Below are 57,671 nucleotides of genomic sequence, written 5' to 3' on the forward strand. Positions count from 1 at the left end.
AGCAGATATAAAACACTTCATACTTCCAGATAAAAGAAAGCACCGAACGTTTCCACGTTCGGTGCTTTATATTCCGAGCCGATATCCGTTGCGATATAAGGAATGATCCTTATCCGAACGGCATTAAATTATTATAATTAGGCTTTTTTATGCCCAACAACTATTTATACGCTCACATGAATGTGAGTACTTAGGTTTTGTCTGGAGCATTAAACCTGTGCCACATGGCTGTGAGTCTTTAGCTTTTGTTTTTTTAACATATTAGCAAAACAAGCGATAGCAAGGCTTATTATCGTTAAGTGATCACTTGACAGTAATGGCATATGACGTACCGTTGCAGGCATTGTAAACTTCCGGTAACTTAGGCTCAGTAATAGCGCAGCCATAAGCGTCTATGCAAATCAGTAGCAGGAGCTTTATTTTGTCTGAAAACTTCAACCAGTTGGTTAATAACGTACGGCAATGCACATTGTGCGAAGACTCCTTAGCGCTTGGGGCAAACCCTGTGATTCAAATATCAACAAATGCCAAAATTCTTATTGCCGGTCAAGCTCCTGGGCTTAAAGTACATCGGTCTAGCATTCCATTTATGGATCAAAGTGGTGACAGGTTGCGCGCATGGTTGAAGGTTGAGCAGAAAACATTTTATGACCCAACCCTATTTGCCATTTTACCCATGGGTTTTTGTTACCCTGGGCGGGGAAAGTCTGGCGACTTAGCACCGATTGGGGCCTGTGCAAAACAATGGCGTGAAAAGTTACTCGCACATTTAACACAACTCGAGTTAATCATTGCTATCGGTAGCTATGCACAAAACTACCACTTAGGCACGCGAAAAAAAGTGAACTTAACGCAAACCGTGAAAAGCTGGCAAAGTTATACTGAAAACACCCGTTTACCTATTTTACCCTTACCTCACCCTAGCCCACGAAATAATATCTGGTTGAAGAAAAACCCATGGTTTGAGCAAGACGTATTGCCCTACTTACAACATAAAATAAAAAATATAGTATAAACCGACAGCACAAGAACAGGGAGCCTCTCGACACCCGCCCGAGTCTTCTTGAAAAATTAGCCAATTATAGATCAGTGATTTATGCTAGGTGAAATAATCAAGGATAAAATCAGCTTAAGTGACATTGGAAAGTGGCAAGTAACATGCAAAGCATTAATCAACCAATGAATGAAGTTCAGTGTCACGAATGTGCACTGATGGTAAAACTGCCGAACTTAAAAGAAAACCAAAAAGCACAATGCCCACGTTGTGCTTGCACATTGAGCGCTCATCATCGCAATGCCGAAGCACGAATTATTGCCTTTGCCATTAGCGCCTTGATTTTTTTATTAGCCTCGTTACCGTTTAACTTCCTCTCCTTTCGCAGTAAAGGGCTCGAAAATGATTTTGAGCTCATCAACAGCATTTTTATTTTGATCGACATTAACTACCATCTGCTAGCCCTGATCGAGTTACTAACAATTTTTGCGATTCCTAGTATCGTGTTATTAGCGGTAATTTATTTACTCACCCCTTTACATAAAGGCCTCTACCCTAAACATGGACGAAAAGTACTCTCGTTAATATTTAAACTTTTACCTTGGTGTATGGGCGAAATATTTCTCATTGGTGCGCTTGTTAGCTTAATAAAAATTACCGCAATGGCTGATATCTCATTAGGTATGTCATTTTATGCCTTTGTATTTTTTTCTATAGCCATGACCTTAGTTACCCTACATTTAGATAAGCAACAGTTAACGCAATTACTCATTAACGCAGAAAAAAGCCAGCAAATCGAAGTTCAAGACAGCCAATACAAAGTCGCGCAAGAAGAGCCAGTTAGCCACAGCTTAAGTGTACAAAAAACCTGGGCGCTACTTTTTACCGCATTAATTTTATATATACCCGCAAATGCCTTTCCCATTATGAGCACACACTTATTTGGACAAGATGAGCCGAGCACCATAATAGGAGGCGTGAGCTTATTATGGCAACTTGGTTCTTACCCTATTGCGGTTATTATTTTTATCGCTAGTGTTATCATCCCGATTGCTAAAATTTTAGTACTCGCTTGGTTAAATTATAGTGTCCAAAAACAAAGCGATAGATTAAGCTTAGAAAGAGTAAAGTGGTACCGGCTCGCTGAATTTGTTGGCCGTTGGTCAATGATAGATGTTTTTGTCGTTATCGTACTGGTGAGCTTGATACAACTTGGACCGACCATGAGTATTATGCCAGGCGGCGCCACTTTAGCATTTTCAGGCGTGGTGATTTTTACCATGCTAGCCGCCATGAGTTTTGAGCCAAAGTTAATATGGAAAAACAACGAATCTTATGAATAACTCTTCAACACCAGAAGCAAATGTAAAGCCGGTTAAAACCGTTTCCCCCATCTGGTTTGTACCTTTAATTGCCGTTTTTATTGGCTGTTGGATGCTTTATTATCAGTTAAGTACCGAAGGAACTGAAATTAAAATACACTTTGCCACAGCGGAAGGAATGGAGGCCGGCAAAACCAAAATAAAATCACGCAATGTAGATATTGGTGAAGTCAGTAAAATAGAGCTTAATCAAACTGGCAATGGCGTTATTGTTACAGCAAAGATTAAAGCGAGCGCTGAGCAGTTTTTAGTGGCCGACAGCATGTTTTGGGTTGTTGCGCCACAAATATCTCACACCGGCGTTTCTGGCTTAAGTACATTAATCTCTGGCGTCTATATTGAAATATCGCCTGGCAAAAGCCAAAGTGAGCGACTGCAATTCGACGCCTTAAACTCGCCACCGGTAACACCTGTTGACACTCCCGGCTTGCATATTACCTTAAACAGTGATGATCAATTTGCTTACGCAAAAGGTGATCCAATTATCTATAAAGGGCTAACGGTTGGCCAATTTGAAGATATCTACTTCAATTTTGATGAACGCGTCGTCTATTACAATGTGTTTATTAAAGCGCCTTATCATCAACTACTAACAAGTAATACTAAATTTTGGGATGTTAGTGGTATACAGTTTGATTTAAATGCCGATGGCATTTCCGTAAAAACCGGCAACTTTGAAACCATGTTAACCAATGGTGTCACCTTTGGTATTCCAGATGGCATGCCTGTTGGCGAAAAAATTGGTGAACGTTCATATTTTGATATTTATAAAAACCAAGACGCCGCCGATGACGAAAGGTATCGACGCTCCATTGAATTTGTAGTGCTGGTGAGCGATTCCATTCGTGGTTTATCTGTTGGCGCTCCTGTTGAATATCGCGGCGTGCAAATAGGCCAAGTGAGCTCAACCAATATGGCACTAAAAATTGCTGACGAAAATATCACTAAAAACGACTTTAAAATTCCGGTATTAATCAGTCTTCAACCAGGTCGCATTGGGCTACCTGATAATGAACAAGGCCAACGCATTATGGCTGAGCAAAATATGCAATGGATCAAACACGGCCTAAATGCTGTATTGCGAACCGGCAATCTGTTAACGGGGAGCCTTTATGTCGACCTGCAGCACAATAAAGACCAAGCAAGCCGCGAAACTCAGCAATACGGTGAGTACGCCGTTATTCCAACTAGCAGCGATAACTTTGCACAAATGACTGCCAAGGCTGAACAGTTTATGGATAATTTAAATAATATCCCACTTCACTCCTTAAGTAACAATGCTAACCATTTGATGCAAGAAATAGGCGAAAGCGCACAGGCGATAGCAAAAATGAGCGAAAGTCTTGAAGCATTACTAAGTGATGTCAAGCAACAGCAAGTTAGCAGTGAGCTTAGTAATACTTTACAAAGTATCAATCTGCTCACTAAAGACTTATCATCGGGTTCACAAGCCTATCAAGACGTACGAACAACGTTAAAAACCTTAACCGCGACCATGAATGAGTTAAAACCCTTACTAAAACAACTTAAGCATCAACCCAATAGTTTAATATTTAACAACGGTGTCACAACAGAGCCAGAGCCTAGCAAACACAGTGGAGCGCAGCAATGAAAACGCTTGTCTGTATCACAGCCTTAGTAATATTAATGCTGACCGCTTGCAGCTCTACTAAGCGCATAGAGACACAATATTACTTACTCGACAGCCCAACATTAGCTAGCGCTGAGCCGATAGAGGTAACAAAAAGCAAGCCCACTATTTTGGTCACTGTTGCAACGTTACCTGAGTACTTACAACAGACTAATTTGCTGTTACAACTCTCCGATCATCAATTACATTTCGCTAAATTTCACCAATGGGCTGAGCCTTTACAAGTCGGCTTAGTCAATAGCTTAGTACGAGAGCTAAACAAAGACGCGGATAAAAACCACTATCAAGCTACCACCGACATAGCAACACCGTCATATGATGGTGAATTAAAACTTGTGGTCACGGCTTTTCAGCCCACACATCAGTCACAAGCCATGTTTTCCGGGCATTATACGCTCAATTCTTTTCAGTCAAACTCAGTGAAAAAACAACAAGCATTTCACTTAACTGTGCCGCTAAATGCAGATGGCTATCACCACGCCGTAATGCAGTTACGCCAATTAGTCCAACAACTTGCTGCGCAAATTCGTCGTGATCTTATCGCAATAGCAGCTCAGCAGTCAGCGGCCAATACAAAATGACTCCGGCGATAAAACAACTAGAGGATTTATCTTTTAGCTATCAGTTACACCAATATCAGCACGACAGTAATTGCCAATCTTATGGTGAAGAAGCGATAGCAAAACTGCAAGTGAATGCTGCGCAAGTCTTTAAAACCTTGGTGGTTCAAGTGGATAATCATGAGTTGGCTGTAGCCATTATTCCGGTACTAAGCACGCTCAATTTAAAAAAAATGGCTAAGTCGCTAAACGCCAAAAAAGTATTGATGGCTGAGGCAAAAGTGGTGCAAAAATCAACGGGCTATGTGCTGGGTGGCGTCAGCCCGTTTGGACAAAAAAAGCCATTAACTACCCTTCTTGATGACAGCGCCGAAAATTTAACGACGCTGTTTGTTAGTGGCGGTAAGCGGGGCTTAGAAATTGAAACCTCACCACAGAGTCTAATACAAACATTAAACGCAACTTATGCTAGTATAGGCAATAAGGTCACAGTTAGCTGAAGTCATTTAATACCGTTCACACCATTGGCAGTATGTTTTCTTTATGTTTAATAAACTTATTTTTTTCATTGCTTTCACTTTGTTATCGATAACCGGCTTTGCACAGCAGCCATTTAAAGTAGTTGTCGGCTTGTCAAAGCCACCTTATGTGATTGAAGAAGCTCGCCTGGGCTTTGAAATTGAGTTAATCAGGCAGGTATTAATCAACATAGGTAAGGCACCAGAGTTTATCTTTACCCCCTATGGCCGTTCTGAAAAAATGCTGAAACTATCGGGGATTGATGCGGTAATAACCGTCAACGAACAAATGTTTCCTAACAATAAAAACTTAAGTGCCCCCTATATTAGTTATCAAAATGTTGCAATTTCACGAAAAAAGCAAGCCATTAGGCTTAATCAGATGGCCGATTTTGCCAATTACTCAATCGCTTCATTTCAACTTGCCCACAAAGTGCTAGGTCCTGAGTTTGCTCGTGCCGTGACCCAAAGTCCTGTTTATATGCAAGTGGCTGAACAAAAAAAACAAGTGGAATTATTATTATTAAATCGCGTTGATGTACTGGTGATGGATATCAATATTTTCCTGCATTATTTACGAGAGCTAAAGGCGATAAAGCAACAAGATAGCATTAGGTTTCATTACATATTTCCGTTAAGTCCCTATCGCGTTGCCTTTAAAAATCAACAAGATGTCAGTACATTTGATCAGGCAATGGCAAGCTTTAAGCAGAGTATTGCTTATCAAGAATTAGTGGCAAAGTACCAATTGAAAAGCCCCAATTAACCTTGGTTTTATTATCTTGATACCGACAGTTCAGGCAGTAGACGCCAATCGCCATGATACAGGTTAAAACCCGAGTTTTTAACAAAGCCTATCAAAGTTAAATCAAAGCGTTTTGCTGCCAAAATTGCCAGCGCTGATGGAGCGCCCACGGCGATCAATACCCCTACACCCGCCATCACTGTTTTTTGCACAATTTCAAAACTAATACGCCCACTCACCAAGACACAAACTGCCGTGCCGCTTATGTTGCCTTGAGTTAAACTCGCGCCAAACAACTTATCCAATGCATTGTGACGGCCGATATCTTCTTTTAGGTCAATTATTTTCCCTTGTTGATCAAACAGTGCTGCTGCATGTGAGCCACCAGTTTGAATAAATTGCGCTTGCACCGCACGCATGCTGTCGGGCATTTGGCAAATACGGTCGAACGATAGCCAGTGTTTTTGTTGGCTTAAGCTCGGCGGATTTTTCATTTCTAACGATTTTAACGAGGTAGTACCACACAAACCACAGCTACTATAGGTGACCTGAAAGCGCTCTAGTGATTTCAGCTCAGGAATAATTCCGGCTTTTAATTTTACTTGCCATTGATTAGCCATAGCCTGGCTATCGGTATGCTCAGGCTCCGACTCATCGAGTTCAGCGCACACACTTTCTAACTGCTGATACTGGCTAATAATGCCTTCGGCGAGCATTAAACCAATAATTAATGCTTTATCATCTCCTGGTGTACGCATGGTAATTGAGAACACTTGCTGCTGAAGCTTGGTTTGTTGGCTGTGTTGCCAACATAGTCGGATTTGCAGTGGTTGCTCGGTAAGTACATGATCACGCTGTATCTCTCGCCCGCTGACACTATAGCTAATTTTGCTTACTTGTGTTGATGCATGCTTATTTGCTTTTGCCGCACTCAATGCTGGTCTTGAACTCATTGGTTTCATCGTGTTGTTATACGCCTTTTGTAAAATGCATGTAGCACAAGCCGCTACCTAAAGAGATAAGTATTAGGCCGCGGCAAGAGTTTTGTTCGGCTATCAACTAATGCTTATTGCTACAACCTAGAGTGTTTAATAACTCAATAATTAACATCTTTGCTGGTATAAGACGCCAGTAACGCGTTGACTTTTGCTTTTGGCGTTTTTGCTAAACGTTTAATGAAGCTAAATGAGATATTCTCTATACCATAGCCGGTATTAAGCTCTTGTAACATGATTAACCACAATTGCGCTGTCATTTCAGCATCAAATAACGCCCGGTGAAAGCGGCCATTAGCAGCAATATTTTTATAATCAATTAATGTACCTAATTGATGATTAGGTGCCTGTTGATAAATGCGGCGCGCTAATAATAACGAGCAGGCAAACTCACCGCGAACCGTTTCGCCTATCCTATCAAATTCTGAGTTCAGAAAGCGCGCATCAAACGATGCGTTATGAGCCAATAAATTGCTGCCATCAATAAATGCCGCAAAGTCAGTCATTACTTGCTGACAAGATGGTGCTTTGGCCAACATTTGATTACTGATGCCGGTGTAACTTTCAATAAAAGGGCTTATCGGCTGCCCAGGATTCATTAAGGCTTGAAACCTATCGCAAACAATACCGTTTTCAAGTTTAACTGCGCCAATTTCTATGGCACGATCTCCTTGAACTGGCGATAAACCTGTGGTTTCAAAGTCTAGTACTATTAACGAATTGGCAAGCACTAACGCTCCTTAAGCCTCACTGAAACATTGCTAAATTATCACATAGTTTTTATCAATAAACAGCTACATCTTTACTGTTTTGCCAAGACAAACCAATGCCTTTATTTGCTTAAATATTATCATCTAGCTATTCTTAGCAAGCCTAAGTTTATAAACGTATGCAGTCACTAGATTAACACTCATTATATGGATAATAAAAAATGCGCTACAGCCAGCTCGTATTAATCATTGTTTTATCAATCTTGCTCTTACCTATTAGCAGTATAGCGAATGATAACACCCCACCATCTAAGCGCTTTACCGCGATGCGGGTGTTTGATATTGAATATGCCACCGACCCGCAAATTTCTCCTGATGGCAAAACCATTGCCTATGTTCGCCACACCATGGATCGCATGCAGGATAAAGATATTGGCCGCATTTGGCTACTGAATACTGAAAACGAAATGCATTGGCCTCTTACGGAAAACCAAGTCGCGTCGCACTCGCCGCGTTGGTCCCCCGATGGCAAGCGCTTGCTGTTTATCAGTAAACATAAAACTCAAGCTGAATTACGAGTTTTTCATTTGGCAAATAAACAAAGCATGGCATTAGCGCCGTATTTAATCAGTGCACCATCTCGGGCTACGTGGTCACCTGATGGTCAGCTTATTGCGTTTAATATGTTTGTCAAAGCTAAAAAACCTAGCTTTGCTAGTGCTGTTTCTCAACCCGATGGCGCACAATGGAATGACGCAGTTAAAGTCTATGATGAACTGATATTTCGCTTTGATGGTATGGGGTATTTACCTAAAGGCACAAATCAGGTTTTTACCCTCCCTATTGAAGGTGGTACGCCACGGCAATTAACTCACAGCGATGTGGATATGGAAGTTTCCAGTTGGTTAAATAATGAAACGATTTTAGTCACCGGCAACACCGCAAAAGATCGGGACTTAGACTTTATTGAAAGTGAAATCTATGCCATTGCAATGGGCGACTTATCTATCACGCCATTAACCACGCGTGATGGTCCTGATGCCGGTGCTATCGTCTCACCTAATGGTAAGTATATCGCATATATTGGTTATGACGATAAAGTGCTGTCTTATCAACAAAGTAATTTATATATCATGAATAGCGATGGCAGTAATTCTCGAGAAATAGCCGCTGACTTTCCCGGTAGCATTGCGCAAATCAAGTGGGAGTCGACAAGTAAATCGCTACTGTTTTCGTCGGAAGATCAAGGCAATATCAATTTATATCGTACCGATTTAAAAGGTAAAGTTATTAAACTATTTACTGGTATTGGGGGTGGTTCTATTGGCCGACCTTATGCAAATGGTAGCTTTTCTGTTAGTCAACAAAGTAAAGCTAAAATTGCTTATATGGCGGGGTTTTCCGATCGCCCGGCTGAAATTGGCCTGAGCGACCACAGAGGCAAAAAACAAAAAATATTAACCAAGTTAAACGACGATCTCCTACCATACCTTGATATGGCCTCAGTCCAAGAACTGAAAGTAAAGTCCAGTCATGACGGTAAAGAAATTCAAGCTTGGGTAGCCTTTCCGCCTGATTTTAAGGCCGATGGCAGTTTTCCGATGATATTGGAAATACATGGTGGTCCTTATACTATGTATGGCCCTTACTTTGCCAGCGAAATGCAACGCTACGCCGCCGAAGGCTATGTTACCGTTTGGGCTAACCCTCGCGGTTCTACTGGCTATGGTGAAGATTTTGCCCTCGCCATCGACCGCGCCTACCCTGGCAATGATTATCACGACTTAATGACGGTAGTCGACGAAGTCATTGCTCGTAACTATGTTGACGATAAACGTTTATTTGTTACCGGTGGCTCAGGTGGCGGCATTTTAACCGCCTGGATCGTGACAAAAACGCAACGATTCGCCGCAGCAGCAGCTATTAAGCCGGTTATTAATTGGATGACCATGGCCTTAGTTGGCGATATTGCCCCGTTTGTTAGACGACACTGGATACGTGAAGATCCTTGGTCTAACCCAGAAGCCTTTCTAAAATTTTCGCCAATTAGTTACGTGGATAAGGTTAAAACACCAACACTATTAATGGTAGGAGAAGAAGATTATCGAACGCCAACATGGGAAGCCGAACAATTTTATACCGCACTAAAAATGTTATCGGTAGATACCGCGCTTATTCGTGTGCCGAGCGCGCCGCATTACATAGCTGCACGACCAAGCTTATTGATCGCGAAAACTGACAATATTATGGCATGGTTTGCAAAATATGATGTGGCAAAAAAAGGGCTAGCAGAGTAACGCTAAGTAATAACGGCCTAGCGTTATAGCAAACTACGCTAGGCAAGTTGTTAATGTCAGGAGCAGTCTAGATAACTGAACCTGTTTTATACGGTAAGACCACCGTCTACGGCAATGCTTTGCCCTGTGATATAACTGCCTTTTTCTGAAGCAAGAAAGTCAATTAAACCAGCAACTTCATCCGGTAACCCTAGCCGTGCCATAGGGATTCTGCCAATAAGCTTATTGAGCACCTCAGCCGATGGCTGGGTATGATTTGGACCATCTTTTTTAACATAGCCTGGTACGATGGCGTTGACCGGAATACCTTTGCTAGCAAGTTGCATAGCCAATGATTTCACCATAGCTTCAAGTGCGGCTTTTGATGCGGCTGAGGCGGGCACAAAGGTATCACCAAGTTGATACCTATGCGCCAAAAATGAACTAACCGCAATAATACGCGCTTGTTTTGATTGATAAAAATACGGTAATAAAAACGACACTATTTGATGAAAGGCCTTAACATTAATGTCTAACGAGTCCTGTAATGCGTCACTACTTAGCTCGCCAAATTTTGACCATTGAGGAAAGCCAGCACAGCTAATTAGCGCATCAAGTTGTCCTAAATCTTTGACCACAGACTCAAGCGCGTTAAAAGTGCTTTGTTTAGCGAGATCGCCAACGACAAGTTTAACGTTAGCGTTAGGTATTTGTGCTTTTAACTGTTCAAGACTGTCCATGTTGCTGCCAGTATGGAGAATTAATGTATCAGCTTTTTCTGCTAACGTTTTTGCTGCTGCTGCACCGATACCTGTGGCAGCGCCAGTAATTAAAATATTAATGTTTTTCACGCCTATAGTAAGTAAATGGGATGGTAAGTATATGGTTGCCATAATTTTAATTCAAATTGGCAATACGCAAGCTAACTAACTTAAGTGTTATTAGTTAGCTGCAGTTGTTAGTGCGATAAATTTGCAGGTAAAACTGGTATTTTTAAGTCTCCAATCTCACGCTGGCGATTGGTTACTTTTGTATTTGAGACATGAGTAGGTTTAAGTCATCAATAACTTGCACCCACATACAGTTTTTGCCCCACTCTTCTATTAAGAATGCACGTTGGCTATCACTCCACACCTTAGCATCTTTTAACGATTCACCTTGTGCCAATTGATGCGCCTTAATAAAGTCATCAATGCCCTTGGCAGAATTATCTAGCCCTAATTGCGCAAACAAATTACTCATTGTATACTCAGATTCAGATAACATATTGTTATTTCTCCTTTTTTAGAACAATTCGCTATTATCACATATTGCGAGTATAAAGTATACGATCGCTACACTTATTCACACCAACTCAAGTTAATCACCGCGAATTTTGTTATTAATATATCGCCATTTCAAGACCAGCGGCGACTGTCATGCCTAGCTCATGGCATTGCTCGGTAAATTTATCCTGCCATGGTCCCTTGCACACTAATGGCGGTAACACCCAACGCCAACGTAACCCCGTACAAATAGTTTCTACAGCGCGGCAAGTGCCGGTACCGTCATTGCCAGCACGCACATACAATGCACAGGGCAGCCCCTGTTTAACCTCTAAACATGGGTAGTAGCAGCGATCAAAAAAATCTTTTAACGCGCCGCTCATATAGGCTAAGTTTTCCGTGGTACCTAAAATGATAGCATCACATGCAATAACATCTTCTGGTGTTGCCGTTAATGGGGGCAGCCACTGAACTTCAATTTGGTTAAAATCGCTTTGTTGAGCGCCAGCCAAAACCGCATCTACCATAAGCTGAGTATTTTCTGACGGAGCGTGGGCAACAATTAAAAGTTTTTTCATGGCTTTGCTCAAAGTTGTAAGTCTAATGCTACCTAGCATAGCATCGCCAAGGTAAGCGCGTTAATTGATAACCGCTAAAACGCACAATTTCCTATTAATGCAGTGACTGTTGTTTATATAGTTTTTCGGGTATTTCAATAACATAGACTTTGAAGTAACTAGCGTCAATACTCGGCACTGTTGCTTGCAATAACACCGCAGTGCCACTGGCTAAGGTTAATACCTGCCAGTTGGCTTTATTGGTTGCTATTGCCTTGTCTTGCTGATCAAACCATTGCACTTGGTATTGTAGTGTTTGTGTTTTGTGATATTGGCTACTTAATTGAAACGTTACTGCTAATCGTCCTTGCTTTTGCTTTAACTTAACGTCGCTAAAACCTAGTCGTTTAGCAAGCGCTTCATTAGAGAATATCAAGTCGTGATTAACGTAATCTGCTTGCCGCAATGCCGCCAGCTTTGACGCTGAGTTCACTACCAGCTTATTACCACAACCACTAACGAGTAAAGCGCCGCAAAGCAACCCTGTAAAGGCTACCCAACTGTTAACATTAGCAATTGACAAAGTTAGCGCTTTAGCCACTTGCGTTTGCACCAATAATCCAGACTAACGTAACGACCACCACCAATAAAAAACAACGCCAGTAGCATAATAAAATAGGTGGCGGCAAACTCAATGCCATTGTTTAAGATGACAATATTGCCGCTACTGGTTAACCAATCATAATTACCGTGCTCTTGTAAAATGGCAACAACCGCTTCTTTTTTCTCAACCGATGCCATTACCCTATCATTAGCAAATGGCGCATTAGCATCGGCTATAGCTTGCCAGCCATATTGACCATGCACTGAAGTCATGGCAATAAACATAGTAAACATCAAGGGCACAGCCATCACGCGCACCGCTAATCCTAACAATAGAGCTATCGCACCAAGCACTTCTGCTGCGGTAGCAAGAATTGCCATCAAGTACGGAAAAGGCAAACCTAACCCCCAGTCACTATTGCCAAACCATTGTACTATATTGTCAAAGCCTTCAATTTTAGTTGTACCCGCCATCCAAAAAATAGGCACTAAATACAAGCGCAATAATAGCGGCGCGAGAAAGTCGATTTTTTTGGTCGCACTTAAGCAACCATAAGCTTTATTGATTAATGTCTTCAAGAATTTTACCCCTGCTTTAGGTGTCAGTAACTATTAAGTTTGACCTGTGCAATAGCTTGATAATTTCATTAAAATAAAGCAGCAGCTTTTGTAGCTGAAATTTTCAAGTCATTAAAACAAAGAGTAAGGTGATGACATTTGCGTGCTATAAGGCTTCAATTGTCGCTATTGCTTGGGTAAACTCAGGTAACTCTAACTCCATGCATGGTTCTTGGTCTTGCCAATTAACGCCAATCACAACGCCGTCTGCCAGTAAATCTTCCACCCAAAACTCCATCCAGTCTGCTACTGAAATTTCAGCTGTTTGATAATCAGACCATTGCTCTACACAATGGCTTTTTGCTAACGCCTCACTTGACCAAACCGGCAATACATCGGCATTTTTAAAGTTGATAGAGTCTAATACTACCCAGTCTTCGCTGGCTTTATCTTGCAGTGCCCATAAGCTTTGTGTGTCTTTTACTTGGTTTAAGAACGATGTCAATGTTACTTGATCAGTCATTTTATATGTTCCCTTTTATCTCAATATCGATAGCATTTTTCTGCATTATATCAAGTTGAATAAAACTAGCGGTTTTAATTTGCAACTACAGATAAATAATTATCGGCAATCGCCGACATTAAAGGGGTTAACTGAGCAAGCTCAGCATCTGGCTGCAACCAAGTTTTTATTTGCTCAGCTAGCACGAGTACCGGCATTCGGTGATGATAAGTGGCACACATGTCATTGGGTTTAGTGGTTAAGGTGACGACTTGCGGTGGCTGATAATTGTGCTGAAAGCTAATACCAGCCATATATAAAGGCTGGTCATCGGCGTGACTAAAGTAATATTTCTGTTTTTTACTGCCCTCTTTACGCCACTCATACCAGCCGCTGCAAGGGATCAAGCAACGGTTAAAGGCAAAGGCGTTAGCAAAGGTGGGTTTAGTGGCCACCGTTTCGCTTTGCGCGTTAATTAATAAACGCTTAGCCCAAGACGGTTGAATGCCCCATTGCATATCAACCTGACGTATTTCTTGGTTTGCTTGCACTAAGGTTGAGGCTGTCTCGCTTGGACATAAATTAGGGTTACTGGTCGCAGAAAAGTGAATACCAAATGCGCTGCTGACCATTTGGCATAAGGGATCACTAATAACATTGAGTCTACCGCACATTTTTAGGTCCTCTTATTGGCGCAAGTTGTTTATGCTAACGATTACGATTAACGAAAACTTAGCAGATTGTTTGCAGGTTTAGCCAGTAAAGTGGCAATTATTACCCAAATGCAAGTTATCTTCTGCTAAGCTTGCGCTATTGTTTAACCAAGCCTTGCAAGCCCCTTGAAAACTGAAATTATAACTAATATTGCCAATATCAGTACATTAGATTGGCAGCGGCTAAATCCCTCAGCATCGATATTTTCAAACTATCAACTTTTTCAGTGTCTCGAAACAAGCGGCTCTGTCAGTGATAAACAAGGTTGGCAGCCACAGCATTTACAAATTCGTGATCAAAACAATCGTGTTGCCGCCATCTTACCTATGTATATTAAAACCCACTCTTGGGGAGAATATGTTTTTGATTGGGCCTGGGCAGATGCGTATCAGCGTCACCATTTACCTTACTACCCCAAGCTTGTCGCCACCACCCCGTTTACCCCAGTAACCAGCCATAAGTTATTGAGCCATACCGTTACTGAAGCCGACGTATTTGAATGCTTAACTCAGCAATGTCAACAACAAGGGCTATCTAGCTGGCATATACTTTATTGCCCCGAAATAGCGCAAACGCCCGAGCAGGTTTATCAGCGCAATACCGTGCAATTTCATTGGCTAAATTACCACTATCGTGACTTTGAAGACTTTTTATCACGTTTTAACGCCAGAAAACGCAAAAACACCCGTAAAGAGCGGCAATCCATCGCTAAACAAAATATCAGTATACGGCGCGTACTTGGCGCTGATATTAGTGAAAAAGAACTGGCGTTTTTCTATTTAACCTATCAATTGACTTACTTACGACGCGGCCATCAACCGCACTTAAGCTTTGCTTTTTTTCAGTCAATGGTCAAAGCCTTACCTGAGCATATTTTATTAATTATCGCCAGCCTCGATGGTGAAGATATTGCCTGCGCTTGGTTTTTCTACGACCATAATCACTTATACGGTCGTTATTGGGGCTGCACTAAGTCCTATAAAAACTTGCACTTTGAGTTGTGTTACTACCAAGGAATAGAGTTTTGTATTGACCATAAGCTAACGTTGTTTCATCCGGGCACACAAGGTGAGCATAAGATTGCCCGTGGCTTTGAACCGACATTGACCCATTCATACCATTGGGTGCAACACGCTGAGTTTAAAGCGCCAATAAAAGCCTTTTGTTTGCAAGAGCAGCAACAAATGCGTCAATATCAACTACAATGCCAACAGCTTTTACCATTTAAGGTTACGCCGGGTAATAAATAGCTCACAACATGGCAAAAGCATTTACTCTTTCACTTTTTAACTCAGGTAAGCAGCACAATGACCAAACCTTTTTCTCAAGCATGCGAAAACAACAAAGTTCATATTTTACCGGTACTGATTGACGCCTTTAAAGCATCTAGGTCAGTGTTGGAAGTCGGCTCAGGAACGGGCCAGCATGCGATATATTTTGCCGCTAACTTACCTTGGTTAACGTGGCAAACCAGCGATCTTGTCATGAATCATGCCGGCATTAAGCAATGGTTATCGGCCTACCCTGCTGACAATTTACTGCCGCCGGTGTCGCTTGATTTAAGTCAGGCTTGGCCTGAGGGACACGTGGATGCAATTTTTACCGCCAATACGTTACACATTGTTAGTTGGTCATTAGTGCAAGCGTTTTTTCAAGGCGTTACGCAACAGCTAACCGCTAATGGTAAGTGTTGTATTTATGGTCCGTTTAATTATCAAGGTAAGTACACTAGCGAGAGTAATGCCGAGTTTGATCTTTGGTTAAAAGCCCGTGATAGCGAAAGTGGCATACGCAATATTGAGGCAATAATCACCTTAGCACAAGCCGCTGGACTGACCTTAGTCAAAGATCACACTATGCCTGCCAATAATCGGTTATTAGAGTTTGTCAAAGCCTAACAAGGTAAAAGTGCGCTAGCAATAGCAAGCGCACTTTATGATGTTAATCTTCAGCCACCTTCACCGATACCTCTATCGACTTCGCATTGCCTGCAAGCCATTTCTGTAGATAAATATTGCCGAGTACTTCTGCCTTACCCGGCTCAGTGACTTCTTTATAGCGAACACTGTTTTTATTCTCTTTTTCAAACACAAGTTTAACTGTTACTTCTGGCATATTAGCCCCCGCTAGTTAAGGTTTAACCGTGTAGTTAACCAAGCGGCAATGGCACGAATTTGTTGCGGGTGAACGCTATGGGCCATAGGGTATGTTTGCCAAGTTACTGGGTAATGGTTGGCAAGCAAGAGTTTATTAGCCATTTGGCCAGCACTCAATGGCACCACGTCGTCACTTTCGCCATGTTGCTGCAAAATTTCGGTATTTTTATTGGCCGAGCTTAACTGTTCAGGCAATGCATCAGCGGTAGGTAAATAGCAGGATAGCGCCATAATACCCGCCAATTTCTCAGGGTAGCGTAAGCCAGTAAACAGACTAATCACTCCACCTTGGCTAAAACCGGCTAGTACAATACGATTAGCGGGAATACCACTGTCTATTTGTTCTTGAATTAATGCCTTAACCTTAACTTCAGATGCCAGCACTCCTGTCATATCGGCGCGACTGTGTAAATCCATGGTTTTTATGTCATACCATGAACGCATCACATAACCTTGGTTGATGGTCACTGGCTGCTCTGGTGCATGTGGAAAAATAAAGCGCACTTGATGATGTTGAGGCAATTTTAATTCAGGTACTATAGGTGCAAAGCCAGCGCCAGAATCGCCTAAACCGTGTAACCATATAACACAGGCATTGGCCGCTAAACTGGGCTCGATAGTAATTCGTTCTAATGGGGCTGCAGACATGCTTCTCTCTTTATAATTGATACAGGAAAATTGCCGATATCATAACGCGTCCACCAAGGAATTAAAATATCACGCTTAGCGTGTAATAACTTACCTGCTAATAGCCAATACATACTTTACTGATTTTTATTGATCCAAGTCGCTAAGCGCAATACAGTAGCTAACAGCGACTAGCGAACTGCAGGGATGAAACACATAGATAACCAATGATATTTTTAAAGAGAACATTACTTGTTGTTATTGCCTTGGTTAGCATAGCGCTTTTACTTTACCTAACACGCATCCCCTTAGTAACAACCTTACTCAACACGCAGCTTGCCAACAAGCAACTGCAAGTTAAGTGCCTCGCATTACAGCTAAATAACGACTGGCACTTAGTGGTTAAGCGCTTATGTTTACAGTCACCGGTGGCTGATTTTAAGATTAACGACATGCACATAAGTTGGCAGCTCGCAACACAACGCAAAATAAACGCCATCAATATTGCAAGCTTGAGCATTAAGGGTAATGGCCCATGGTTTACAGAATATAACAGTGGAACTAAAAACACCGTTGATAACATTGCGCAACTAAAGGCGTATTTGACCTCTGTTGGGCAAATGGCGGTGCCGTTTGATATTGACGTTGGTCAATTTACTTATCAGCCCTATATTAGCGCCAAAACGGCCAAACAACTGAGTGCTCGTGAGCGCGCCGCCTTGCAGTTCGTCGGTAGCTTTGCCGCACAGCAGGATCAGCTTTTATTTTCCCTGAAAAGCCCACAACACGGCAATATTGCTGCGCTGCAGTTTAGTAATAAAAGCCACCTCACCAAAGCTAAGCCACAGTCAGCTCAGCAGCCGGTACACTTTAAATTAACATTACGCGCTGGGCTTGCGCCCTTACAGCATTTTATTAAGGCTCATAACCTGTCACTACCGCCTGAGTTGACTACCGCGTTAACGGCACTGCAAAGTCAGGGCAAACTTAATAGCATTATCAAATACCAAGCCGGTCTTTTGAGTTCAGCAACGCAATTACAAGACTTTAGCCTTATCAGCAATAATAAAACACCCACCATTGAAAGAATGGCACTTAGCGGCGCATTAAGCTTTGATAGCCTGTTAGATTTAAACTCTGCTCCACAACAAGGCAATCAGCCGCCACTGACCCTAAAGTTTAACGGCAATAATCAACTTGTGCTTGCTTATCAACAGCAACAACTACTTGACTATTTAGAGCGCAAAACCCTAGCCCCTGAACTTATTACACTCGTTAAAGACAACCCCTTTTCGCAACTCGTTTTTCAGCCTGAAGGTGAGCTGATTTACCCATTTATTGAGCAGCAACTATCATTAACCAAGTTGGAAATTACAGCCAGCAATATGCCTGTTACCCCTAAGCCTTTGCGAGCAGTTGCGCAATTAACCTTAACCAACATCAAGCTCAACATAGCGACAGCAAAAAATAACCCCACTGCTAAAATAAACCAGCCGACAAACAGCACACAAAATCAGCTAAGCAGCCATGTAGGGAGTTCGCTAAACGCTGTTGATTTTGCCTTTCATGGCCCCTTATTTTTAAGGGCTTTACGAGATGTAACCCCGTTACCACTGCAATTGACGGTACGCGGCTCACTGCAGCAGCAAGCAACAAAAACACAGCTTTATTTACAGCAAGGCTCACAATTTAGCGTCGATAAAGTCAGAGTAACGCTGGGTGATGGCAGCAATAAAAAGCCACACACTAAGATAAAGCAAGTTACCACGCAACTTAGTGGCAATATCACGTTTTCAGCCGCTAAGCCTGACCATAAAAGCCTTGATATTACACTCGACTTAACCGCTGCCACAATTGCCAAACAACTGCAGCTTGAGCCAGTATTAAAACTCAACGCCTTAACACTTAACACAAGCTTAACCGGCAGCTTAGACGATTTTAACCTCAATACTGATATCAGTGCTGATAGCGTCTCGTTAGGAAGGTTACAGCTGCAAGGCGCTATAGACAACGCACATCTGAGCCTAACCGCTGAGCAGTTAGCACTGACTCAATTATTAACACTAGATGTGAAATTACCAACGAGCATAGACTTAATTGAAGGAACGCTTAGCTATAATATACAGGCTGATATGATCGATATTAACACCATGGCCCAAACCAACTTTACCGGCGACTTAACCTTAAATACCGTAAGTGGCGAAATCGCCGGTGTTTGGTTACAAAACTTAACTTGGCAACAAAGCTTTACCTTGCTTGACGGCGCAATAAGCAGCCGCAAAGCACACCAACAAAACCTCACCATTGCCCTCATTGATACCGCAACCCCCATCACTAATTTGTCGGTGAGTACCGATATTAATGTTAAGCAACATCTTCAAATTTCAGCCGTTGCACTTAACGCAGAGCTTTTTGGCGGCAGCGTTTTTATTCCAAGCCTGCAATGGCCGTTAACGCCAAAGCATTCAGTTAATATTCAGCTTAACAGTATAGACTTAGCACAGGTATTGGCGTTAGATCCCAAGCAAGGCATTACCGTTACTGGTCAAGTATCGGGTCAGCTGCCGGTTAACTTTGATGGCGCTAATTTCCTCATTGAGCAGGGGCGACTGTACAACATTAGTGAGGGTCTTATTCAGATCACTAATAACCCCGCGGTTACTGAGCTAAAAACCAACAATAAACAATTGCAACTCGCGTTTGACGCATTGCAAAACTTACATTATCACCAGTTGTCATCTGATGTTGCGATGTCGAATGACGGTTATATGTTATTGGAGACAGTGATCAAAGGTCGTAACCCAGACCTTGATAATGATGTGAACCTAAATTTAAATCTCAGTTATGATGTTATAGGCTTGTTAGAGTCACTCAGCATTACCGAGCATTTTGAAAAGGCGATAATCAAAGGTATACAACCCTAGTTAGGAGTAGGTATGAAAAAAATAGCCATCGCATTACTTGCCATATGCATGGTAAGTGGCTGTACACACACCGTAGAGGTGAGTGCAAAAGAGCCAATCACCATAAATTTAAACTTAAAAATAGATCATGAAATTAAAGTTAAAGTTGATAAACAGCTTGACGATATTTTTAGTGACGATAGCGACGTTTTTTAGGAGATAGCCATGCATAAACACATTAAAAGTAACCTCAGTAAAATCTTAAAACAACTTTCGACTTTGTTGTTATTGTCAAGCTTGACCTTTACTGCGTGGGCCATTTCACTTGAAGACGCCAAGCAGCAAGGTTTAGTCGGCGAAATGCCAAACGGATATTTAGGGGTAGTGGTTAAAAGCGCTGCAACCAAGCAACTGGTCGATAACGTTAATAAAAAGCGCCGCAGTATCTACCTTGATTTAGCGCGTAAAAACAAAATTACCATGGCGCAAGTCACTGCATTAGCAGGTCAAAAGGCAATCGCGAAAACGCGCCCTGGGCATTTAATTCAAAACGCCGCTGGGCAATGGGTAAAAAAGTAACGCTAATAATTGCTCACACCAACCAAGATAAGACCAATCAGTGCCTGTATCGAGCAGGCACTTTTCGTTATACCTAATGCGCTAAAATAGCGGTTATTTGATTAAATCTAGCTGCTTGCTAGCGGTATAAGTTTGCAAGCCAAAGTGGCCTAAGGCAAATGAATAGCTGGCATTTTCATTCGCAATTTGGCTAGCATGAATACCGCCAACTCGGCAGGTGCCGCTGCCACAAACAATTTGATCACTCCAACTTTTAATCGAATATACCCGCGCTGCTATTTTTTTCCCGTACAGCCAATCTAAAAATGGGCTAGAGACTGACAAACCATAAACACCACAAGTCGGCGTATAAACATGCCACGGGTATGCGCCACAAGTCCATAAACCACGATAGGCACCGGCAATACCAACAAAGGCATCAAGGTGACTGGCCTTATCCAGTTTTATCACTTGCTGCGCGGCTAAGGTAACCCCCATCGAATGGCCAATAATATCAATTTTACCTGTACATGAGCTTGCAATGGCGTCATTAATGGCATTGCGTACTGGCGTTTCTTCTGCGCCACTATGGTTGTTATAACTAGCGGACGAGCCACCCCATTGCGGCATGAATATTTGACTGGTTTGATAGTTATTAGCGATCAGTAAATCATATGTGTTAGCCCAATCTTCGGGCGTACCTGTATTACCATGGACTAGCACCACGCTATCAACACAAGCCGCTTTTACTTGTTCAACGCAGAAGATCAGCAATAATGCCAGCAGTATTTTTTGTAATGTTATAGTTATCATTTTCATCGTTAGCCTACTTTATTATAGTTTTATTTTTGCTTAAATAACGAACAACACTAACTGTAATAAACCTAGCCACTAAATTAACTGCTACTTTAGTTCTACGCCGTTACCCATTTGCTTATTGGCATAAAAAAACCGAAAACTCTGTATTGACAGTGGTTTTCGGTTTTTTAAACGTTTGCTAGTAAGCTATGCCAGCGCTAAGGCGATTACCACCATGTCGCATACAAGGCCACCAGAATAATCACTACACCTATGCCAGCAATATTAAACGGCTTCTCAGTAGCAAAACTTACTTCATCTAAGCTAACACTCGCATCGCCTTGCGGTGCTTTGCCCATCATAGAGACGATGTAGCATAATGCTAGACACAGTAAGAAGACTAAACCAACGCGATCCATAAAAGGTAATGCTGGCCAAGCAAACTTTAACACCACGGAAAATACCGCTGAGCCAATTGCCGCCGCTAAGGCACCATTTGAAGTAGCGCGACGCCAAAACATACCCATAACAAAAATAACCACAATCCCTGGGGTAAAGAAGCCAGTAAACTCTTGAATATACTGAAACGCTTGGTCAAACTTACCTAATAACGGCTCAGCAACAATTAACGCTATCACTAAGGCAATAAATGCCGCAACGCGCCCTACTTGCACATAATGGCGCTGAGATTTATTGGGTTTAATACGACTGTATAAGTCCATGGTAAAAATCGTCGAAATACTATTGGTCATTGACGCCAATGAAGAAACAATAGCCGCAACTAGCGCTGCAAACACTAAGCCTTTAATACCAACTGGCATTAACGCCATCATCGAAGGATAAGCTTGGTCGGGAGACGTTAAGCTTGGATATAAAACCACGGCAGCAATGCCAGGCAAAACCACAATTAACGGCATCAGTAATTTTAAATAAGCGGCAAAAGCAATACCTTTTTGTGCTTCTTTAATGTCTTTAGCGGCAAGTGCTCGTTGAATGATATATTGATTAAAGCCCCAGTAGCTAAAGTTCATGATCCACAAACCACCCACTAAAACAGAAATACCCGGCAAACTCATATAATGCTCGTTTTCAGGACTCAAAATCATATCAAAATGGCTCGACATTTCTGTCGTTAATATAGAGAAACCACTGAGAAAGCCTTCGCCATCTGATACCGCATCTAAGGCTAAATAACTTAAGAACAAGCCTCCAAAGACAAGTAGCACCACTTGCAAGATATCGGTATAAGCAACAGCTTTTAAACCACCATATAAAGAATAAGCAACAGAGAATGTCGCTAAGAAAATCATGCCAACCATCCAATCTACGCCGGCCACGGTTTCAATCGCCAAACCGCCTAACCAAAGTACCGCCGTTAAGTTGACAAAAATATACACAGCTAACCAAAAAATCGCTAACGTGGTTTTAACTTGGCTATTATAACGCTGCTCAAGGTACTGCGGCATGGTAAAGATTTCATTTTTCAAAAAAATGGGCAGCATATACTTACCCACTAAAATCAAGGTGATCGCTGCCATCCATTCGTAAGACGCGATTGCTATGCCAATGGCATAACCTGAGCCAGACATGCCAATGATTTGCTCAGCAGAAATATTAGACGCAATTAATGAGGCACCAATTGCCCACCAAGGTAGTGCTTTACTCGCCAAAAAATAATCTTCGGTATTAGCCCCTTCTTTTTTCTCACTACGCGAGATCCACAATGCGATGCAGAGTAAACCAACAACATAAACAATAAAGACGCTAGTATCTATTGTTCCTAAAGTACTTGTTATATTCATAAGTTTTTTACCTTAATTTATTATTAGAATAATTAATTATCTGAACGCACCTTGGCTCGCCACACAAGTATAGATAGTCGGCTTAAGACCGTATTGTTTCGGGTAGTTTTTCGTTACGATTGCCGTTAAATGTGCCACCATGGTATGAGGCACTAGCGCCACAACACAGCCACCAAAACCACCCCCTGTCATGCGCACGCCCCCTTGCTGGCCTATCTCATTGGCGATCATATCCACCAAGCCGTCCATTTCCGGTGTTGTCACTTCAAAATCATCGCGTAATGAACAATGCGAGCTATACATTAATTCGCTGATTAATTTCATGTCTTGCTCTTTTAGCGCCGTTAACGCCAACACAGTACGTTCATTTTCACTAACCACATGATGAGCACGTTTATACAGGACAGGATCAATTTTATCTTGCGCTGCTTTTAATGCCGCTAAGCTCACATCTCGCAGTGCCGGCTTGTTAAAGTAAGCCGCTACTTGCTCACATTGTTCTCGCCGTAAATTATAAGCACTATCCACCAAGCCACGTTTAACATTGGAGTTAACAATGAATAAAGATAGCCCATCAGGGATCAAGGCATCTTCAAAACGTAAATCGCGACAATCAAGTAACATAGCATGATCTTGCTTACCCATAGCTGAGATTAATTGATCCATAATACCGCAATTACAGCCGACAAACTCATTTTCAGCTTGTTGGCCCATTTTTGCCGCCAACAGACCGTCTAAGTCTAATTGATAGAGTTCGGTAAAAGTTTTTAAAATAGCGATTTCAAAACTTGCTGACGAGCTTAAGCCTGCGCCTTGGGGCACATTGCCTGATACCGCGATATCTGCGCCGTTAATGCTTGGGTAAGTTTTCTGAAGTACCTTTAACGTGCCGCGGACATAATTACTCCACATTTGCTTTTCATCAAAGCGAATCTCGTCTAAACGAAATTCATTTAGCTCTTGCTGACAATCTTGCGCAAACACGCGAATAACATTATCGCTGCGCTTGGCCGCAGCAATGGTAGTACCAAAGTTAATCGCAGCCGGTAAAACAAAGCCATCATTGTAATCGGTATGATCGCCAATAATATTGACCCTACCAGGGGCATGACAAATAATTTCCGCGGGATAATTAAATTGCTGCTTAAACACCTGAGTTACAACTTCATGCTGGTTCATTATTTTTGATCCTTATAGTGCACATCTGATAAATCGCGTAATCGACTAGCGGCTTGCTCTGGGGTTAAATCTCGTTGCGCTTCCGCCATCATTTCATAACCCACCATAAATTTGCGCACGGTTGCTGAGCGCAATAACGGTGGCAAAAAGCTCGCGTGTAAGGTCCAGTAAGGGTGCGTTTGCTCATCATATGGCGCACCATGCCAACCCATAGAGTATGGGAATGAGCAATTAAATAAATTGTCGTATTTAATGGTAATTTGCTTAATAATATCGGCTAACGATGACTTTTGCTGGCTATTGAGCTCTGTCATACGACTCACTGCAAAGCGCGGCAATAATAAGGTTTCAAACGGCCAAGCTGCCCAATAAGGCACAACCACTAGCCAATCATCATTGCTCACCACCACCCGCTCATTGTTTTGCACTTCTTTAGCAGCATAATCTTGCAATAAATTGCCGCCGTGTGTCGCCATATAGGCCTGTTGCGCTTGGTGTTTTTTATTAACCAGTGTTGGCAGCTGATCTTGCGCCCAAATTTGACCATGTGGATGCGGGTTTGAGCAGCCCATCATACTGCCTTTGTTTTCAAATACTTGCACCCAGTTATATTGCTTACCTAGTTCATGACATTGTGACTGCCAAGTGTCAACCACAGAGATAAGCTCTTGTTGTGTTAATTGTGGTAGGGTTTTACTGTGATCTGGCGAAAAACAAATGACCCGGCTTTCACCTTGCTCAGTCGCCATTTTAAACAATGGATCATCAGTTGAGGTTTTAGGCGTATCTTGTTTTAAGGCCGCAAAATCGTTACTAAAGACAAAAGTATTAGTATATTTTTCATTAACTTCGCCATTAATGCGTGTATTACCAGGGCACAAAAAGCAACCCGGATCATAACTGGGTCGGCTATCTTCATCTATTGTTTCAACTTGCCCTTGCCAAGGGCGCTTTGCCCGATGTGGAGAAACCAATACCCACTCATCAATTAGCGGATTATAACGGCGATGTGGATGCTCTGTGGGGTCAAATATGCTGCTCATATCGGCAATTCTCTTGTGATAATTTATTTAATCATAACGGCAAATGTAAACGTTTTCATTTTTTCCTACAAGTTTTATTGCGAAATAAATTTAAAATTAGCTTAACTAACAATAAAACTAAGGATATGATAAATAAAAATCAAAATGAAAACGTTTACCTATGTCTACGATCAAAGATGTCGCCCGTGCTGCAAGAGTTTCTATAGCAACCGTTTCTCGCGTGGTAAACAATGACGCCAAAGTCAGCGATAAAACTCGCGCTAGTGTCTTAAAGGTTATGGCTGACATTGGCTACACCCCCAATGCCAATGCCCGTGCCTTAGTGACACAAAAAAGTTCAACCATAGGCGTGGTCATTCCAGATCTTACCGACCCTTTTTTTGCATCCTTAGCCAATGGTGTCGATCAAGTCGCACGCCAACACCATATGCAACTGCTGCTAAGTACTGGGCAAATTTCAGCCGAGTCAGAATTACAGGCGATTAACGTATTAATTGAACGCCGTTGCGATGTCATGGTAGTGCACAGTAAAAAAATCAAAGCTGAGGTCTTATTAAAACTAGCAGAAAAAATTCCCGGCTTAGTTTTAATTGATCGCTACATAGCCGCTATTGCGCATCGCTGTGTCTGGCTAGACAATGAAGAAGGTGGCAGAATTGCCGCCCGTCATTTAATGTCACTATCGCACCAGCACATTGCTTACATCAGCAGTAAATATGAGATTGATGACCCGCTAACGCGCTTAAAAGGCTTTACTGAACAGTTACCACAGCAGCATCTAACGAGCTCCCCCGACTTAATTGCCTACGAAGAGCCTAATTTACGCGGCGGCGAAATTGCTGCACAAAAATTACTAGCAAAGGGACTGCCATTTACCGCCATTTTTGTCTACAACGATGCCATGGCAATTGGCGCAATTTCTACGCTTGAGGATAACGGCTTTAAAGTGCCGTCAGATATTTCCATCATTGGCTTTGACGATGTGCTTTTTTCGCGCTATTCCAGACCTAAATTAACAACACTACGCTACCCTATCGAACAGATGGCCAAAAAAGCCGCGTTACTTGCGTTACAGCTATCAAAAGGCGAAGTGAGCGATGAAGAACATAAATATATTCCTAATTTAGTAAAAAGAGAATCAACCGCCATTGCCGCTACGACTAAGTAAAGCGCTAAACGACACTACCGACCTAACTACAAACTCTTACGACATTAGCAAAATAACTATTCGCGGCCTGAGCCTGCTTACTTGAGCTTATAAGCTAAGCATCTCGTGCTCGCAACATCACAACTGGCTTCGTTGAGCATTACCGGTAAATTTTTCATTAACAAATAACGCTAACAATATAACCGTCGCACCAAGGCTCAAACGAGCAATATCAGCATCACGATTCCAAAACACTATATTTACGATAATGCCGGCAGGAATTAATAAGTTATTGGCAACCGCTAACGAACCAACACTTACTTGCGTAGCGCCTTTATTCCAAGCAAAGTACCCTAAACCGGACGCCACTATGCCTAAATAAACTAAAATTGACCACTGCAGTGCTGTGCTTGGTAATTGCTCATTATTGCCAAAAATTAAGTAGCAAGGTAACACGACCAGCAAAGCGCCAATAAAAAACCAAGCAAATATGGTTCGTTGTGGTAGATCAGCGCGCTCATTAGCCATAGTTCGTTTATAGCCTACTTGCCCCAAGGCAAAACAAATATTCGCCCCTTGTACAATTAACAAACCGATAATAAAACCTTCATCTATGCCTTGGTAACGGATAATGACCGCACCTAAAACTGCCAATAAGGCGCTAACAATAAAACCGATATTGACTTGACGTTCGAGAAAATCATTAAACAAGGTTATATAAATTGGCGTCATGACAGTGAAAAGCAAAACTTCCGGTACTGACAAATATAAAAATGACTGATAATAGAAACCATACATAATGCCCAGTTGTAATGCGCCACAAATCATGAGTTTTAGCGCCGTATTAAGTGCTATATGTCGTAATTTTAAAAACGGCAGAAAAATCAAGGTAGCAAGCGCGACGCGGATTAACACGGAAAACCAAGCATCCACTTGTCCCGCTAGGTAAACCCCAATCAAACTAAAAGAAAACGCCCACACCAGCGTGACTGTAATTAGCAAAAACATGATATAAAAAACCGTGACCGCAAAAATGCTGCTTAGTTTAGCCGCTTCTTGATACTGGGTATATTAATTTACACAAACTGGCTTATTGGTTTTGGTACAAATCACGGTATGACCTAGATAAACAAAACAAAAAAGATCAATAAAAGCCTAGTAAATGAGCAATAAACCTTAATACCCAGCTGAAAAGTATCATGATTGGCAAAATACTAAGTAAGCACTTAGACTTAGCATTAGCGATTAATTGTATAATTTCATACTGATTAAGATCGCTGCCCTTGTCCCCTTGGTCGTGACGTTCGTCACGCTTACCCTATAAACAGGATAATTATGGAAGCTCTGCAAGTATATTTTGGTTATATTTTGTTGGTTGTTGCGACACTCATTCCAATTGCCAACCCGTTTGTCACTGCACCGATATTTTTATCTTTAACCGCTAGTTTTTCTATAGCAGAACGCCAGAAAACTGCACAACTTACCGCCAGTTACTTTTTTATTTTTTTGACCTGTTTTTTATTATTCGGCGCTTTTTTACTGGATTTTTTTGGTATTCAGTTCTCATCATTGCGTATCGCAGGCGGCTTGATCATAGGACATTTAGGCTTCAAAATGCTCTTTCCGGCGCCTATGTTGATGGAAAATGACCAACAAACCAAAACCGCGAATGACATTGCGTTTATCCCTTTAGCCATGCCATATATGAGCGGACCAGGTGCTATTTCTGTCGTTATCACTATGGCGGCGCAAATTAATACCGCAGAAACCTTGCACGATGAGTTATTCGGTTATTTACTGGTTATTTGTGGTATTGCAGTGTCAGCACTAATCTGTTGGCTAGTATTAAGAAGCGCCCCTAAAATCGTAAAATTTATGGGCGCCAATGGCATCGTCGCCATGACAAAAATTATGGGCTTCTTTTTGATCGGTATTGGCGTTGATATGGTGGTGGATACCATACTTTCAATTATGGGTTAGTTACTTACTGACTCAGAAAATTTAGTGCCGATATTGCTTTTACCGCAAACATTATCGGCGCCATGTTATGTTACGAGCTACATTTACCTTTAACTGCCATATCAAGTTTCGCGACTTGTTTTTTACCCTTTTCCTCGGTTACCAACTCTAAACCTGCACCACCAACAAAAACGCCCATTTTTATATACTGGCTAATAAAGTAATTTTTGCCACTTTCTGCTTTTACGATCAGATCATTAGGAGAAAACTCAGACTCTGTTGAAAGTTTATGCTCGCTATCCCCTTGAACTTCTTGGTAAAAAAACATATTGGGTGCAGTTTCACCAACACATTCGCCATTGAGCCAAACATCTTTTTTTAAGGCGCCACCAAAACTACCTGAACGGTAAACGTATAAACCGGCGTTACCGGCTGACGGCGAATGGTATTGCTTGACCAAATCACTGTCTGCTTTTGATGCCATTGGCACACTGGTACAACCGGCCGTTAACGCTGATACCGCCGCTATAGTTACGAGAATATTCTTCATGTTATTTCCTTTTTGTTATTATAAGCTTCAATTGCTAGTGCTCTAAAACCATATTTATGGCTTGTATAGCATAACTCGAATCCAAGTAGATACAACTAAAAATTAGTCAAGCGGCTGTTTTAATTGATATTAAAGTGGAGTATCGATGAATAACTCGCAACCATTAAGCGCACTAAATGCCGGTAAGTAATGCGCGTTACTTGTATTACCCAAGTATCGATTAGCTTAACCAGCCGCTCCTGCTTACCTGTATTAGCGACCTGGGCTTTAGCGGCTTGAGCGTTCAGTAGTTACATTGCCTAAAATAAAAACTAGGCAAAACTTTATCGGTTTTTAACGCATTTAATGCCTTTTCTGACCTTTTAAGTCGCTTATGTATAGCGCTTACCTACCTGAGCTCTGGGCTAATTATTGTCTAGGACTTTAACCACTGTGACTGTGCCTACCATTGCTGGGTGTGGGCCGCACGCGTAAGGAAACTCGCCAAGCTCATTAAAGGTGCGTTGGTAACTTTCGCCAGGAAAAAAATAATCTGGCTCTTCTGGCACTAACTGTTTAAACCAAACGTTATGATATTGACGTTTTTCGATATTTTTCCATATCACAGTATCCCCCTGAGCAACCGTTATTTGCGCCGGAATAAACTGTTTTTTAAATATTTCAACCACCACTTCTTTGCCCTGTGCCTGACCGACAGCACAAAATAATAACAGGGCTACCCAAACTATACGCATGCTCAACTCCTCTTTCAAAATGCAAATCCGGCTTGCATGAAAAATAATCCATTCAAACTGTGATGTTATTTAACCAACGCACGGCGTCGTCATGGCGGATAAAATATCAAGCGCACCTATTAACAACCTTACACTAACGTTTGCAACCATTGCTGGGCTATTTTTATCATCAACGCTGGCTATTTTGTGAGATTTATTATGATGTTTAAGCCCGAGTTTTAGGTCATCACAAGCGACTATCGGTGCTCAACCAGCCCGTTTAATGCCATTAATACATTCATCGTTCTTTTGCGCGGTTAGCGGTGAAAACGCTGATTCATCAGCGTGATCAGCTCATAATCAGTATGTGTTAACTTTCCTACCGTCTTTAGTGCTAGCAAAACATCACTTTCAATGCCTTCAATAGCCATGGTTAGCCGGTGCTTACCTTTCACCTTTGCTTGCCAATACCGACATCGACGCTACACAAATCATAGCGGCAATTGCGCAGGATAAAAACTAGCTCACGGCATAAGGTTGCGCTAAATCAACTTTGCGACTAAACAGCGTAACCATTTTGCCTAGCTAGGTATTTTAATTCTGTAACTCTGTGCCAGTTTCAGCCAAATCAAATGATTAGTCATTGACACTGAGTACTGGATCTAGCATGGTTCAGGCTTTAGTTATCCTTAGTACCATATTTGTGAGATCTCATGCTTAACTCTCCTCATCATCAACAAGAAATACAAGGGTACTTGTTGATGTTCGGCTCTATTATTATTTTTTCATTGCTGCCTTACTATTTGCAATTTTTAGCACCTGTTGATGGCAACAGTTTGTTTGCTTATCGTGTACTACTGCAATTGATTTTTGGCTTTATTTTCTTATTTTTAGTCAACAAAGTGTTCGAGTTTAAAGCCATTTTTTCGCGTACTAAAGACATGTGGTTAATGTCTTTAACCGCACCGCTAATCGCTCTACAGTGGTGGGTGTTTTATTGGGGGCCGGTAAATGGTGAAACCATCAATATTGCCATGGGCTATTTTCTTTTACCTATTACCATGAGTTTAACCGGCCGCTTTTATTTTAAAGAAAAAATGAGCCCGTTATTAGTATTAGCGGTTATTGCCGCACTCGTGGGTGTCGCCGTCGAGCTATATACTAGTCACAGTTTTTCTTGGGTTACCTTGCTTATTTGTTTAGGTTATCCCCCCTACTTTGTTATTCGCCGAAAAAGTACTATCTCCACCAGCACTAATTTTGTTGCTGAAAACGCCCTGTTGGCACCACTAGCACTGACACTACTTTATATCACTTATCAACAGCAGCAACCTTTGCTGCCTGCCTCTGATGCCGGCTTATGGTTAGTTATAGGGGCGGGGCTTTTAGGTACCATCGCCATGATATTCTTTGTTTCTGCCTCAACGCGCTTAAGTTTTACCGTTTTTGGTATGCTAAATTATGGTGAGCCTATTCTCTTAATGTTAGTGGCAATATTTTTATTAAATGAGGCTATTTTAGCGCAGCAATTACTCAGCTATGGCTGTTTTGCTATCGCTATCGTGTTAGTAATTATCAATAGTAGTTTACGAATAATTCACAATAAAAAGCGCATTTACTAAGGCAAAAAAAAGGGCCTTTTGTACTCACAAAAGGCCTGATTATTACGCTTAGCTAAACCGATATCAGTTTACAGTTTAGTGGCATTTATTTCTGCCCCATCGTTATCTAATGCTAACTTATAACCAAAAGAGACATGGTGATAACGGCCATTGGTATAGTCATCATGGATGGCAAAACCAAAGTTATACAGTGTGCCTGGCTCAATGCTAACATCACCGGCTTTGTCAGACTTAAGCTTACGTTTAACCACTACCGTCCAAGTGCCATTGTTTAAGGTAGCGCTAACTTCGCCGCCCTGACCACCATGCATTTGACGCTCAGCCAAAATATAACCGTCTTCAACTTTACCTTCGCCTGCTTTATAGCGCACTATGTCCATAAACTTGTTTGACTCAACCGCAGTTGCTAGCTCGGCGTCACTGCGCAGTTTATCCCAACCACCTAGGGCTTTACCGCGACGGCCTTTGAGTTCAATGTCAGTGCGCGACTCTGTAATATACTTAGTTAACCCACCGCTAAAGTCTAACCGTTTTGCTAAGTCTGAGCCCATTAGTACCTCGTTTTCAGGCTCAAATGGCATAGCGTTAATATCGGCGTGACAGGTGCCCCAACAACCAGCGCGATCGGCATATTCAACATCATCGGTTGCTAACATAAAGGCAAGTTTCATGGCGTTGTCTGGGTCCATTTTGCCACCGTCAACAAAAGGTGCCGGTGTATGGTCAGTTTCAGGCCAGCTAAACTTCAAGTACAGGTTGTCATCGTCATGTGCGGCATTAATGGTAACATCAAAACTGCCTCGTTTACCTGGGATCAGCGCTGGATCTTCAATCTTCTCACTTTCTCCGCCGGCAATATTATTACCAATATCAGCAATTTCTTCAGAGTGACACTCAGTACAACGATCGCCTTTAGTAAACGCACGTTTACCACCATGGTTACGACCTAAAATCCATTCAATTGAGGCAGTACCTGGATAAAACACACCAATATCTGTCGCCGTTGACTTACTCCAGTCTACTGAAATTTCGTTGCCTTGCGTGGTAGCGTTTTGCTTGCTAGCCGGCGCTTTGCTCGCTGCGCCTGACATATTCGCTGTTGCCTCTGCAACGGCTTGCGCTATTTGTGCTTGCACTTTTTCTTTCTCAGCAATGGCTTCGGCTTTTAAGCGTGCCTTTTCCGCGGCTTCTTTGGCTTCAGCACGCGCTAGACCATCTTTATATAGTTGCGGTACTGCACGCACAAATTTCGGATTCGGCGCTTCAATGGCTTCAAGTTCTTCATCTGACAGTTGGTCGCGAACATTGTGATGCGCAATACCTTTATGGCAATCAATACAAGTTTGCCCGGTTTCAAAGGCATTTAAATGTTGCTTACGCGCGCGAGGTTTTTGAAATTCAGGATTCATTGATTCAAAGTTATGACAATTACGACATTCTCGTGAATCTGTTTCTTTCATCGCTGTCCAGACACTTTTTGCAAGATCAAAGCGATGTTCATTAAATTTTTCTTTGGTATCTAGTTTGCCGGTTAGCCATGAAAATACTTCTTTTGATGCTTCGACTTTGCGCACCATTTTATGTATCCAAGGCTTAGGTACGTGACAATCAGCACAACCTGCTCTGACACCGGTGCGGTTAGAATAATGTATAGTGGGTTTGTATTCTTGATAAACATTATCCTCCATTTCATGACAGCCAATACAAAACTCCGTGGTATTGGTAGCTTCCATAGCTGTGTTGAAGCCGCCCCAAAATATTATACCCACGATAAAAAAGATCACGGCGCCCGCTACTGTTGTACCGAGGATCAATCGACGAGACCAAAAACTAGGTTTGCTTACTGTGTTATTTACCATAATTGACTCTTACAGAATAAAGCGAAAAAACGTGGGCATGGCATGGTGTCATGCCCACTAATTTAGATTGTGAGGAATTCATAAATAGCGATTAACAGTGCAAAATTCCTCGACAATTAAACTACTTACTAGGTTTTGTGGTGCATACGGTTGTAAACGTTAAACTTACCTGTTGGCGTTGTTAACCCTTTAATGCGCGCTTTCTCTTTCAGCGTTTTTGCATCGTATACCACGATTTCCCCCGTTGGGTTCTTCGCATCAGTACGGTTCCATACCGATACCCATACTTCCGTTCCGTCGGCATTGAACTCCATATGTAACGCCGCTTTACCTTCTTCTTCTGTTACCCGGATTGTTTTCACAATTTCACGCGTTTTCTTGTCGAAAACTTGTACTGATTGTTGAATTTCTGGCTCTGGGTGCTTAAGTTGGTCAGCCCAAACGTAGTCAGACGTTTCATGAGTACGGATGAAAACACCTGCACCGTCAGTTTCAACTTCGTAACATAACTTCCACGCTTGCTCAGGGTTATTGATTGGGTCATTACCCCAAACAGACACTAAGCCGATACCTAGGTGAGTTGTACCACCAACAGGGCCACACTCTTCATCAATCCAGTTTGCACCCGGTCCAGGATGAGGTAAGCTATCAACATCGATCATTTTTTCTAACTTAGCGTCTTTAGTGTCAACCACTACCATTTTATTAGACGCGTTCGCGGCAATTTGGAAGTAGCGACCTGATGGGTCAAAGAAGCCATCATGCAAGAATTCAGCTGACTCAATCGCGGTAATGGTTAAGTTATCTAAATCTGTGTAGTCAACCTGCAACATTTTACCGGTTTCTTTCACGGCAACGATAAACGCAGACTCATTTGGCGCAGTATAAATCGCGGCAACACGAGCTTCGTTAATGAACTCACCTTTCGTGTTATAACCTCGGGTAGAAACCACTTTAACTGGGTTTAAGGTCACCGCATCCATAATCACGAAGTGCGCTGGCCAGTAACCACCGGCAATCACATATTTACCATCACCTGATACCGCAATATCACGCGCGTCATATGCCATTTTAGTTTCAGCCACTAACATTTTTTCTGGTGTTTGCCACAAGTCAATCTTGTTAACTTTACCGTCACGACCTATGGTATACCAAAAACGTCCTACATCTTTTGCCGTGTCTTTTTTATGATGCTCTGTGCCTTTAATAACGTGCACGGCATAGCCAGTATCAATATGAGAGACTATTTTCTTGGTGTCACCATCAATAATGGCGGCTTTACCTGCATCACGCTCGATAACCACAAAGAAGTTTTTCCAATTCAAACCATGTAAAGGCTTAGTTGGGTAGTCTTTAGGAGCCACATATTCTTTAGTGTGAGAGCGCATTTGCTCTAAAGACATTTCCGGTGGTACCGGCGGTGTCATTTGAATAAATGTTGCTAAGTTGCTGATTTCTTGCTCAGTAAACAAGTCATCAAAGTTATTCATGCCGCCTTCAGTACCTAACGAAATAATTTTTTCTAAACGCTTTTGGCCTTTTTTAAGCATGTTTTCAGGTTCTAAATTTTTACCCGTCGCACCTTTTCGCAACACACCATGACAACCAGCACAGCGCTGGAAGTAATGTAATTGTGCTTTCTCAAAGTCGGCTTTAGATAGCGTTGGCTCAGCAGCTGAAACTGTCATGCTAAGACCAGTTGCTGCCATGCCGATTGCTAAACCAAGTGCTGAAAGACTAAATTTAATCGTTTTCATCGGATCATCTCCATTTACAAAGTTATCGAGTTTTTTGTTTTTAAATTGTTTTATTGTTATCTAACTAGTTTGCTATCAAAGACCAAAAGCACTGTCGGCAATCACTGGCTAAATGAGACTTACATTTGTCTGTTCCAGTTGTTTGTTAGCGAGTAGCGATAAATTTAAGATACGGTAACTATTCATTACTTTGCGTAGAAAAAACCTGATGCAGATCAAGTTTTAAAAGCTTACAAATAGAATGCATTTACAACTTGATCAAGGTCAACAAATAAATAGGTTTTACGCTCATTGGCGTCAATTCGTATTAGAATCAGCTTCATTGTTAACAATTAACCGTCATTCTAACTGAGTATGTTTTATGAATAATCGCAGTAAATCCTTGTTATATGCCGCTATCATCGGCTTAATTATTGTTGCCATTTTTTTGGGTTTTTTAAGCAGCTTAACTAACCCAGTGTCATGGATACTTATTGCTGTTTTACTGTTGATCCCTGTCTTTTACAAAAAGCTAGCTAACAGTGAGCAAGTGGAGTGGAAAGAGTCATACAGCGTTGGCATTGCAAGCTTAGATAATGATCATAAAAAGCTGATCAGCTTACTTAATCAATTTAACACCGCGTATGACTACGCCATGAGTGAAGACTATGAGCGCCAGGCGCTTGATGAGTTAATCCGCTATACCAAATATCATTTTGACCGTGAGGAACAATTATTAGAGCAGTTTAATTACCCCGATCTAGCCGCGCATAAGGCTCAGCACCAAAAAATGATTGAGCAAGTGAATAGTTTTATGGATTTATACAACGAGAAAGGCCATGATGCACTGAACGAAATTAGTGAGTTCTTATCAAATTGGTTGATTAATCATATCAACGGTACCGATAAAGCATACAGTCAGCTGCTGATTGACAACAACGTCAAGTAAATTGCCGTTGCCAACCGTTAATCGTTAATCGTTAATCGTTAATCGTTAACACATCGCTTGATACGCAAATTTTACTGCATATCAAGCGTTCTAGTTGTTAAAAGCTTGGCGCTGTCGGTGTATTACAAGCCACTGCAATATGTTTTTTAAATCAATACCAAGAGCATGGCATACACTTTACCGTAATTATCTAGACGCACATTATTGCGGTGTTCATCTTCGCTTTTCCCTGACGGTAAAAAAGTCTGCGCTTGAAATAGTGACTGTAGATTTTTTATTCATATAAATAAGCCTATAAACTAGGCGCTTTAAAAGCCACGACAACAATTATTGTACTGGCATGTGATCCTTTTACGTTAAGGGTTACAAAATCCTACAAGCAATTACAAATTATCGACAAAAGCATACATAAAGCCTACAGAACAATCACGCTTGACGCGCCTATAATAGCGCCGCTAAAACCCTAGAACTTTCTCCAGCTAGATTCAGATAGTGATAGCCTAGTCTGCACTTTTTTTTTATGAAAAAGTGAGACTTAATACTGTCTGCTATTAATCGCCTCAGAGCAAAGCAAAGGTTTAGCGTTTAAAAACCAACACTTTACATCATGGCTTATTAACAACACACAATGACGGCATTTTTTCTCTCACAATTACTGGTTACCATCACTCTCATTATTGAAAGTTTTGCCATGCAATTAAAAAATAAAAACTATATCTTAGCGGCACTCTCGGTAAGCTGTTTTTTTAATGCTTGGCACTATTTATTACTTGAACAACCAACCGCAGGTTATATCTTTTTATTCTCCAGCATTCGATTTCTAGTTTCCATCAAATGGAAATCGCAATGGATTTCTGTGGCATCACTGAGTTTAAGCTTGTTGATCACTATATCTACCTATATTGGCGTGCTAAGTATTATTGGTTTTATCGCCACGGTATTTATTACGGTCGGTTCATTTAGTAAAAATGATAAGTTTTTACGATTAATGATGATTGCAGGCGGATCGTTATGGCTTTTGCATAACCTACTGTTATGGACGCCAGTTGGCATAATGGTTGAAGTGATTTTTGTTGGTAGCAGTGCTATTGGTTACTATCGCTATTACAGAGCGAATAAAAAGCCATTGCCATTAGAGCAGGTTAAGCTTTAGTTGACGTGAAAAAGACTTTATTAATCGCCTATTTTTTTCATCTAAGATTTTAAGAACAGTGCTAAATATACAGCCATTGCAAGTAATTTTCCCAAGCTCAAAGACTTGTAGTAGCTCAGACCTGATCTGACAGTTACCCGTTTTTTACGGTGTTTTGTCAGCTTAGATTTGAGCTAAATTCTTTTCAGCCCAAATCGATTTACCATCAATTAATGTTTCTAGCGGAGTTCGTCCGCAGCACATTTTTCCTTGATGTGTTCGTTCATTGTTGTAGTAATCTATCCATTCGTCCAGATCTTTTTGCAGCTCTTCCATATCTGCATACAATTTTTTTCTAAAGGTTATTTGATAAAACTCATTCAAGATCGTTTTATGGAAGCGTTCACAAATGCCATTCGTCTGAGGTGACATTGCTTTCGTTTTAGTATGGTCAATATCATTAATCGCTAAATATAGCTGATAGTCATGGTGGTCGACACGGCCACAATACTCGGTGCCACGGTCAGTTAATATACGCAACATAGGCAGGTCGTATTGCTCGAAATATGGCAGAACTCTATCATTCAGCACATCTGCTGCTGTGATTGGTGTTTTGGTTGTATAAAGCTTAGCAAAAGCCACTTTGCTGTATGTATCAACAAATGTTTGCTGATAAATGCGACCCACACCTTTGAGGTTACCGACATAAAAAGTGTCTTGTGAGCCAAGATACCCTGGATGATGGGTCTCAATTTCACCACAAGCCTCATCGTCATGTTTTTTCTTCTCAAGCGCAGCAACTTGAGCATCAGATAAAGTTATCCCATCGTTGGCCACCGCCAGTGCCCTACAAGTGCGCAGCCCCATTAATAATCGCTCGGTGGGTAATTGGCAAAAATATGACGCCTACCTCGATGATGTAAAAGCGCTGTTAGCAAAAAATGGCGTAATATGTCAGTAACACAGATGCAATTTTATTGTTTAAAAACTCGATAGACCGCACATTTAGTGTGAAGAACGTACAACAATAGCCACCACTCTGCACTTTTTTTAGCCGGTTCTAGGCCGTGGATAAGGAGAATACGCTTTGTCTATGGCTCATTTTTTTCAACGCACGACTTACAGCGCAGCGTTTCAAAAAACTTAATTGAAACGGGCGTTGATTTTTTACTGTACAAAATTTAATGAGCTACACCTCGAAGGAAACAACAAAACGCTATGATATTTGAGGTGAGAAAGTAAAAGCTAAAGCAGTGGAGCTGATGCCGTTATAATAGCATGTTCGCACAAAACAAAGCCTTGTTCTTACGAACAAGTAACAAATTAAAATTTACACATAGTAAACACAGGTAAAAACCATGAATATGTTAATAACTGTTGCTCCTATGATAACACTTATAAATAATGTGAATGTGGTGCCCAACTTTTATTGTGGGTAACTTATGAAAAATCCGCATTACTGTGGCTTATTTTGAAACTACGGCAGCGTAAATTAATGCCGAGGTAATGATGGCTATGACATCCCATATTTTCCATTGCTTATTCCTTACTTTCTCATCATATATTTCTTTACCTACCGCAAAGGCAGCAGCCGAGGCCACAGGCACAGCCACACTATTTAAATCAAAAAGGTTGGCGATAACGCTACCGCCAGCCGCGGCAAACGCACCATAAATAGCATGCGTGGCTTTATCGGCATGCCTAAACCCTGCTAGCGCCGGTAATTTACCATGATGTACAATCTTTATGCTCATTAATTAGCCGCCTTTAAATTTGTCTGGTTAGTTGCAAGCAAGACACTTAGGCTAGCTTGCCCTATTTCAACTGCTCTTACTATATTATCAATAGTGGTTACTTTTTTATCAAGCGGTTCAGCCCCGTGGATACGGGGAACTTCTACCGCTCGATCTTTTTTGAGCTATTTTTACTAAAAATGCGTTAAAAAGAATACTTACACTGCTGCCATATTCATGAGTTATATCTATTAATCCTTTTCAAGCGTTTAGTTAACTTTCACTTGAATTTATAGAGTTACTTTGTTGCCTTGTGGCGCATTGGTATCGTTAGCGGCCCTAAATTATCGATATAGTCTGAATTTTTTTTACCTTGATGAAAGGGGTAATTCAGTGGGTTGTTATTAAAGCTTTTTAACACTTGAGTTAGACCATGGTAGCCGCGTTGGCGCACTCTTCTGACCATAGAAAAATCCACTTCTACAGGTATAATTTCTTCGTCGCTGCCAGCTTCATAAATACAATTACCCCCTGCATCAAAAACAACAGACCTACCAATACTAAAACCACCGCAAGAGTTTACATCCAAAAAATAGACTTGGTTGGTTGCAGCCGTTGCCCGTGAAATTGATATTTCAATATCACGATCTATGGTGTAAGTCATCGTGGGGTGCAAAATTACTTCAGCGCCCATGCAACTTAAAGTGCGTGCAACCTCAGGAAACCATTTGTCGTAGCAAATAGTGACACCAAATCGGCCGATTTCTGGAACATCAAATACGGTAAACTCGCTACCCGAGGTAATGCCAGCCTCATAGGGATAATAAGGGTATAGCTTACGATACCTAGTCACAACCTCACCTTCTGGATTAATAACCGGCGCTGTGTTGTACAACTTATCATCGGATTTTTCTATCAAACTGCCAGGGATAAACCAAATACCATACTTTTTTGCGATATCACATAATGAGGATTCAACGCTTGATGGCATTTCAATTGCATTTTGGTTTCCTGAGCCAAACACTACTAGCTCAGGCAGTATTACCATATCGATCCAGGGATAACGTGCCATAGCTTTAGCGATTTTTTTGTCAATGATAGCTAAGTTTTCACCTGTATCTAAATTCAACTGTAAGCAGCAAATATTAAATAAACTCATTATTAATACCCTTAAATATTTATTGTTTTGTTGAGTATCACATAGATCACGCCTACTTTATGGTGCCAGAATACTAGAATCTTTAGCGCCAGTTTTTAGATACGCTCTCCCAATAAGCTGTTGTTCACTATTTACATTAAGGTATATCGTCCTTGTTCAGCTTATTTATTGCTTTTCTTCGACAGTAACAACTGGTACTACTACTTCTAAGCAACTGGCTCTTCTCACTGTTTAACAATTCGATTATTTTCTGTGCATCAATTAAGCAGAAAAATCGTTTCATAATAAGTCAAACTAGGTGTGCTATAACCTTGGGTTAAGTCATAAGCTGGCGATGTGAAACTTAATAATAAGAGAGTAAAAATAATGAATAAAATATTTTATCTACTGACCATTTTATTACTTTTCGCAGCACATACGACTCAAGCACAAGCACCGCTAGCGCAGCTTAATAACTCCTGCAACGCTAGTAACCAAAGTCACTGTAGTGAGATGTCGAATTTAGGTTGCAACTACGATTGCTTAACTGGCAGCGGAGATACGGCAAGAGTCGCTCTAACCTACGACTACGCCATGGGCTCAGGTCCCGCCCAACTAATGGATTATCGTCATTATGGTTTAGCGAAAAATGCAACAAACGCCAGTAATAGCTTTCAAGGAAAACTTACATTAACGACTATAGCTAACCAAAGTAATATCGTTGAAGTCGGTCAAAATAATAACCTGCCGAACTACCCTCAGGCCTCATACCTACCTAAATTTGATTTTGAATTTATTCAACACGGTAGTCATCTCATTCCAGTCACACGAGGCCTAATTAGCACGGGTCACCCTAACTGGGAGTATATATTAGAGCCTGGTCGTATCTGGCAAGAAAGCAGCGATCAAGGCTATAGTCGGGCGTCTTTACCGTTTGCGCTACAAGAAAGAAATGCCAACTGCACATTTAATGGTGTGATGTCATTTTTATTTAAAGAAAACGGCGCTATTTCACAAGTATCTTATCAAATCGCCGCGGAAACATGCTTGTACTTAAAGCTTAATATGTGGGGGCGACTTGATGCTGACTATAAACCTTATGCAATTAAGCATGCCTCTGAAATTAAAAAAAATTATGAGCATGAGATCGCCCGACGCATGCCCACTAAAGCCATTAGCCAACTTGCGGTTGAACACCCTCAAGCTGACGTGATCACGGCAAATATTGGCAGCAATCAGCAGCAGCAATACCAAACTTTATATGGTGTTGCTTATAATGGCATTCATTATGTCGGCGGATGTAACACCCGTTATGGTTTATACCCTTTCTGCGCGGTAATGGCGGTTCCATCTTACTCAACATCAAAAACAACCTTTGGCGCTTACGGTTTAATGCGATTAGAGCAACTTTTTTCAGGCAGCCAAAAAAAGTTGTTGGTAGCAGACTGGGTGGCGCAATGCGCAAAAAGACGTTGGCGCGATGTTACCCTAGAAAGTTTATTAAATATGGCAACAGGTAACTACCATTCATCAAAGTTTCACCATGATGAATCATCATTAGCTAAGCTAACTAAATTTTTTTTAAAGGATCAGCACGCCGACTTGATAACTTATGCTTGTAGTTTTCCACGCAAAGCAAAGCCAGGAACAACTTTTGTCTATCACACCTCTGATACTTATATTCTAGGTACGGCATTGAATAACTATTACCAAAGCAAAACAAGCACTAAACACGATTTTTGGCGTGATGAATTGGTTAAGAATTTATGGCAGCCATTAGGGCTTAGTCCAACCATGTACCGTACCAAAAGAAGTTACGATAATATCGCTCAACCATTTACTGGCTATGGCCTTACCTATCATAGCGATGATGTTGTTAAACTGGCTGAGTTGTTAAATAAGGATCGAGGCCGAATTAACAACGTGCAAGTATTGGATCTCGACTTGGTTCAGCAATCACTCGACATATCACATCATGGCTTACCGGCTGGACGCCCTGTCGATAAATATCACCTTGGTTTATGGTATTACAATATTGATGCCGACCAGTCGTTTGATTATGGCTGTGCTTCAGCAAAATGGGTCCCTTACATGTCAGGCTACGGCGGCATATCCATAGTATTGTTGCCTAATAATATGATTTATTATCACTTTAGCGACAATAACTCTTTCACTTGGGGTAAAAGCGCAAAAGAGTTACATAAAATTAGTCCGTTATGTTAACCATTGGCATAGTTATTAGGGCGTGTTGATCTTTTTGGACTGTTTTTGCAGCCCTTTGTTTGGTTTTTATACAAGGCTGAGCCTATAAAGTGTAGTTATTCTACACGCACAGGCGAAAACGCAGTAAAAACTCCAAACAAACGCTGTCCAATGGATTCGTTTGCAGGTGATTTGCTCTTTGTTACTCGTTATTTATTTGGCATAACCAAACTTCATGCCAAGTGCCGCGATCAAATCACCTTCAATTCGAACAAAATTCAATCTCGAAAGATCAACACGCCCTAACACAAGTAGTAATAAAGCTTTGAGCGCTTAATCTTAGTTGGCAAAGACAAAGTCTAAGGTTGTGTGTTTATCGACGGTAATGTCAGTAACACTAATAATAGCCAAGCTTAAATAAGCGCTTTCTTGTCGAGTAATCGTGCTGGGTAAATTGCCACCAGTACACAAAGTGCAAGTGCAAGTGTCGCAACATTAATCAACAACAAATAACTTTCTGGCTCTGACAATAAATAGCCTGCAACCAAGGGTCCCGTTGCCAAGCCCATTTTCGAAGCAAAGCCGCCTAACGCTGCCATTTGCCCAGCCGCATCAAATTTTGCCGCCATGGTCAAAAAGTACGGTACTGAAAAAGCCCAGGCGATACCAACAACCGCATTAACAACTAAAAATATTGCCCCGCTCTCACTAAATATCAATAACCATGTACCGAGCACAGCAACAACTAAAGCTATGGTTAACGGCGTGCATAGTTTAAATTTTGCCCCAGTGTAAATTGCTAATATCGCCCCCAATATTGCAATAATATTGGTAATACCAATCACTGGGCTTAGAAAGTCCATATCATGGCTGAAAAATTTCCCTAAGCCAAATATAAAGGCAAATAATGCCATATTGGCCGCTTGAAAAAGGAACAGCGCTATTAAGGTTAAAAGCAAAGGCTTAACCTTAACCGCTGCTGTTTTCTTACTTTTTAATTTTTCGTTAGGTAGCGGATACGCGCCAAGAAATGGCAGCATACACAAAGTGAGACTGCTAAAGGTGATCAGCGCATAAAATGGAACATAAGTACCATAGATAGGAACTAAAGGCGGAAGTTGCCACAGACCTAATGCGCCACCACTGTATTGCACCACAATTAACAGGCTAAAAGCGACACTAGGTTTGCTGGTTCGGGCAATAACCGAAAAGCCTAAACCAACCAAAGCCCCACCGATAAAGCCATGGCAAAAGCGTAAAGGCACTAACGCTGTTACCGACGATTGTAAAATGGTAAAAATATCGATTGAAATCAAGGTTAGTAGCATGCATGCCGCAGTTAATTTCCAACGAGGAATTAAGCGGATTAACAAAGTGATCATTAAGGCACCAAAAGCTGCACCTAAAGCGTTTGCTGAGGTGATTTTTCCCGCCTCGACTGCAGATAACTGTGCTCCTTGCATTAAGGCATCAATAATGGCGGGAAAAATATTAATATAATACAAACCAGCCGATGCTAAAAACGCTAACAATAAGCTAGCTTGCCAACTGTCTTCTTTAAATTGGTAGGATTTTACAAGGTCTAGATTCATACTGCCTCACTGAAAGTTATTAGGTTGTTAATTCAATCTACGCTAACAAGCTAAAGCACCATAGACCCAAATGAGTATTAACCATGGTGCCAGTTTATACGTTTGTGGACAGTTCAACGGCTGCTTTGTAAATACAAAAAAGTGGTGGGTCTATTTAGGCAGCATCCATAACGCTTGCGTTTAGTAACCTAAATTTTGCCGTACTACTCAGTATGTTAACTCTTTTATTAAAAAAACGGCTAAGCTTTAATGGCGATCAAGTGCACTAGCGGGTTTAAACACTAACAAAGCACATATCACTAGCCCTATTACCGCAACATTAATGACTTGTTGATAATTTTCACCACTAAGTAAAAGCGCGGCAACCATAGGACCAGACGCCAGCCCCATTTTTGAAGCAACACCACCTAAAGCAGCCATTTGACCGCTTTCGTCAAGCTCAGAGCAAATACCAAATAAGTAAGGTAGAACAAACGCCCAAGTAATACCAATAGTAATATTGGCAATTAAATACACTATTTCGTTGCTACTAAAATGTAACCCCCAACTGCAAAAGGCAGTCAGGAAAATAGCCAAAACTACGGGTATCATACGTCCATATTTAGTGCCGATAACGATCACTAATAATGCGCCGAGCAGTGCTACCCAACTTGCCACACCTAATGCGTTTGACATAAAGTCAAGAGACAAGCCATCGGCTTTTCCTAGGCTGATCATGTAAGCAAACAAGCCCATATTGGCCGCTTGAAATAAGAAAATAGCAGCTAAGTTTAGTAACAGTGGTAATCGAGCAAGCTTAGGCGTTGTAATGCTAACTTCAGCCTTTGGTGTTACTGATTTCTCTACCGCGTAATCGGGTAAAAATGGCATCATTAATAAGGTAACAACAGTGAAAGTGGCCAGAGAGACAAACAGCGCACTTGTACCATACTCAGGCACGAGACCAGGTAAATACATTATCCCTAACCCCCCTAAACCCCATTGTATTAACAGTAAATAGCCAAAGGTTTTGTCGGCTTCTAATGTACGTGAAATAATGCCGAAGCCGATACCAACAAGCAAGCCACCTGTTAAACCGTGCATCGCTCTAAACGCAATCATAGTCATCGGCTCAGTAATAAAAATACAACCAGTATCGATAGCTATCAATGCGATTAATAATAAATAACACCAACGCTGCCAACGAATGTGCTTAATAATAAATACTGCTAATAAAGCGCCGATAGCGGCGCCATATAAATTAGCCGAACTAACAAAGCCCGCTTGCTGACTGCTAAAGGCTAAACCTTCTTTTAAGCCATTAACAACCGCAGGCATAATATTGATATAAAAAATGCCAGCGGTGGTTAAAAATGCCAGTATGATTCGCGCAATTACGCCATTAGGCGCGACTTTCAATTGTTGCATTGGGAAGGTGGTTACCATGGGCATTTATACGCTCTTATTGTCTGGGGTAGAAGTTAAAAAAATCGCTCAACACATAAACTATTTTAATCAATCACAAGCGATACCCGCTTGGACTAATAACTGTTTGATTGGTTGTAGCTCTTTTGCATAATGACGCCACTTTCCTGCTGAACTTGTATAAATTTTTTCTCTCACTTGGCTTGCGCTCGCTGTGGTAGCTGGCGCGCTATTGTTTTGAAAATCTACACACTGTGCTTGCCAATCAAGCTGGCAATATGCAAGCAGCTTTTTTGCCTCAACGGTTAGATCATTAACAACATCTTCATAGGCCACTTGATGAATAACATTCGGAAGTACCCGATACCAATGCTGCATCATTTTATGGTGCGCTATGTAATACTTAGCCAATTCAGTGAGCTCATATGAAAAAGGATAGCCATTGGTAAACATCTGCTTGTAAATGGAGTAACAAGTGTCTAATGGGTGACGAGTGACATGAATTATTTTAGCCTTAGGTAAAGCTAAATGAATTAAACCAACATATAACGAGTTTAACGGTAACTTATCGATGAATTTTTTTGTCAAACCGGTTTCTGGTCTAGTACTTTTTATATAATTTTCCCCTAAGGTTTTAAAGTCAATGTTACGACTTACCTCTACCAATTCTTGGCGTGATTTGGGCGCTGACTTGGCCGTTTTTTGAATTTCGTCCATCATACACAAAGCAAAATTATTTAACTCGCCGGCGCTAAAGACATCACTATGATGACTGATAATGCGATCAACTAGCGTCGAGCCTGTTCGAGGTAAACCTAGTATAAAAATAGCTTCACTGTTTTCACAAACGCCTGCCACACCCTCGGTTGATGTCAAGGCTGCATTACTGCCACGATATTGCTTAAAAAAGTATTGATTAAAAGTCGTGGTGATTTTTTGCAGCGTTAATATGTCCTGCTCAACGTCATAACGCATACAGTCACGGCGTGCTTTTGCCCCCTGACTGAGCTGCTCGAAACTTTGGGGATATTGTTGTATATCTTCCAATTCTTTCGCTAATGCATAATGTATTTGTGCCTTGCAAATTGGCTGCTTTATACCTTGGGCTAGCACCTGTTTAAGTTGCGCAATATGATTGCTGGTTTTACTTTGCTTTTTTAAGCTGGCACGCAGTAAGTAGGCTTCATAATCCTTGGGGTTTAGCGTCAGTGCTTGATTTAACTGCTGCTCTGCTAAGTTAATATTGCCTTGATAACGCGAAATTGACGCCAGATTAAAATAAACTTGCGCTCGCTCTTTAGGGTGTTTGGATTGATTAATAAAAGCTAACGCTTGCTGATAGTAATATTGCGCCTGCGTAAAGTCATTTAGCTTAGTAAACATCATCGCCAAGTCGTGACATTGTGCTAGGTCTGCTGCCTGTTTATGCTTTAAAAACTTGGCCAACACTTTGGCTGCACTTTTATCTGACATTAGCAGCAAGGTATTAACTTTTTGTAATTGCCATTGCAACGCTGTTGGCTGTAGTTGGATAGCTTTATCAATCGTAGCTAACGCTAATTCTGTGTTTTTAAGTTGAAAAGCTAAAAAGCTAGTAGCGTACCAACCATCCGCGTTTTCGGGAAAGTCTTGATTAATTTTTTGACATGCTTGTTTAGCTTGCGGCACATTTTTTTGATTAATAAACGTCCAAGCTTGATCGAGACGTAAGTCAATATCTGGGTTTTGCGACGGGTAATTGATGTGAAAATCCTTATGTTAGAACATACCATACTTCACCAGCAACAATCATAACAACAAGCTCGTTAGTTATGTCAAGCCTAACGCGTACTGACCCTCACTACTTCGTTTTCAGTAAAGGTCAGCCTTTGCCAACGCTATCGCAGTTAGTGCGAAAGAGCATTGTCACCAGTATTGCTAAATATTTAGAACCTATACTTCGCAATTAATCCTATGGTTCTGGGTTGACTAATATAGTCTTTTGACGAGTTACCTAAAAAGTTTTCCGAAGGATCCGTTCCCATGACGCTCTCTGGCAATAGGCCAGTAACACCATCATCATTAAACAAGTTACTGACATATAATGTTAGATCCCAATCGTCGCTACTAAGACGAGTACTTACGTTCCAAATTGAAAAACCTTTAATATCAGCTTGGTATTTGCTATCACCTAGTGCATTAGTGGTATCAGACTGATAGTAGCCATTTACCTGAGATATCCAATACATACCATTTTCCATAGCATGGGTGTAATCCATAGAAATGCTGAGGGTATGTTCGGGGGTTGCCGGTAAACGAGTACCGTCAGCGGCAACTAAGTATGTTGACTCTGCTGCCCCAACACTGGACGGCGCATAAAAATCATCGGTCAACTCTGCTTCAATGTAAGCGTAGCCAAGTATGTAATGCAAATTATCTGTTAAATAACCTTGTAGCTCTAATTCAACGCCAGACGTTTGAGCTGACTCACCATTAGCAACCGCGAAAAAACCCCATGTTGTTGCGGTATTTAGTTGTGGATCTTGCCAGTCAATTAAGAAGGTTGATAAGGTGTAACTATGGGCGCCAGCGTCTAAATAACCTTTAACACCAAACTCATAGTTAATTGCATAATCCGAGGTATATTGTTGCCACTCAGGCCGTTCCTCTAGCGAGCCACTCAGTGGAACCGCATTGGCTCCCCCTCGACGGTAACCTTCGGCAATGGTAGCGTACAACATAGTGTCATCGCTTAAGTCGTAAGCAAAATTACCTTTAAACAAGGTATCACTTTCTTTGGTTTCAAAACTCGGTTCATCGCCTAAAAACGGCCAAATTGGTAATGATAAGATAGTGTCATTGGTAAATTTATTATCAAAATAACGAGCGCCAAATGTTGCTCTAAATTTATCTGAAAAATGATAAGTTAACTCGCCAAAAACCGCCTTGTCTTTAAAGTTTTGATTTCTAACATAATGAAAGTCATTATCGGTATAAACCATACCGAAGCTACCCATGGTGTCCCACCATGTTGGAAAAGCAGCAAAAGCCCACTCTTGGTAACCTGGCATGTAACTGTCTTGGGTAGAAAGGGTGTCTTGGTCCATATAATAAGCACCAATTACCCAATCAATATTTGCTTCACGTTGATTTGACACTAAGCGTAATTCTTGCACAAAAGCGTCTTCTTTATAACCACGCTCCGCCATTGCTAGTGGCCGTGGTGTGCCATAATATAAATCTGCAAACCAATCGTTTTTTGCATAAAACCCGGTATTATCACTTATGGAGTTTCCTTCATGGCGGTATTTTGATGAACTTGACGTTAATGTCGCAAACCCTAAATTCCACTCTGCTTCTAACGATGTTAACGAAACATCACGATCTGAAGGCTCAAGTAATACAGCACCGTTTTCATAGTCGCCATAGGGCTGCTCTGTGCCATCCACCCAATTGGTACCGCGGGTTACTTGCCGACGGCCACCAATTTTATCGTTTTGAAATTGATACGCTAGTAGCAAGGTTAAATCACTAGTCGCCTCGAATAAGGCTGACACCCTACCGTAAGTAATGTCGACCGTATCTGCATCCTTTACACTTCTAAAAGTATTGCCACCTGTCGCTAAGTCACCATCACTAACCGGCGGGTTGTAACCTGGTGATGCAACAAAGCCAGCTGAGGGATCAAAATTAGCACTGGGTACATTTGCCATTGGCGCTTTTGAGTTGTCATTTAAGTTATAGACATTGCTATAGTCTACAATACCGTCATTATTAATATTGCCGACATTTGCACGTACGGCTAATTGCTCAGACAATGGCAGGTTTAACAGCACATCTGTATTGATATTAAAGCCATCGGAACCTTTTGCTTGACCTAAGCCAAGGCTAGCAGAGCCATGAAACTCATCAGTTTCCGGACGATTCATGCGGTATTTTACCGTGCCAGCTAACGAGCCTGAGCCGTACAAAGTACCTTGCGGTCCTCGCAGTACTTCAACCATCTCAACATCTTTTAAAATAAAGTTAGCATATAAAGGAGTATCATTGATATAAGAGGCAACCGTAGGTATTGCCGATAAAGCAACGTCGCCATTGGCACCACCATCAACATTAACACCGCGAATAATAACACCATTAACCGCACCTGAGTTTCGATAACCTCGGTCAACCACGGTGATCCCGGCAACATTACGCATAAGTTGAGAAGCATCAATAATGCCAGCATCTTCTAATTCTTGGCCAGATACTGCAGAAATATTGTAAGGAATTTCTTGAAGCGTTTGTGTTCGACGGTTTGCTGTTACTTCAATAACTTCAATTTTACCTTTCTCCGTAGCTTGTGCTTCTGCCGCACTTACACCAACTGATGTAAGTGACATGAATAATCCAGTGCTCACCGCACTAGCGACTATTGATTTTCTAAAAATTACCTTTTTCATGATACTCCCCAATATGCCTTGTTATTTTTATGCTAAATTTAGAGTAGAACAATAAAACAGCAGCTCATAGTGCCAGTTTCACACTTGTGATAGTTCCAGTTTCAACGCCTATATTTTCGGTATTTCTAGCGGCCCCAGCTGATTAAGCTTACTGGTGACACGTGCTTTGGCCGTGTTAAATGGAAACTCAATCGGATTATCACGATAGCTCTTTAGCGGTTGTCCTAAACCATGCAACCCTCGCTCTCGATTTCGGCGCACGACGGCGAAGTCTATCTCAACTGGAAATATTTCTTTATTAATTCCCGCTTGATAGATAACACTGCCGTCTGGCGCAACCATGATAGACTTTCCGTTGCCATAATCACCTAAGCCGTTTACCGCGATGACATAACATTGATTGGTAACCGCCGTAGACTGTGCCATGGCTAACTCAACATCACGATCTATTGTGCCTGTTAGCGTAGGATAAATGAGCACTTCTGCGCCAAGGCAAGTTAAGCTTCTAGCAACTTCAGGAAACCAAAGATCATAGCAGATGGCGACCCCAATACGCCCTTGTGGCACATCAAAAACTACAAAGTCTTGCCCAGGTGAAACGCCCTTTTCATAAGGTAAAAATGGATAAATTTTTCGATAACGTTCAATAACAACCCCATCACTGTTTATCACCGATGTGGTATTAAATACTTGCTCATCACATTGTTCATATTCTGAGCCTGGGATCAGCCAAATATTTAGTTCTTTCGCTAGTGCGCAATAAAATCGCTCTGCTTTACTTGGAAATACCGAGGCATATTTTTTCTCGGGACCATAGCTACAAAGCTCACTCAGTACGATCATATTTACCCAAGGAAAGCGTTTTTTAGTTTGCTTAATTTCTTGGCCAATAGTGGCTAAGTTATCCCCACATGGCAGTGATAGTTGCATGCCTGCTATAGAAAAATGGCTCATTACAGTGACTCTCGTTGTAAAATGGATGACGTTAAATAGTTAATGACTTAACTGTAAGGAGTTTGCTCGTAGAAGTGTTAGTACCAGATAGCAGATAACTGTGGGTCCAGAGCATTAGCGTTATGTTGTTAACTGAGAAAATAAACTCTTTGCCACAGTAAAAATGAAAGTCTGCGATGTGTTAGTAGCGTTTTTTAGTTGAGATAGGTTAGTTGACGCACAAAACAATAGTTATGATCAAACCACTTCATATCATTACCATCCATGATGACATAAAAGCCTTTTACTTCTCCATACCCCCACAGATGCCATTGGCGATAATACATATCACCTTCAACCCACCAACGACCGCTATCTGACTCTGCGTCAATACCACCAGTGTGCCCTTTCATCATTCCATCACTAAACAGCTCGACAGTACAAGGCACACCATACACCATTTGACACTCTAACTTAGCACCCGATAATGCAGCTTTTAATGCACTCCCTGTTAACAAATTACCTTTAGCGTCAGTAAGCTTTTCCTCAAAGTCATCTGTTAACTGATGAATAAGCTTTGCTAGCTTGCTAACACCTTCGCGAATTTTATCAGTTGGAATACTGGTAATACCCATACGAAAGCAGTTTTCTGGATAGGTAGAACTAGCAAAATAGCGCTTTGCGGGTTCAATTAAGATCCCAATCTCTGCGGCTTTTTCACGCAAGTAATCACCATCTAGCTGTTTCGGTCCCGTGATCCAATACGCTGTACCGCCTTGGATTGGGCCTGTATCTACACTGTCTGGTAAATAAATATTGAGCGCTTCTCGCAACTCTAACCAGCGCTGAAAAAACACTTTATGCAACTGCATCATAAAAGCATCGTAATAACCTAAAGATAAAAAATAAGATACGGCGCGCTGATTAGATAAAGGAGGGTTACGCATCATGATTTTACGAAGCTTTTTAAGCTCAACTATCACTGAACTGTCGGCGACGATAAAGCCAATTTGTACGCCAGATGCCAAAACCTTTGACAAACAAGAAACATACACTACCCGGTTATTTTTATCTAAACTGCGTAATGCTGGGTGCGGTTGACCAAGAAAGTTACTCTCAAATTCAAAATCATCTTCAATAATGATAAAGTCTTGCTGTTGTGCTTTAGTTAACAGTTGATCACGACGCTCCATCGACATTGTGATACTGGTTGGGGTTTGGTGACTAGGCGTGGTATAAGCAATATCACAGCCGTCAAGATTTTTATCAACAATCATGCCTTTATCATCAATACCTTGAAATATTAATTTAGCGCCTTGTTGTAACAGTAATTCGCGCATTTCTGGGTAACCAGGTTCTTCTACAGCGGCGGTGACAGTTTCATCTACAAATAGCTGACTAATTAAGTGCAAAGCTTGCTGTGTACCAACAGTAATAATGATTTCTTCACGACTTGCTTGAATACCGCGCCGGGGTAATATTTTACTTCTAATCTCATCAAGTAACCTAGGATCATCTTGGAGGCCTTGTAACTCAGACCATTGATAAATTTCACCACTAGCATTTGCTCGATTATTAGCATCGCGCCATTCTTTTATCGGATAAAGTGATGAGTCAAATTTACCATCAATAAATGGAAAGCTATAACTGCGCCAATTCGCTGGGCAAGAGGTTTGTGTTGTTAGCGATACAACGCCTTTAAATTTATACTGATTAGGTTTGTCGTGTTGCGCAATTAATACTGATTTATTGGTTGCTTGATCGCTTTTACTCTTATGTGAAGTACGTTGCTCTGCTAATGTCTGCACGCATCCCTTGTGGATATTATCACTAACAAATATACCGCTGCGCTCTTTAGCAACAATGTAGCCTTCTTCTGTCAACGCCTGATACACCAATACTATGGTGTTTCTTGAAACATTTAACTGTTTTGCAAGTTTACGCGATGAGGGAAACTTACTCTTAGGTGGGTATGAGCCAATTAGTATACCTTCCACCAATTTGCTACGAATTTGACTTTGCAAACTTTCATCTGATTGATGATTCACATGGATTAAAGGACTAACCATCTTATAATGCACCTTCTCTTATCAAATCAGTAATGTTGGCACTATCGCAAAGGGTCAAATTGCGTAGTAATCAAGGTTAATCTTTCTCGGTCTTTAAACAACTACATAGCATCGCTTTGGTACTTGCCACGCTGCCCCTAGCCGGGTTAAATAGCTTGATCTTGTCAACTCGTAGTTCAATCACTAATGAAGCGGTCAATGCGTGTGTAAATGTGCTAACCTCAAAATATACCGAGATAGTTCGCTTAATACAACATATGTAAAAAACTATACAGCACAGTCTTTTACTCTTAAAAAAATCCGTTTTTCGTTACTCTGATCACTTAAATATCTACAACTTTTTTGGGCGCTCACAACTTGTAATGCATGCTGTTATTACGCCCACTATTGCTATGCAATTGTATATCGTATTGAAATTACTGAATCGCTTACGCTAAGTCTCGGTTAGGTAACAACCATAATTAAAAGCAATTTAAAAAGCTACCAGCTTTAATTACCATGCTTTTGTGGGATTTTATGCCCTGCCTGTGCTAAAGTCAGAGCCATAAAGTGGCATAGCCTTCTAGCTTAGTAATAGCTTGAAATCTATAGCGATATTGAATATAAAACTACACATTGTTTTCTATGGATAAAATGAAACCTAACGCAGCTTCGCACAACACAGACCAAGCCACCATTCTTTGGCACGATTATGAAACTTGGGGCGTATCACCAAAGTTTGATAAGCCCTCGCAGTTTGCCGGCATTCGCACCGATTTAGAGTTAAATATTATTGGTGAGCCAGAAATGTTTTATTGTCAGCCGCCACAAGATTACCTGCCACAGCCTGAAGCGTGTTTAGTCACCGGCATTACCCCGCAAAAAGCGCTGCGCGAGGGCTTAACAGAAGCGGAATTTGCCGCTCGTATTTATGGTTTATTTACCCAACCTAATACCTGTGTTGCCGGTTATAACAGCATTCGTTTTGATGATGAAGTGACCCGCTACCTGCTTTATCGCAACTTTTATGACCCTTATGCCCGAGAATGGCAAAATGGAAATAGTCGTTGGGATATTATTGATTTAGTGCGCGCTTGTTACGCGTTGCGCCCTGATGGTATTGAATGGCCAACCGTTGAGCGCGATGGCGAGCAAGTGGTAAGTTTTCGCCTAGAGCTATTAACCAAAGCCAATGGTATTAGCCATGAAGCGGCACATGATGCCATGAGCGATGTTTACGCCACCATTGCCATGGCAAAATTAATTAAAGAAAAACAACCCAAACTTTATAACTTTATTTTTAATTTAAAAAATAAAAAGCAGGTTGCCCAGTTAATCGATGTTTATAACATGACGCCGATAGTACATACCTCTAGTAAGGTGTCATCTGCCCATGGCTGTACCAGTTGGTTTGCGCCAGTTGGTTATCATCCTGTGAATAAAAATGCCGTGATTGCCGTTGATTTAGCACGAGATCCCACGCCGTTATTTGAGCTTAGCAGCGAAGAGATTAAAGCTCGCTTATATACCCGTTATGATGAGTTAGCTGAAGATGAACTGCCGATCCCAATGAAATTAATTCATTTAAACAAGTGCCCTGTGGTAGCGCCAGCAAAAACATTACTACCTGAAAATGCCCAGCGTTTAAGTATTCCACGAGAGCTTTGTCTTGAAAACTTAAAACGACTCAAGCAATACAGTGAACTAAGAGATAAACTAACTGATGTTTTTGCCAACAATGATTTTGACGATAGCCCAGTCGACGCTGAGTTCGCCTTGTACGGTGGTAAGTTTTTCTCGCACAGTGATAAAGCGCAAATGGAAATTTTACATCAGTTGCCGCCTGAGCAATTAGCAACTCACCCCTTTCAATTTCAAGATGACAGGTTAAGCACACTATTGTTTAGCTATCGGGCGCGTAACTTTCCATTGACCTTAACTGACAGTGAGCAACAAAAGTGGGCGGCACATTGTCAAAATCGCCTACAATATGGCGCTAAAGGCTTATTGACTGTTGATGAGTATATGATCAAATTAGAAAACTTAGCGTTTGAACATGAAAACAACACTGAAAAAATGAAAATATTGAAAGCCCTGTTTGAATATGTAAATCAATAAGCCATATTTAAGCAAGGCAAACGTCCGTAATTAATGTAATTAACCATGGCATGTTAAGTGCTGATAGGCTCTGCAGTATGAAAAAAATCTCTTTTATTGGCTTAGGCGTGATGGGCTTTCCCATGGCGGGTCATTTACAAAAATCCGGTTATCAAGTGACTGTGTATAATCGTACTACCACAAAAGCCGAAGCTTGGGTTCAACAATATGGTGGCGCAATGGCAAGTACGCCAGCCGCGGCTGCTAAAGATAGCGAAATTGTTTTTATCTGTGTTGGTAATGATGATGACTTACGACAAGTTACCTTAGGGCTAGATGGCGTTTTTTCAACGATTAAAGCCAATACTATTGTGGTTGATCACACCACAGCATCAGCAACCGTAGCGCGCGAGCTCGCAGAAAAAGCCCGCACCCTTAATGTCGGCTTTCTTGATGCGCCAGTATCCGGCGGCGAAGCCGGTGCGGTTAATGGCCAACTTACCATTATGATTGGTGGCGAGCAAAGCAGCTACGCAGCAGTTGAACCGGTTATGCAGTGTTATGCAAAATTTAGCAAGTTACTCGGTGCTGTCGGCAGTGGCCAATTAGCGAAAATGATGAACCAAATTTGTATTGCCGGCGTGATACAAGGTTTAGCGGAAGCGCTGCACTTTGGTAAAAATGCCGGTCTTGATTGTGAGAGCGTGGTTGAAGTAATCAGCCAAGGTGCAGCCGGCTCATGGCAAATGGATAATCGTCATAAAACTATGCTTAATAATGAATACAACTTGGGCTTTGCGGTTGATTGGATGCGTAAAGATCTTGATATTGCCTTAACCGAAGCAAAGCAAAATGGCTCTACTTTGCCATTAACCGCGCTTGTTGATCAGTTTTATGCCGATGTGCAAAAAAATGGTGGTAACCGTTGGGACACCTCAAGCTTATTAACCCGTTTATAAATTCACCGCTATACGCTTGAGCTTGAGTTTGAGACAACAACCTGTATTTTACGCTTTATGCCGCTAGACTGGTTGTTGTTAATGAAGCTCAATTATCTTATGCTACTTTCATAGCATGTACCGAGTAATATCTGCCAATGACAGCAACAATATACACCTTTAGTGCCGCAAACTATAAAAATGAAGCCATCGACTTTTCCATCTATCAGGGTAAAGCACTGTTAATTGTTAACACCGCTAGCGCATGTGGCTTTACGCCGCAATACGCTGGTTTGGAAAGCCTATACCAAAGCTATAAAGATCAAGGTTTTGAAATATTAGCTTTTCCTTGCAACCAATTTGGTAAACAAGAGCAAGGGGATAATAATGACATCAAGCAGTTTTGCGACCTTAACTTTAATATTTCCTTTGAACTGTTTAGTAAAATTATCGTTAACGGTGAGTATGCGCATCCTTTATACGAGCACTTGAAAAATGTAGCCCCGGGTATATTTGGCACTAAAAGTATTAAATGGAATTTCACTAAATTTTTAGTAGATAAACAAGGTAAGGTAATTAAGCGCTATAGTCCAACGACAAAACCCGCTGACATTGCTAATGATATTGCGGCCATTCTTTAACACGCTAACGCATTAATTTTGCTCGACTATCGCTACTGCATTGCTATTGCTTATCCTGCACTAGCGCTGAAAAAGTGTTTCCGTTTTAGATCCCCTAATTACCAGTAGTTAGTTTTAATTACCAATACTTATAATGGCCGCCAACCCATGGTCTAAACTTAGTGTTAAGGCCATTATGTATTGATGGTGCTTTGGGGCTGTCATAAAGCGGTGCACTTAACGTAAAGCTTGTACAGCAAAACCAACCGTTAACCAAGTCGTCAACTGTTTACTATTAGGTTAATGTCAGTAAGTTAATGAGGAGCTAATATGAGTGCTATTTGGAATAACCATGCTGATCGGTTAATCGAGCTAATTAACCATAACAGCGACACCTACGCTCATTTATATTTAGAGCAATTGATGCTTTTCCCTGTTGACATTCAAGATAAAATAATCAATGATGTCAGTACCTTAAAGCATTGTAATACTGACAATGTGGCGAAGATAATAAATCAATACATGATGCCAGAAATCCCCTAAGCTAAAAACTTATCTACAGTGTTTTAGGCGGTGATAAGCCAGAAATGGCGGCTCAGCACAGCCTAAACGCTGTAGTATTAATGCTTATTAAGTAACCAGCTGTTGCTCGCGTAAGATCTTAATTTCATCACGCACTGCAGCGGCTAGTTCAAACTCTAGGTTTTGTGCGTGGTTAAACATTTTTGCTTCTAACTCCTGCACTTTCAGATCAATTTCTTTGGTGCTTAACTTTTCATATTTGGCGGTAGGCGCTGCCACTTTCAATGCTGCTGCCGCGCGAGCTTTGCCACCATCGACATCCATCACATCAGAAATATTTCGAATAACCCCTTGCGGTGTTATATTGTTATCAATATTGTACTGGTGTTGTTTAGCACGACGTCTTTGTGTTTCATCAATGGCTTTGCGCATTGAGCCAGTAATACGGTCGGCATATAAAATGGCGCGGCCATTAAGGTTACGGGCGGCTCGCCCTATGGTTTGAATTAGTGAGCGTTCAGAGCGTAAGAAGCCTTCTTTATCGGCATCTAAAATTGCCACTAACGAGACTTCTGGCATGTCTAGCCCTTCTCGTAGCAAGTTAATACCCACTAAAACATCAAATTTACCTAAACGAAAGTCTCTAATAATTTCTACCCGCTCAACCGTATCAACATCTGAATGTAGGTATCGGGTTTTGATATTATGCTCGTCTAAATAATCGGTTAAGTCTTCCGCCATGCGCTTGGTTAACGTAGTGGCTAATACCCTTTCATTAATTTGCACGCGCTTGTGAATCTCAGAAAGCAAGTCATCTACTTGCGTCTCTACGGGTCGCACCTCAATTTCAGGGTCAAGTAAGCCGGTCGGCCGCACCACTTGCTCGGCAATTTCACCAGCTGACTTTTCAATTTCATAATTGCTTGGCGTCGCCGAAACATAAATAGTTTGTGGCGATAAGGCTTCAAACTCATCAAACATCATCGGGCGGTTATCAAGCGCAGAAGGTAGCCTAAAACCATATTCAACAAGGTTTTCTTTGCGCGAGCGATCACCTTTATACATAGCACCAATTTGCGGCACCGTCACATGCGACTCATCAATAATTAATAAGCCATCAGGCGGCAAATAATCAAACAGTGTCGGTGGCGCTTGACCAGGCTCTCGGCCCGATAAATAACGTGAATAGTTTTCAATGCCTGAGCAATAGCCAAGCTCTGTCATCATTTCAATATCAAATTGTGTGCGCTGCACAATGCG

The 57,671-nt window shown here is 41.4% G+C and carries 52 protein-coding genes and 1 pseudogene (1 of these 53 running past the window's edge); 22 read left to right on the forward strand and 31 right to left on the reverse strand.

Going from position 1 to position 57,671, the window contains the following annotated elements:
• The first annotated feature begins 394 nt into the window (after positions 1-394).
• From B6K83_RS15200 to B6K83_RS15225, 6 genes are all read left to right on the forward strand, one after another.
• On the forward strand, positions 395-1,015 hold the full coding sequence (locus tag B6K83_RS15200) for a uracil-DNA glycosylase family protein (RefSeq protein WP_085285724.1): 621 nt from the start codon (positions 395-397) through the stop codon (positions 1,013-1,015).
• Positions 1,016-1,158: 143 nt separating this feature from the next.
• Positions 1,159-2,337, forward strand: coding sequence for a paraquat-inducible protein A (locus tag B6K83_RS15205; protein ID WP_085285725.1), 1,179 nt, complete (start codon positions 1,159-1,161; stop codon positions 2,335-2,337).
• The gene (gene pqiB, locus B6K83_RS15210) at positions 2,330-3,988 is read left to right on the forward strand and encodes an intermembrane transport protein PqiB (protein ID WP_085285726.1); all 1,659 of its coding nucleotides are present in this window, start codon (positions 2,330-2,332) and stop codon (positions 3,986-3,988) included. The genes B6K83_RS15205 and pqiB overlap by 8 nt, the downstream gene beginning before the upstream one ends.
• Positions 3,985-4,608 (forward strand): PqiC family protein, encoded by a 624-nt coding sequence (locus B6K83_RS15215; protein ID WP_085285727.1) that lies wholly within the window; start codon positions 3,985-3,987, stop codon positions 4,606-4,608. Before pqiB ends, B6K83_RS15215 begins: the two co-directional genes overlap by 4 nt.
• A complete protein-coding gene (gene ybaK / locus B6K83_RS15220; protein ID WP_085285728.1) occupies positions 4,605-5,087 on the forward strand; it encodes a Cys-tRNA(Pro) deacylase in 483 nt (160 codons plus the stop codon). Before B6K83_RS15215 ends, ybaK begins: the two co-directional genes overlap by 4 nt.
• A gap of 43 nt (positions 5,088-5,130) precedes the next feature.
• Positions 5,131-5,871 carry a substrate-binding periplasmic protein gene (locus B6K83_RS15225; protein WP_085285729.1) on the forward strand — a complete coding sequence of 247 codons (741 nt, stop codon included), beginning with the start codon at positions 5,131-5,133 and terminating at the stop codon, positions 5,869-5,871.
• A gap of 11 nt (positions 5,872-5,882) precedes the next feature.
• Here B6K83_RS15225 and B6K83_RS15230 read toward each other — a convergent pair whose 3' ends face one another.
• The gene (locus B6K83_RS15230; protein WP_085285730.1) at positions 5,883-6,812 is read right to left on the reverse strand and encodes a formate dehydrogenase accessory sulfurtransferase FdhD; all 930 of its coding nucleotides are present in this window, start codon (positions 6,810-6,812) and stop codon (positions 5,883-5,885) included.
• Between the two features lie 134 nt (positions 6,813-6,946).
• Complete coding sequence (locus B6K83_RS15235) at positions 6,947-7,576, reverse strand: 3'-5' exonuclease (RefSeq protein ID WP_085285731.1); 630 nt, start codon at positions 7,574-7,576, stop codon at positions 6,947-6,949.
• Between the two features lie 200 nt (positions 7,577-7,776).
• Here B6K83_RS15235 and B6K83_RS15240 point away from each other — a divergent pair, with 200 nt between their 5' ends.
• Positions 7,777-9,852, forward strand: coding sequence for an alpha/beta hydrolase family protein (locus B6K83_RS15240; protein WP_085285732.1), 2,076 nt, complete (start codon positions 7,777-7,779; stop codon positions 9,850-9,852).
• An 86-nt stretch (positions 9,853-9,938) separates the two neighbouring features.
• On the opposite strand, the gene B6K83_RS15245 is transcribed toward B6K83_RS15240, so the two are convergent.
• From B6K83_RS15245 to B6K83_RS15275, 7 genes are all read right to left on the reverse strand, one after another.
• Positions 9,939-10,724, reverse strand: coding sequence for an SDR family NAD(P)-dependent oxidoreductase (locus B6K83_RS15245; protein WP_085285733.1), 786 nt, complete (start codon positions 10,722-10,724; stop codon positions 9,939-9,941).
• Positions 10,725-10,854: 130 nt separating this feature from the next.
• On the reverse strand, positions 10,855-11,097 hold the full coding sequence (locus B6K83_RS15250; RefSeq protein ID WP_085285734.1) for a DUF2789 family protein: 243 nt from the start codon (positions 11,095-11,097) through the stop codon (positions 10,855-10,857).
• 115 nt (positions 11,098-11,212) lie between these two features.
• Positions 11,213-11,674, reverse strand: a complete 462-nt coding sequence (locus tag B6K83_RS15255) for a flavodoxin family protein (protein ID WP_085285735.1) — start codon at positions 11,672-11,674, stop codon at positions 11,213-11,215.
• A gap of 94 nt (positions 11,675-11,768) precedes the next feature.
• On the reverse strand, positions 11,769-12,266 hold the full coding sequence (locus tag B6K83_RS15260; RefSeq protein WP_158088368.1) for a DUF1425 domain-containing protein: 498 nt from the start codon (positions 12,264-12,266) through the stop codon (positions 11,769-11,771).
• A complete protein-coding gene (locus B6K83_RS15265; RefSeq protein ID WP_085285737.1) occupies positions 12,239-12,835 on the reverse strand; it encodes an HvfX family Cu-binding RiPP maturation protein in 597 nt (198 codons plus the stop codon). Before B6K83_RS15265 ends, B6K83_RS15260 begins: the two co-directional genes overlap by 28 nt.
• A 145-nt stretch (positions 12,836-12,980) precedes the next feature.
• Positions 12,981-13,337: a DUF2750 domain-containing protein gene (locus B6K83_RS15270; protein WP_085285738.1), complete on the reverse strand. Its 357-nt coding sequence runs from the start codon at positions 13,335-13,337 to the stop codon at positions 12,981-12,983.
• Positions 13,338-13,411: 74 nt separating this feature from the next.
• Entirely contained in the window at positions 13,412-13,990 is a 579-nt protein-coding gene (locus B6K83_RS15275) for an SOS response-associated peptidase (protein WP_085285739.1), read from the reverse strand.
• Positions 13,991-14,155: 165 nt separating this feature from the next.
• Between B6K83_RS15275 and B6K83_RS15280 the strand changes: the two genes are divergently transcribed.
• Entirely contained in the window at positions 14,156-15,280 is a 1,125-nt protein-coding gene (locus B6K83_RS15280; protein WP_085285740.1) for a GNAT family N-acetyltransferase, read from the forward strand.
• A gap of 57 nt (positions 15,281-15,337) precedes the next feature.
• Entirely contained in the window at positions 15,338-15,928 is a 591-nt protein-coding gene (locus B6K83_RS15285; protein ID WP_085285741.1) for a DUF938 domain-containing protein, read from the forward strand.
• A 43-nt stretch (positions 15,929-15,971) separates the two neighbouring features.
• On the opposite strand, the gene B6K83_RS18460 is transcribed toward B6K83_RS15285, so the two are convergent.
• Both B6K83_RS18460 and B6K83_RS15290 read right to left on the reverse strand, forming a co-directional pair.
• Positions 15,972-16,145, reverse strand: a complete 174-nt coding sequence (locus tag B6K83_RS18460) for a hypothetical protein (RefSeq protein WP_175474842.1) — start codon at positions 16,143-16,145, stop codon at positions 15,972-15,974.
• Positions 16,146-16,156: 11 nt separating this feature from the next.
• Positions 16,157-16,834, reverse strand: a complete 678-nt coding sequence (locus B6K83_RS15290) for an alpha/beta hydrolase (RefSeq protein ID WP_085285742.1) — start codon at positions 16,832-16,834, stop codon at positions 16,157-16,159.
• 206 nt (positions 16,835-17,040) lie between these two features.
• Between B6K83_RS15290 and B6K83_RS15295 the strand changes: the two genes are divergently transcribed.
• The 3 genes from B6K83_RS15295 to B6K83_RS15305 are packed head-to-tail and all read left to right on the forward strand — an operon-like array spanning position 17,041 to position 20,295.
• The gene (locus B6K83_RS15295; protein WP_085285743.1) at positions 17,041-19,737 is read left to right on the forward strand and encodes an intermembrane phospholipid transport protein YdbH family protein; all 2,697 of its coding nucleotides are present in this window, start codon (positions 17,041-17,043) and stop codon (positions 19,735-19,737) included.
• A 12-nt stretch (positions 19,738-19,749) separates the two neighbouring features.
• Positions 19,750-19,932 carry a YnbE family lipoprotein gene (locus B6K83_RS15300; protein ID WP_085285744.1) on the forward strand — a complete coding sequence of 61 codons (183 nt, stop codon included), beginning with the start codon at positions 19,750-19,752 and terminating at the stop codon, positions 19,930-19,932.
• 9 nt (positions 19,933-19,941) lie between these two features.
• Entirely contained in the window at positions 19,942-20,295 is a 354-nt protein-coding gene (locus B6K83_RS15305) for a YdbL family protein (RefSeq protein WP_085285745.1), read from the forward strand.
• A 93-nt stretch (positions 20,296-20,388) separates the two neighbouring features.
• Here B6K83_RS15305 and B6K83_RS15310 read toward each other — a convergent pair whose 3' ends face one another.
• From B6K83_RS15310 to B6K83_RS15325, 4 genes are all read right to left on the reverse strand, one after another.
• Complete coding sequence (locus B6K83_RS15310) at positions 20,389-21,093, reverse strand: esterase/lipase family protein (RefSeq protein ID WP_085285746.1); 705 nt, start codon at positions 21,091-21,093, stop codon at positions 20,389-20,391.
• A gap of 206 nt (positions 21,094-21,299) precedes the next feature.
• A complete protein-coding gene (locus tag B6K83_RS15315; protein WP_085285747.1) occupies positions 21,300-22,874 on the reverse strand; it encodes a sodium/sugar symporter in 1,575 nt (524 codons plus the stop codon).
• Between the two features lie 36 nt (positions 22,875-22,910).
• Entirely contained in the window at positions 22,911-24,053 is a 1,143-nt protein-coding gene (gene galK, locus B6K83_RS15320) for a galactokinase (protein ID WP_085285748.1), read from the reverse strand.
• On the reverse strand, positions 24,053-25,096 hold the full coding sequence (locus B6K83_RS15325) for a UDP-glucose--hexose-1-phosphate uridylyltransferase (protein ID WP_085285749.1): 1,044 nt from the start codon (positions 25,094-25,096) through the stop codon (positions 24,053-24,055). The genes galK and B6K83_RS15325 overlap by 1 nt, the downstream gene beginning before the upstream one ends.
• A 160-nt stretch (positions 25,097-25,256) precedes the next feature.
• Between B6K83_RS15325 and B6K83_RS15330 the strand changes: the two genes are divergently transcribed.
• Positions 25,257-26,264, forward strand: a complete 1,008-nt coding sequence (locus tag B6K83_RS15330; RefSeq protein WP_085285750.1) for a LacI family DNA-binding transcriptional regulator — start codon at positions 25,257-25,259, stop codon at positions 26,262-26,264.
• Between the two features lie 117 nt (positions 26,265-26,381).
• Here the strand turns inward: B6K83_RS15330 and B6K83_RS15335 are convergent, their stop codons facing one another.
• Entirely contained in the window at positions 26,382-27,251 is an 870-nt protein-coding gene (locus B6K83_RS15335; RefSeq protein ID WP_085285751.1) for a carboxylate/amino acid/amine transporter, read from the reverse strand.
• Between the two features lie 327 nt (positions 27,252-27,578).
• Between B6K83_RS15335 and B6K83_RS15340 the strand changes: the two genes are divergently transcribed.
• Complete coding sequence (locus B6K83_RS15340; RefSeq protein WP_085285752.1) at positions 27,579-28,223, forward strand: MarC family NAAT transporter; 645 nt, start codon at positions 27,579-27,581, stop codon at positions 28,221-28,223.
• Between the two features lie 70 nt (positions 28,224-28,293).
• Here the strand turns inward: B6K83_RS15340 and B6K83_RS15345 are convergent, their stop codons facing one another.
• From B6K83_RS15345 to B6K83_RS18355, 3 genes are all read right to left on the reverse strand, one after another.
• Positions 28,294-28,752, reverse strand: coding sequence for a DUF2846 domain-containing protein (locus B6K83_RS15345; RefSeq protein ID WP_085285753.1), 459 nt, complete (start codon positions 28,750-28,752; stop codon positions 28,294-28,296).
• 404 nt (positions 28,753-29,156) lie between these two features.
• A complete protein-coding gene (locus tag B6K83_RS15350) occupies positions 29,157-29,486 on the reverse strand; it encodes a cupredoxin domain-containing protein (protein WP_085285754.1) in 330 nt (109 codons plus the stop codon).
• A gap of 296 nt (positions 29,487-29,782) precedes the next feature.
• Entirely contained in the window at positions 29,783-29,920 is a 138-nt protein-coding gene (locus B6K83_RS18355) for a hypothetical protein (protein ID WP_158088369.1), read from the reverse strand.
• A gap of 258 nt (positions 29,921-30,178) precedes the next feature.
• Here B6K83_RS18355 and rarD point away from each other — a divergent pair, with 258 nt between their 5' ends.
• A complete protein-coding gene (rarD, locus tag B6K83_RS15355) occupies positions 30,179-31,087 on the forward strand; it encodes an EamA family transporter RarD (protein ID WP_085285755.1) in 909 nt (302 codons plus the stop codon).
• A 68-nt stretch (positions 31,088-31,155) separates the two neighbouring features.
• Here rarD and B6K83_RS15360 read toward each other — a convergent pair whose 3' ends face one another.
• Both B6K83_RS15360 and B6K83_RS15365 read right to left on the reverse strand, forming a co-directional pair.
• Positions 31,156-32,946: a NapC/NirT family cytochrome c gene (locus B6K83_RS15360; protein ID WP_085285756.1), complete on the reverse strand. Its 1,791-nt coding sequence runs from the start codon at positions 32,944-32,946 to the stop codon at positions 31,156-31,158.
• Between the two features lie 128 nt (positions 32,947-33,074).
• A complete protein-coding gene (locus tag B6K83_RS15365; protein ID WP_085285757.1) occupies positions 33,075-34,703 on the reverse strand; it encodes a cytochrome D1 domain-containing protein in 1,629 nt (542 codons plus the stop codon).
• Between the two features lie 361 nt (positions 34,704-35,064).
• Between B6K83_RS15365 and B6K83_RS15370 the strand changes: the two genes are divergently transcribed.
• Together B6K83_RS15370 and B6K83_RS15375 are read left to right on the forward strand one after the other, a co-directional pair.
• Positions 35,065-35,631, forward strand: a complete 567-nt coding sequence (locus tag B6K83_RS15370; protein ID WP_085285758.1) for a bacteriohemerythrin — start codon at positions 35,065-35,067, stop codon at positions 35,629-35,631.
• 628 nt (positions 35,632-36,259) lie between these two features.
• The gene (locus B6K83_RS15375; protein ID WP_085285759.1) at positions 36,260-36,784 is read left to right on the forward strand and encodes a YgjV family protein; all 525 of its coding nucleotides are present in this window, start codon (positions 36,260-36,262) and stop codon (positions 36,782-36,784) included.
• Between the two features lie 162 nt (positions 36,785-36,946).
• Here the strand turns inward: B6K83_RS15375 and B6K83_RS15380 are convergent.
• The 3 genes and pseudogenes from B6K83_RS15380 to B6K83_RS15390 form a co-directional block, all read right to left on the reverse strand.
• Positions 36,947-37,600, reverse strand: a pseudogene (locus B6K83_RS15380) (integrase core domain-containing protein); the annotation flags it as partial.
• Between the two features lie 629 nt (positions 37,601-38,229).
• Positions 38,230-38,517: a hypothetical protein gene (locus B6K83_RS15385; RefSeq protein ID WP_085285760.1), complete on the reverse strand. Its 288-nt coding sequence runs from the start codon at positions 38,515-38,517 to the stop codon at positions 38,230-38,232.
• Between the two features lie 277 nt (positions 38,518-38,794).
• The gene (locus B6K83_RS15390; RefSeq protein WP_085285761.1) at positions 38,795-39,655 is read right to left on the reverse strand and encodes a carbon-nitrogen hydrolase family protein; all 861 of its coding nucleotides are present in this window, start codon (positions 39,653-39,655) and stop codon (positions 38,795-38,797) included.
• A gap of 366 nt (positions 39,656-40,021) precedes the next feature.
• Between B6K83_RS15390 and B6K83_RS15395 the strand changes: the two genes are divergently transcribed.
• On the forward strand, positions 40,022-41,857 hold the full coding sequence (locus tag B6K83_RS15395; RefSeq protein ID WP_085285762.1) for a serine hydrolase domain-containing protein: 1,836 nt from the start codon (positions 40,022-40,024) through the stop codon (positions 41,855-41,857).
• Between the two features lie 392 nt (positions 41,858-42,249).
• Here the strand turns inward: B6K83_RS15395 and B6K83_RS15400 are convergent, their stop codons facing one another.
• The 6 genes from B6K83_RS15400 to B6K83_RS15425 all read right to left on the reverse strand — a co-directional run bounded on the left by B6K83_RS15400 (position 42,250) and on the right by B6K83_RS15425 (position 52,255).
• Entirely contained in the window at positions 42,250-43,428 is a 1,179-nt protein-coding gene (locus B6K83_RS15400) for an MFS transporter (protein ID WP_085285763.1), read from the reverse strand.
• Between the two features lie 246 nt (positions 43,429-43,674).
• On the reverse strand, positions 43,675-44,859 hold the full coding sequence (locus B6K83_RS15405) for an MFS transporter (protein WP_085285764.1): 1,185 nt from the start codon (positions 44,857-44,859) through the stop codon (positions 43,675-43,677).
• Between the two features lie 63 nt (positions 44,860-44,922).
• Positions 44,923-46,500, reverse strand: a complete 1,578-nt coding sequence (locus tag B6K83_RS15410) for a tetratricopeptide repeat-containing sulfotransferase family protein (protein WP_085285765.1) — start codon at positions 46,498-46,500, stop codon at positions 44,923-44,925.
• Positions 46,501-46,757: 257 nt separating this feature from the next.
• Positions 46,758-49,193 (reverse strand): TonB-dependent receptor, encoded by a 2,436-nt coding sequence (locus B6K83_RS15415; protein ID WP_233144053.1) that lies wholly within the window; start codon positions 49,191-49,193, stop codon positions 46,758-46,760.
• A gap of 168 nt (positions 49,194-49,361) precedes the next feature.
• Positions 49,362-50,207 carry a carbon-nitrogen hydrolase family protein gene (locus B6K83_RS15420; protein ID WP_085285767.1) on the reverse strand — a complete coding sequence of 282 codons (846 nt, stop codon included), beginning with the start codon at positions 50,205-50,207 and terminating at the stop codon, positions 49,362-49,364.
• 194 nt (positions 50,208-50,401) lie between these two features.
• Positions 50,402-52,255 carry an aminotransferase-like domain-containing protein gene (locus tag B6K83_RS15425; protein WP_085285768.1) on the reverse strand — a complete coding sequence of 618 codons (1,854 nt, stop codon included), beginning with the start codon at positions 52,253-52,255 and terminating at the stop codon, positions 50,402-50,404.
• A gap of 633 nt (positions 52,256-52,888) precedes the next feature.
• Here B6K83_RS15425 and sbcB point away from each other — a divergent pair.
• The 4 genes from sbcB (at position 52,889) to B6K83_RS15445 (ending at position 56,432) form a co-directional block, all read left to right on the forward strand.
• Entirely contained in the window at positions 52,889-54,352 is a 1,464-nt protein-coding gene (gene sbcB / locus B6K83_RS15430; protein WP_085285788.1) for an exodeoxyribonuclease I, read from the forward strand.
• Between the two features lie 77 nt (positions 54,353-54,429).
• Positions 54,430-55,290, forward strand: coding sequence for an NAD(P)-dependent oxidoreductase (locus B6K83_RS15435; RefSeq protein ID WP_085285769.1), 861 nt, complete (start codon positions 54,430-54,432; stop codon positions 55,288-55,290).
• A 137-nt stretch (positions 55,291-55,427) separates the two neighbouring features.
• Positions 55,428-55,910, forward strand: coding sequence for a glutathione peroxidase (locus B6K83_RS15440; protein ID WP_085285770.1), 483 nt, complete (start codon positions 55,428-55,430; stop codon positions 55,908-55,910).
• Positions 55,911-56,219: 309 nt separating this feature from the next.
• A complete protein-coding gene (locus B6K83_RS15445) occupies positions 56,220-56,432 on the forward strand; it encodes a hypothetical protein (protein ID WP_085285771.1) in 213 nt (70 codons plus the stop codon).
• Between the two features lie 87 nt (positions 56,433-56,519).
• Here B6K83_RS15445 and uvrB read toward each other — a convergent pair whose 3' ends face one another.
• Positions 56,520-57,671: the 3' portion of an excinuclease ABC subunit UvrB gene (gene uvrB, locus B6K83_RS15450; RefSeq protein WP_269844023.1), read on the reverse strand. 849 nt of this gene lie beyond the right edge of the window; the window shows 1,152 of its 2,001 coding nt (coding positions 850-2,001); the start codon falls outside the window, past its right edge; the stop codon is at positions 56,520-56,522.

The organism is Colwellia chukchiensis, from assembly GCF_002104455.1.
Taxonomy (GTDB): domain Bacteria; phylum Pseudomonadota; class Gammaproteobacteria; order Enterobacterales; family Alteromonadaceae; genus Cognaticolwellia; species Cognaticolwellia chukchiensis.

Coding starts and splice junctions, on each gene's coding strand:
- B6K83_RS15200 (WP_085285724.1), top strand. CDS start 395: ATGCAAATCAGTAGCAGGAGCTTTATTTTGTCTGAAAACTTCAACCAG.
- B6K83_RS15205 (WP_085285725.1), top strand. CDS start 1,159: ATGCAAAGCATTAATCAACCAATGAATGAAGTTCAGTGTCACGAATGT.
- pqiB (WP_085285726.1), top strand. CDS start 2,330: ATGAATAACTCTTCAACACCAGAAGCAAATGTAAAGCCGGTTAAAACC.
- B6K83_RS15215 (WP_085285727.1), top strand. CDS start 3,985: ATGAAAACGCTTGTCTGTATCACAGCCTTAGTAATATTAATGCTGACC.
- ybaK (WP_085285728.1), top strand. CDS start 4,605: ATGACTCCGGCGATAAAACAACTAGAGGATTTATCTTTTAGCTATCAG.
- B6K83_RS15225 (WP_085285729.1), top strand. CDS start 5,131: ATGTTTAATAAACTTATTTTTTTCATTGCTTTCACTTTGTTATCGATA.
- B6K83_RS15230 (WP_085285730.1), bottom strand. CDS start 6,812: ATGAAACCAATGAGTTCAAGACCAGCATTGAGTGCGGCAAAAGCAAAT.
- B6K83_RS15240 (WP_085285732.1), top strand. CDS start 7,777: ATGCGCTACAGCCAGCTCGTATTAATCATTGTTTTATCAATCTTGCTC.
- B6K83_RS15245 (WP_085285733.1), bottom strand. CDS start 10,724: ATGGCAACCATATACTTACCATCCCATTTACTTACTATAGGCGTGAAA.
- B6K83_RS15250 (WP_085285734.1), bottom strand. CDS start 11,097: ATGTTATCTGAATCTGAGTATACAATGAGTAATTTGTTTGCGCAATTA.
- B6K83_RS15255 (WP_085285735.1), bottom strand. CDS start 11,674: ATGAAAAAACTTTTAATTGTTGCCCACGCTCCGTCAGAAAATACTCAG.
- B6K83_RS15270 (WP_085285738.1), bottom strand. CDS start 13,337: ATGACTGATCAAGTAACATTGACATCGTTCTTAAACCAAGTAAAAGAC.
- B6K83_RS15275 (WP_085285739.1), bottom strand. CDS start 13,990: ATGTGCGGTAGACTCAATGTTATTAGTGATCCCTTATGCCAAATGGTC.
- B6K83_RS15285 (WP_085285741.1), top strand. CDS start 15,338: ATGACCAAACCTTTTTCTCAAGCATGCGAAAACAACAAAGTTCATATT.
- B6K83_RS18460 (WP_175474842.1), bottom strand. CDS start 16,145: ATGCCAGAAGTAACAGTTAAACTTGTGTTTGAAAAAGAGAATAAAAAC.
- B6K83_RS15290 (WP_085285742.1), bottom strand. CDS start 16,834: ATGTCTGCAGCCCCATTAGAACGAATTACTATCGAGCCCAGTTTAGCG.
- B6K83_RS15295 (WP_085285743.1), top strand. CDS start 17,041: ATGATATTTTTAAAGAGAACATTACTTGTTGTTATTGCCTTGGTTAGC.
- B6K83_RS15300 (WP_085285744.1), top strand. CDS start 19,750: ATGAAAAAAATAGCCATCGCATTACTTGCCATATGCATGGTAAGTGGC.
- B6K83_RS15305 (WP_085285745.1), top strand. CDS start 19,942: ATGCATAAACACATTAAAAGTAACCTCAGTAAAATCTTAAAACAACTT.
- B6K83_RS15310 (WP_085285746.1), bottom strand. CDS start 21,093: ATGAAAATGATAACTATAACATTACAAAAAATACTGCTGGCATTATTG.
- B6K83_RS15315 (WP_085285747.1), bottom strand. CDS start 22,874: ATGAATATAACAAGTACTTTAGGAACAATAGATACTAGCGTCTTTATT.
- galK (WP_085285748.1), bottom strand. CDS start 24,053: ATGAACCAGCATGAAGTTGTAACTCAGGTGTTTAAGCAGCAATTTAAT.
- B6K83_RS15325 (WP_085285749.1), bottom strand. CDS start 25,096: ATGAGCAGCATATTTGACCCCACAGAGCATCCACATCGCCGTTATAAT.
- B6K83_RS15330 (WP_085285750.1), top strand. CDS start 25,257: ATGTCTACGATCAAAGATGTCGCCCGTGCTGCAAGAGTTTCTATAGCA.
- B6K83_RS15335 (WP_085285751.1), bottom strand. CDS start 27,251: ATGTTTTTGCTAATTACAGTCACGCTGGTGTGGGCGTTTTCTTTTAGT.
- B6K83_RS15340 (WP_085285752.1), top strand. CDS start 27,579: ATGGAAGCTCTGCAAGTATATTTTGGTTATATTTTGTTGGTTGTTGCG.
- B6K83_RS15345 (WP_085285753.1), bottom strand. CDS start 28,752: ATGAAGAATATTCTCGTAACTATAGCGGCGGTATCAGCGTTAACGGCC.
- B6K83_RS15350 (WP_085285754.1), bottom strand. CDS start 29,486: ATGCGTATAGTTTGGGTAGCCCTGTTATTATTTTGTGCTGTCGGTCAG.
- rarD (WP_085285755.1), top strand. CDS start 30,179: ATGCTTAACTCTCCTCATCATCAACAAGAAATACAAGGGTACTTGTTG.
- B6K83_RS15360 (WP_085285756.1), bottom strand. CDS start 32,946: ATGGTAAATAACACAGTAAGCAAACCTAGTTTTTGGTCTCGTCGATTG.
- B6K83_RS15365 (WP_085285757.1), bottom strand. CDS start 34,703: ATGAAAACGATTAAATTTAGTCTTTCAGCACTTGGTTTAGCAATCGGC.
- B6K83_RS15370 (WP_085285758.1), top strand. CDS start 35,065: ATGAATAATCGCAGTAAATCCTTGTTATATGCCGCTATCATCGGCTTA.
- B6K83_RS15375 (WP_085285759.1), top strand. CDS start 36,260: ATGACGGCATTTTTTCTCTCACAATTACTGGTTACCATCACTCTCATT.
- B6K83_RS15385 (WP_085285760.1), bottom strand. CDS start 38,517: ATGAGCATAAAGATTGTACATCATGGTAAATTACCGGCGCTAGCAGGG.
- B6K83_RS15390 (WP_085285761.1), bottom strand. CDS start 39,655: ATGAGTTTATTTAATATTTGCTGCTTACAGTTGAATTTAGATACAGGT.
- B6K83_RS15395 (WP_085285762.1), top strand. CDS start 40,022: ATGAATAAAATATTTTATCTACTGACCATTTTATTACTTTTCGCAGCA.
- B6K83_RS15400 (WP_085285763.1), bottom strand. CDS start 43,428: ATGAATCTAGACCTTGTAAAATCCTACCAATTTAAAGAAGACAGTTGG.
- B6K83_RS15405 (WP_085285764.1), bottom strand. CDS start 44,859: ATGCCCATGGTAACCACCTTCCCAATGCAACAATTGAAAGTCGCGCCT.
- B6K83_RS15415 (WP_233144053.1), bottom strand. CDS start 49,193: ATGTCACTTACATCAGTTGGTGTAAGTGCGGCAGAAGCACAAGCTACG.
- B6K83_RS15420 (WP_085285767.1), bottom strand. CDS start 50,207: ATGAGCCATTTTTCTATAGCAGGCATGCAACTATCACTGCCATGTGGG.
- B6K83_RS15425 (WP_085285768.1), bottom strand. CDS start 52,255: ATGGTTAGTCCTTTAATCCATGTGAATCATCAATCAGATGAAAGTTTG.
- sbcB (WP_085285788.1), top strand. CDS start 52,889: ATGAAACCTAACGCAGCTTCGCACAACACAGACCAAGCCACCATTCTT.
- B6K83_RS15435 (WP_085285769.1), top strand. CDS start 54,430: ATGAAAAAAATCTCTTTTATTGGCTTAGGCGTGATGGGCTTTCCCATG.
- B6K83_RS15440 (WP_085285770.1), top strand. CDS start 55,428: ATGACAGCAACAATATACACCTTTAGTGCCGCAAACTATAAAAATGAA.
- B6K83_RS15445 (WP_085285771.1), top strand. CDS start 56,220: ATGAGTGCTATTTGGAATAACCATGCTGATCGGTTAATCGAGCTAATT.